The following is a 55,641-nucleotide window of genomic DNA, read 5'->3' as shown; positions in this document are numbered from 1 at the left end:
GGTCAGGGCCACGGTGACGCTCGAGACGTTCGCCAAGATCGCCCACCGCTTTCCCGAGGTCATGCAGTGGCTGGCCGATCGCGAGTTACCGATCACCGGAGCGCCGTTCTTCCGCTACTTACGCGTGTCGGGCGACGAGTTCGAGGTCGAGGCCGGCATCCCGACCATCGCCGAGGTGCCCGGCGAGGGCGAGGTGTTCACCGCGACGCTGCCCGCCGGCCAGTACGCGGTGGCGGTGCACGAGGGCAGCCCGGACGGTCTCGCCGCCGTCACCGACGAGCTGCTCGCCCACACCGTGCGCTTCGACCGCGACGGCGACAGGTGGGGCGCCCGCCTCGAGACCTACTTCACCGACCCCGCCGTGGAGCCCGACTCGAGCAAGTGGACGACGGAGGTGGCCATCAGGCTCGCGGGCTGAGTCGCGCGTATATGCCGAGTGGGCTATATTGCTGGCATGGCATCTACATTCGCCGTGCTGGCCGACCAGAGTCGCCGGGAGATCCTCGACCTGCTGCGTGAACGCGAGCGGCCGGTCGGCGATCTCGTCGACCGGCTGACCCTCACCCAGCCGACCGTCTCGAAACACCTCAAGGTGCTGCGCGAGGCCGGTCTCGTCGAGGTGCGCACCGACGCCCAACGGCGCTGGTACCGACTCGCCCCCGGCCCGCTGGCGGAGATCGACGCCTGGCTCGCGCCCTACCGGCGGATGTGGGAGAAGAGCCTGGACGCACTCGAACGCCGCCTCGACGAGATCGAAGGGGACTGACCCGTGGACGCCGAACTGCAGATGATCGAGGGCAAGCCCGTCCTGCGCTTCGAGCGCAGGCTGCGGCACTCGCCGGAGAAGGTCTGGCGCGTGGTCACGGAACCCGCCGAGATGAAGCACTGGTTCCCGGCCGAGGTCACGATCGACGGCAGGAAGATGAGCTTCACCTTCCCGTCGGAAGCACCGGTCGACGCCGACGGCGGCGAGGGCGAGCTGCTCGAGTCCGACCCGCCGAAGGTCTTCGCCTTCCGCTGGCTGAACGACGTGCTGCGCTTCGAGATCCTCCCGCGCGAGGACGGCTGCCTGCTCGTCTTCACCGCCGTGGTCACCAACAGGCTCTCCGTGGGCCGCGACGCCCCTGGCTGGACCACCTGCCTCGACGCCCTGGTCGCCCACGCCGACGGCACGAGGTTCGAGCCACCGACGGACTGGCTGCCGCGCATCGAGCACTACATCGCCAAGTTCGGCCTGGACGAGGGCACTGACGAGGCCGCGGGCATCACGTTCGTCCGCGACCTGGTCTGGAAGCCGCTCGACGAGGTCTGGAACCTGCTCACCGAAGGCACCGAAGACGCGGTCCCGGTCCGCGCCGCCCACCCCTGCCTCACCCCGGGCAAGCTCACGAAGGTCGAAGCACCCCGCCTGCTGGAGTTCGAATGGCTCCAGGACGGCACCCCGAAAGGCTTGGTGCGCTGGGAGTTCGACCACGTCCCGCTGCAGGGCACCACGGTCACGCTGACCCAGGAGAACGCCCACGGCCCCGAAGCCCTGGCGGCGTGGCACGTGCACCTCGAACTGTTCTTCGCCGCGACGCAGGGCGAGATCCGCTGTCCGTGGCCGGCCGAACGAGAGGAGGAACTGGCCAAGCGCTACGCCGAGCGCTCCTGACCTTGCCCGAGAGCGACGACGCTGCGCACCAGTTGCTCCACGCCTCCGCGAGTCAGCGGGTCGAACGTGTGCAGCACCCTCTGCCGCAGCACCCATGGCAACGAGTTCACCGCCATGCCCGGAGGAACCACGGGAAGCACCGGACATCGGCTCGCACCGCCGTGGTCGTAGATCTTCTGACGCACGAGCCCCGCCTCGTACCGAACACCCAGATGGTCCGTGCAGTCGTTGGTCGACAACGCTTTCACGTAGTCCTCCGTGACGATGACCAACACCGCCCTGTCGCGAATGGAGGTCTCGATCCACGCCGGAATGGACAGCGGGAGGATGCGTTCGAGGTCGCCGTCCCAGAGCACGTCAACGCCACACGCGTGCATCGCGTCCACCACCGCGGACGCGACAAAGCCCCCGTCGCTGTTGCTGTAACTGACAAACGCGGGCATGGCACCGGTGGTGATCTCCAGGGCGTCGCTCACGGCGCACCTCCTGTTCTGCCAGGCGACAACCGTACGGACTGCTGTTCGAGTTGGTCGAACAACCTCCTGCAAGCCCGAAGCAAATGGCACCGGAAAACGGGCCATAGGTCACTCAAAAGTCACCCGAACGACGTAAAGAACAGCCTGCCGACAGCGCCGATGTCCTGGGCACGAGGTGAACACAGTTCCCCTCAATCTGCACGCGGCCGTCCGGTGACAACGGCCGCGTCAAAGGGGATTCACTCGTGCTGCACCCGATCCACCAGGCAGGCCCAGTCCGGCGCCGCCCGCCTCCCGAGCCGACGAGCCGCCCGGTGTTCGTGCTCCAGCACGGCCAGCCGCCGGTCACGAGGATCCGGCGCGAGATCCTCCAGCCGCAGCACATCTCCCGGCGTCAACCGGAAGCTGACCAGCTTGGTGGAGTCGAGACGGGCGAGAGTCCACCAGCACACGGCCGCCGCGTACTCGCACCCGAGCGCGCGGAACTTCGACTCGGCGGACACCAGATCCTGCATCGCCTCCGACCGGTCGCGCGTGGCGAGCAGCAGGTCGGCACGCACCTGCAGCGAGCGGGCGACGACCTCCGGATAGTCGGCGAGAGAAATGACGTCCCCGACGTACTCCTTGCCCTCGTTGTACTTCCTGGCCGCGAGGCACAGCCTGGCCTGCAGCACGGTGAGCCACTGGTACGGCTCGGTGCCCGGCGTCAGCAGTCCCTCGGCGGCTTGGGCGCGTTTCCACGCGGCGGTGAGTTCCGAGCGGTCACGCGTCATCTCGTATCGCAGCAGCTGCCGTTCCGCCTGGAGCGAGGCGCACACCCCGACCTCCTCGCTCGTCGGACCGGAGATGGAGCGGAACAGAGTTGTGGCCAGGATCAGAAGGTGCTCGCAGTTGCGCAGGTAGAACTCCCGGTCGTACGGGAGTGCTTCCATCGCCATGTGCAGCAGGACGCGTGCGTGCGCGCGTTGGCCGCGTGCCGCCGTGTACAGGTCGCGGTACTTCTTCGCGATCTGCGCACCCTCCTCGGCCACGGACGCCGCCTGGCTCAAACGGTGCTCCCGCAACAGGTGCCAGGACTGCCCGGAGACCAGCACCTTGGCCTTCAGGGCTCCTTCGCCCTTCAACGGCAACGTTGACGAGAGCGTTTTCAGGCACACGTCGGACAGCCGGCTGACGAGCCACACGTCCCCGTGCGCCTTGGCCACGCCGACGACCGAGTCGAACGCCCTGGCGAGCTCCAGGTCGCCCTCGCCCTGCTCCACCAGTTCGCGCGCCAGCTGGTAGGCCTGCGCGGAGGACGGCGGGCAGGCTTCGAGGCCGGCCAGCATCATCCGGGTCTGGTACACCCCTTCGGGTTCCCCGCGCATCACACCACCCACCTCCAGCGCACCGAGACTTCGCACCAGCTCCTCCTCACCGTTGCGGCTGCCCGGGTCGAACCGGTGGATCACCAGCTGCTGCAGCACGGACGGCAACGCGTTGGCGTCGACTCCCGGCGGCACGACCGGCAGCACCGCGCACCCGTGCGCGCCACCGTGGTGGTAGATCTTGTGCCGCACCAGGCCTGCTTCGTAGCGCACTCCCCGTCGCTCCACGAAGTCGTTGGACAGCAACGCTTTCAGGTAGTCGTCGGACACAATCACGAGCACTGTCCGGTCGCGGACCGCGGTCTCCATCCAGGCCGGAATGGACAGCGGGTGGATGATGGTGAGATCACCGTCCCACAGCACGTCGAAACCCCGTGCCCGCAACGCTTCCACCACCGCCGACGCGGTGGGGCCTCCATCGCTACTGCTGTAGCTAACGAATATGGCCACAACAGCGCCCCCTCCAGTCAGGAACCTCAAGGGGCCGAACGCGATCTCTGGTGCCGTTGCACATGGTGCGCCTCCTGCGGGTGTGGTCGCGCACCGATCCGTCTGGACCGGTGCGGCGAGGACCAATCACCCGAACGGGACCTGGATGGCGGCACTCATCTGGGTTCGAACGTCATACGCTGACGGACGGCGACATCGCCTCGCCTCATGGGACTGGGGTTTCGGTTGTGGTTGCCATCGGGCGAGTGGCTGCGCGAACAGCCACCCGCCCGGCCTTGCGCATCAACCTCCTAGCTCCTGCAGTCGTCGGTCGATCACCTTCGACGTCTCGCTGGCCGGCAGCGCGAACTTCTCCAGCTGGTAGAAGTGGTTCAGGTACTCCTGGAGCTCCGGTCCCACCGTCATCAGTTCGTCGCGTCCCGGATGTTCGAGCAGCAACGCGAAGTCCTCTTCCCCCTCGGAGAACTCCAGTATCGAGAACGAGCTCTTCATGGCCGGGTGGATGCCCGCGGCGAACGGCAGAACCTGGATGGTCACGTGCGCGAGTGCCGCGATCTCCTTGATCCGCGCCAACTGCCGGCGCAGCACGTCCTCGCTACCGATCACCCGGTGCAGCACCGACTCGTCCAGGACGATGTGAATCTCCGGGCCGTCCGGCTCCAGCACGGACTGGCGGTGCATGCGGATCTCCACACTGCGCGTGGCGACCTCGCCCTTCTGCCCGTACGCCTCGACCAGGACCCGTGCGTAGTCCGGAATCTGCAGCAGTCCGGGGATCACGTTGAGCTGGCTCTGCCGGATCCGGATGGCGGAGGTCTCCAGTTCGAGGAACTTCGCGAACTGCTCGGTGAACGACCCGCGATACCTCTCCATCCACGCCGACCTCGACTGCCGGATCGCCCTGGTCATCCCCACCAGTTCAGCGATGCGCGCGTCGTCCCTCACCCCGTAGTGGAAGAGAAGCGCCTGCACGTCGGTGACGGAGATCTTGTTCTCCCCCTTCTCAATTCTGATCAGTTTCGAAACGGACCAGTCCATCGCTTCCGCGACAGCCTGCTGACTGAGATCGAGTCCGACCCGCGTCTGCTTCAGCTCTGTGAGCAGCCGCTTCTGCAGCACGACGGGACTTTCCTTGCGGGGCAACACCCCTCCTCCCTCAATCTGCTAGGTAGCAGAATGGTAATGGCCAATTGGAGGGGTTCCACAATGCTTGTCCACCAATTGGCCAGGTTTCAGAGGGACAACTACCAGTTGGGGGTTGGCTGATCAAGATCAGCCAACCCCTCAGGTGTCACCCGGTTCAGCGGGATCAGGGACGGACGAAGCTCAGGAACGCCCGCCACGCGCCCAGCGGAACCTCGAACCGCCGGTCCACGACGTCCTTGGAGTCCCTCACCCACACGGCGCGGCCATCGCTGGCGCACTCGACGCAGCTGGCATCACCACCGGTGCTGTGAGAACTGCGTTTCCACGTGAGCTCCGCCGCCATACCAACGAGACTAGGTCCGGCAAGTTGATCGAGACACCGCCAAGGGTGCGCCGTCGGCTGGACAGAAAGGTGTCAGATCAAGGACACGCCAAAAGGCGGAAGTTGTTGCTACGACATGGAATCAGAGCGTCGCGAGACGGTCAACACCCACGCCGCTGACCAACAGCCGCTCCTTGCGGTTGCCGAGAAGCGTCTGCGTCCAGTCGGTGAACCCGCCGTCGCCGATCTCCTCGCCGTGCAGATAAACCTTGTAGCACAAGCCTTTGTAGTACCCGGTCCGCCGCGACGGGTCGGCGGGCAGCGAGCCGCGCACCACCTCGAACCGCGGATCGAGCACCGTCACGCGCACCTCGATGTCGCCGCAGGCCTCGCGCAGCAACGCCATGTGCTCGGCGAAGTGTTGACGTTCAAAGGCGAGCGAGCCGCGATCGCGCCCGGCCGACACCGCCGCGAACAACGTGAAGTGCGCGAACCGCCCCGCGCCGGAGAACTGCTGCGCCCGCACCACGCGTTGCACCGCCGCGAGCCGCACGTCGTCAGCACAATCCTGCCGGCGCACCGCGGCTTCCAACGCCAGCGAGTTGGTCGCGTCCGCCGCGACCTCGGTGCCCCGCGTCGTGGACAGCACGTTGTTCTGGTCCATCTCGGCAACAGCGGAGCACGTCCCCAACGGCACCACCGGCGCGAGCCCCACCAAGGAGAACGACGGCGGCAGCGCTGCGAGCAACCGGTCCTCCGCCGCCCGCAGCACTTCGAACGGCACCGACGACGGTCCCACGAACCGGTCGGAACGGTACTGCCGCAACACATCCGGCCCCGACACCGCACCGGCACGCCGCCGCGTCAGCGCCAGCAACAGGGTCGTGAGGTCGCTGCCGGACAACCGCGCGAGCCGGTCCAGCGCGGCCTCCCCGCCCACCGCCCGCAGCACCCGGCTCAACGCACTCATGCTCACCATGATCCGCGTACCGGCCACCGGTTTTCCGCGGGCACGCGAGTGGATCACCTCGCTACCCTCGAAGGCATGACCGACGCGATGCGGGAGGGCGAGCTCTGGGGCCGCCGGGCCGCGCAACGAGCCGCTCTCGGCGCCAAGATGTCCGTGCCCGCGTGGAAAACCGCGATCGCTCGCACGAACATCAAGCCCGGCAGCACAGTTCTCGACCTGGGCTGCGGCAGCGGCGAGTTCTGCGCCCTGGCAACGGAAGCGGGCGCGCACGCCACCGGCATCGACGCGTCGCACGAGATGATCGAACTGGCCAGGGACACCGCACCCGCCGACGAGTTCCACGTGCGCGCGCTCGGGCCGTTGCCTTGGGAGGACGGCACGTTCGACGTCGTCACGGCGTTCAACGCGCTGTTCTTCGCCGCGGACCCCGAAGCGGCGTTCGCGGAGGCGGTCCGGGTCAGCAACGACCACGTGGTCGTCTGCGACTGGCACCCCGAGATCCCGAGCGACACCATCACCGTCGGGTGGAGCGTGAAGGGTCCCAGCGGGCGAAGGCGTGCGAAGACACCGGAACCGGACGAGAAACTGACGATCGACATTCCCCAGCACTTCCCCGACGAGGCCACGATGCTGCAGGCCTTCCTGAGCACAGGCGGCTACCAGCCGATCATCGAGACCGACGGCGAAGAAAGCGTGGCGGAGAAGATCAGAGCCGCGACCGAACAGTTCCGCACCGCAGAAGGCGGTTATCGGTTCGCGAACACATACCTGATGTCGATCTTCCGCAAGAACCCCAGGAAGTGAATCAGGCGGCGGAGAGCATCTCGTACCCGGCCGTGGTGAGGGCAGCAGGTCCTGAACGGGTGCTGATCAGGCCCGCAGTCCTCAGGCGCAGGCCGGCGAACTGGTCGGCACAGCACAGGCCGTCGACGAGCAGGGCACTTCCGGAGATCTCGCAACGGCCGTCGGCAACGGCTCTGAGAACTGCGCGATCGCGGTGTGTGAGCGATGAGGCGGTCATCTTCTTCTCCTAGCGGTAAAGCGTGTACTTACTAGTACGTCGAAGAAGAAGTGGTCGGTTCGACACGATCCTCAGAGAATTCCGCGCGTACACCCAGAAGACGTACCGCGCGCCCGTGTTCGAAGCGGTCGAGCACGGTCAGCGCGGCCGCCGCGAGATCGTCGGCGGACGACGTCGGCGCAGGTAGCTTCATCAGTCGCACCTTCGTGAAGAAGGGCACGAAGCGCACCTTCACGCCCACCCGCACGACAGGGCGTCCCTCGGCGGCCACGTCCACCGCCACCTGGTGGGCCAGCGCCACGACCTCGCGCCGGATGTCCTCCAGCTCCGTGAGGTCCTGCTGGAACGTCTTCTCGTGCGAGCGGGACTTCGGCACCCAGGGCGTCGCGGACACCACCGTGTCGCCCGCGCCCAGGCCGACGGTCCGGAAGTACGGGCCCATCCGCGGACCGAACCGCGCAGCCAAAGCATCCGGAGACGCCGACGCCAGGTCCGTCACCGTCGCGATGCCGAGCTCGGCCAGCTTGCGCGACGTCTTGACGCCGATCCCCCACAGCGCGGAGGTCGGCCGGTGCCCCATCACCTCGACCCAGTTGTCGCGGGTCAGCTGGAACGTCCCGGCGGGCTTGCCGAACTCGGTCGCGATCTTGGCGCGCAGCTTGTTGTCACCGATGCCCACCGAGCAGTGCAGACCCGTGGACGCCAGCACCGCCGCCTGCAACGACCGGGCCAGCTCGAAGGGGTCGTCGACCGAAGCGCCGACGAACGCCTCGTCCCACCCCATCACCTCGACGACGACCGGGAACGACCGCAGAACCGCCATCACGTCCGCTGAGGCCGCCTCGTACAACCCGTGGTCGGCGGGCAGGAACACGGCGTCGGGCAGCTTCTTGAACGCGGTCCGCAACGGCATCCCGGAGTGCACGCCGAACTCCCGCGCCTCGTACGACGCCGTGGCCACGACCGCGCGCTCCGTCGGGTCGCCGTTGCCGCCCACCACCACGGGCTTCCCGCGCAACGACGGGTCGCGCAACACCTCGACCGCCGCGATGAACTGGTCGAGGTCCACGTGCAGGACCCAGTCCGCCATGCTGGACAGTATGAAACGGTCGGCGGGAATCCTGCTGTTCAGAAGGACCGAGCAGGTCGAGGTGCTGCTGGGACACATGGGCGGCCCGTTCTGGGCCCGCAAGGACGCCGGAGCGTGGTCGGTGCCCAAAGGGGAGTACACCGACGAGGAGACGCCCGAGGAGGCTGCCCGGCGCGAGTTCACCGAGGAACTGGGGCTGCCGGTGCCGGACGGTGAGCTGATCCCGCTCGGCGAGGCCAAGGGCTCCGGCAAGGTCATCACGGTGTGGGCGCTGGAGGCGGACCTCGATCCCGCAACCGTCACGCCGGGCACGTTCGAGATGGAGTGGCCGCCGAAGTCCGGCCAGAAGAAGGAGTTCCCCGAGGTCGACCGCGTCCGGTGGTTCAGCGTGGAAGAGGCGAGCGCGAAGATCGTCTCCGCGCAACGCCCCTTCCTCGAACGACTCACGGCCAGATAGAGGCGACCCACTCCGGGTGGTCGATGAACGGGTTCCGGTTGTGCTGGAACCGCTGGTCGATCAGGTCGTTGCGGTTCTTCTCGAACGCGTCCGGCGGGTCCTGCTCGCTCCACTGCTTAAGGACCGACAGCTTGCCCATGTACGGCGTCCCGCCGGTGCCGACGGTGTCCTTGAGCTCAAGGTTCAGCTGGTCGCCGCTTTCGTAGCGCACGGCCATGTAGAAGAGCATGCGCGCGACGTCGCCCTTCACGGCGTTGCGCGGCTGCCACGAGTCGGAGTCCCAGAAGTTGCCGGGAGCGTTCGCGTAAGCCGAACCGCCGTTGTCGAAGTCGAGGTTGCCGCGGTCGGCGTTCACGCGGACGTCCTCGGGCCGCAGGTGGTGCAGGTCGGTGCCCGCGCCCACGGCGGTGCCGAAGCTGCCGTGTGACTGGGGCCAGACGTGCTCGCGGTTCCAGTCACCCGTGCCGGTGCCGCTCAGCGACTTCGACCGGGAGATGCCGCTGTACAGCAGGATCACGTTGTTGGAGTTGTTCGGGTCCTGGTCTGTGACCTTCAGCGCGTCCGGGACGTCCTGGTAGACGAGCTTGGTCTGGTTCTTGATGATGCCGTTCAACGCCGACTTCAACGCGGCACCGGACTTACCGCAGGCTGTCGCGTAGTAGCCGGTGCACGTCGGAGGCGCTGTCGTCGTTGTCGTTGGCGGTGTTGTTGTCGTGCTGGTCGGTGGAGTCGTGCCGGCGAACGCGAACGCCGTCGTGGAGATCAGACCTGCGTGCGAGAAGTACGCGCTCAACGTGCCCGTCACGTCGATCTGCTTGCCCAGCAGCGACGGGTTCGACTGCATCCCCCACGAGGCGCGGAACGCTGCCGGGATCTGCACGTAGATCATGCTCGACGTGCTGGTGGTGGACGCCGAGTCGGCCAGCGCGAGCGCGTAGTCGTTCGGGTAGTTCGAACGGATGACGGTGTTCGTGGCCGTGGGCTGACCGACGACGTAGCCCCGAACCGTGTTCGTGGACCCGTTCTGCGTGCCGATCGCCTGGGCAACGCTCAAAGGAGCTGCTGCGACAGCGGCGGTCGACCCGTACAGGCCGACCGCCGCTAACAAACCGATGACTAATGCCAGTGGACTCCACCGCGCCATGAGCACTCCCCGATCGCGTGAATGTTGAGCACACGATCGGTTGAGCCGGTCAACGGATGGTTAACGCTTGATCACGGGACCAGGACGACCTTGCCCGTGGTCCTCTTCGACTCGACGAGCTCGTGCGCCTTCGCGGCCTCCGCGAGCGGCACCGCGTGGTCGATCTGCACCTTGAGCTGCGGCAACGCGGCGAGATCGGGACCAGACGCGGACACACCCATGAACAACTCGAAACGGATGCCGAGGTCCACAGCCCTGTCAACGTCAAAACCCGGGTTGCCCGGAATGATCGACACGAGCACGCCGCCGGGCTTCAGCACCTTGGCGGAACGCTCGGCGTAGTCGCCACCGATCGCGTCGAACACGACGTCGACCGGGTCGATCGCGGTGAAGTCCTCGTGCCGGTAGTCGATCACCTCGTCCGCGCCGAGCGAGCGCAGGAAGTCGTGCTTGGCGGCCGACGCCGTGCCGATCACGTACGCACCGCGCGCCTTCGCGATCTGCACCGCCACGTGCCCGACACCACCTGCAGCGGCGTGGATCAGCACGCGCTGACCAGCGGAAATCCCGCCACGGCCGACCAGCGCCTGCCACGCGGTCAATGCCACCATCGGCACCGCGCCGGCCTCCTCGACGGTCAGCCACGACGGCCGGCGCACGACGTCGGCGGCGTTGACCGCGACGTACTCGGCGTAGCCACCGCCCGTGCCCGGGAAGGTCAGCAGGCCGTAGACCTCGTCACCGGCCTGGAACCCCTCGCCGTCCTCCTCGACGGTGCCCGCGATGTCCCAGCCCAGCGTGAACGGCGGCTCACCGAGGATCTTGAACCCACCGCCGCGGACGTAGGTGTCGACCGGGTTCACGCCCGCCGCGCCCACCTTGACCAGCACCTGGCCCGGTCCGGGTACCGGCTTCGCGACCTCCGCGACCTCCAGCACGGACGCGGCCCCGACGGTCTTCTGCGTGATGACTCGCATGATGATGATCCCCTTCGATGTTCTCGATGGGCACCATCTTGCAGTTAGCGCCAACTTCTAGAAAGTAGGCACTTTGAGGTAACTAGCTCTCCCTCAGATACAGATCGCGGAGCAGTGCGATCTCGGCGAGGTGGTGGATCGCCTCCCGGTTGATGTGCAGCACGAGCGTCGCCATCGGTTCCTCGGCGAACGGACCCTCCGCCGGGCCGACAGCCTTCGAGAGGTCAGCCTTGCGCGCGCCGGCCGTCCACGCCTCGTAGGCCTCATCGAGCTGCTTCAGCGCTTCATCGGCGGTCTTCGCGTACTGCCACGTCGTGTAGTCCACCGCGGGACCACCGAAGTGCCAAGCCGTGCGCATGTTGAAGACGGCGATGATGATGTGCGCCATCCGCCAGGCGATCGTGGTGACGGGCTCCGGCGTGGGCTGCGGGTACTCCCAGTCGATCGCACCGTCCGGGTGCACGGTCCACGAGTCCGCGACCGGCCGCCAGAAGTACTCGTCGTCGGTCATCCCGTCGAGCCGCGGCCGCGCCTGAGTCCGCCAGTGCCAGTCCAGCTGGTCTGTCAACTGCTTGTTCCAGTCCATGCCGGGAACGGTAAAACCGTTTGCGGACAACCACTGCCCTGGAAACACTCGCCGGGTGGAGATTCGCACCTCGCGCCCCGAAGACGTGGATCAGGTCGAGAAGCTCATCGTCTCGCGGATGGACCCCAGCGACGGCGTCGACGCACGCCTGCTGATGACCGACCCGGACGCGGGCTGCGAGTGGGTCGCGGTCGCCACCGACGGCGACCGGGTCGTCTCCACCGCCACGCTGATGGACGAGACGGTGACGCTGGCCGGCCTCGACATCCCGGCGGGCCAGGTCGAACAGGTCGCGACGGACGTCGAGTACGAGGGCAAGGGCCTGGTGCGGCAGCTGATGGGCTGGGCGCACGAGAAGTCCGCCGAGCGCGGCCACCTGGTCCAGGTGATGATCGGCATCCCGTACTTCTACCGCCAGTTCGGCTACACGTACTCGATCCCGGTCAAGCAGACCAGGCCACTGACGATGAAGCCAGAACCCGTTGCGGGGCACACGCTCCGGCGCGCGACCGAGGCGGACGTCCCGGTGCTCGACGCGCTCCAGGACAACGCTCAGCAGGACGTCGACCTGCGCATGGCCCACACGGTCCAGTGCTGGCGCTGGCTGATCAACCGCACCGGCACCACCACGTGGGTCGTCGAGCGCGACGGCGCCGTGGTCGCCACCGGCCGCAGCACACCGCCGGAAGAGGGCGACGTCGTTCTCGGCGAGATCGCCGGTGACGACGAGGCCGTCAAGGCGTTGGTGCAGCTGGTGAATCCGGACCAGGTCGCGGAACGGCTGCCGGTGCTGGAGGAGTACCTGGATGCCCGGCGCCCAGGCCTGGAGCAGTACCTGGTGCGCATCCCGGACGTGCCGAGGCTGTTCGAGCACCTGCGCCCGGTGTTCACGAAACGGTTGCAGGGCCAGGAACCCGCCGACGTGCTCCTCGGCTTCTACCGCACGCACGTCCGCTTCCGCTGGGACGGCAACGAGATCGGCCCGTACGAGTGGGGCGGCACGATGATGGCCCCCGGCGACCAGGGCGGGGCGGGAGTCGCCCCGGACCTCCTCGCCCCGCTGCTGTTCGGCCCGCACGGCATCGACGGGCTGCGCCGGTGGTTCAGCGACGTCTACCCCGGCCCCAACTTCGACCTGATGAACGCGCTGTTCCCACCGGTCACCAGCGACCTGCTGACGTTCTACCTGCCCTAAGGCATGCCCCAGAACCGTTTCGTGTTCGGACCGGACGGCGCGATCACCAGCTCCGGCGAGGTGCCGCGCGTCGTGACCACCACGTCGTCGTTGCGCGCCAACGTGATCGTCAACGTACCGTCGGCGTTGGGCTGGAACGGGACAGCAGTGCCGTCGAACTTCCGCACCTCGAACGGCCCCGCGAGGTTGCCGGGATGCAGCCGCAAAGGCTCTCCCGCCAACGACTTCACCCGCACGAACTGAAGACGACCCGCCTTGCGCACCGCGCTGACCAGGAACGCGCCTTCAACACGCACGTCGTGCACGGTCACGCTCGCCCACGCCGCCGGCACCGCGGGGAAGACCCGCACGACGCCGCCCCAGCTCTGCACCAGCATGTCGTGCATGGTCTGCGCGCCGGACAACGGCGTCTCGATGACCGGACCGGACTCCTTGTACATCGTGTTGGGCTGCACGTACTTGTCCAGCAGCGTGACCAGTTGGCCGCGCGCCTTGTCACCGTCGCCCAGCAGCGCGTACATCGACCCTGAACCCGTGAAGGTGTAGCCCTGCAACGCTCCGGTGAAGCTGAGCCACTGCTTCATCGACTTCTGCAACGCGTCCCGGTTCGCCGCGATCGCCGGGTCGAGGGTGTAGAGCGGGTAGAACCACAGCAGGTGCGAGTAGTGCCGGTGCGACTTGGCCATCTTCTGGTCGGCGCCGATCCAGAAGCCCTGCGTCGAGTCCTGCGGCGGCTTCACCAGGTTGTCCATCACGTCACGCCACTTGGCCAGCAACGGATCGTTGAGCCCCAGCCGGGCTTGAGCCCAGATCAACGTCTTGCAACCCCAGTGCAGCAGCGCCAGGTCGTAGTTGCAGTCCTTTGTGGACCCGTACTCCGGCGAGAACGTCTTCGGCAGGTGGTAGACGCCCTTCGAGTCCTTCGTCAGGAAGTGCAAGTGGTAGTTGACCGCGCGGCGCAGCAACGGGAACACCAGGTCGCGCAGTACGGCGTCGTCCATCTGGTGCCGGTAGGTGATGAACGCGTTGTGCAAGGCCCACAACAGGTTCCCGCACTCCGGATCGCCATCGGCGCCGGGCTGGGCGACGCCACCCTTCAGATCCTCCTGCGTGGTGCGGGCGATCCCGGCCGAGTCGGAGCGGTACTGCGACGGCACGTTCGCCACCAGCGCGTCCCGGCTGCGGTCCAGCGAGGCGGTCAGCGAGTCCAGCTCCCAGTGGCCGGTCGCGTTGAGAACCCAGTACTCCAGCTGCACGTTGAGGTTCCACCACGTGCCCGGCCACGGCGTCGGCTCCAGCCACGGCCCGCACGTGCCCAGCACAGGACGGTCGCGGCGAGTCGCACAGGCCAGTTTGTAGAGCTGGATCCAGTAGAAGCTCTCCATCCTGGTGTCGGCCACCGACACGAAGCTCTTGGGGTAGAAGGAGTTCCACCACGAACGGTGCTCCGCGCGCAGCTGGTCGTCAGTCAGCACTGAAGCGCTAGTGAGAGTCGCCGCGGCCACGGAGTCGGCGTTCTTGGCCGGGAACGTGTGCGCGACCGTGGCCAGCAACGTACCGGACCGGACCTGCCACTTCGTCACGGTCTGCCCGCCCGCCACCAGGTCCTGGGTGCAGGTCGTGCCACTCACCTTGGGATCCGGGTTGGTCTTGAGGCCCGAAGGCGCCGGCTTGAAGTCGAGCCGCGGACTGCGAGCCTTGTCCGGCACGAACGTCCACTTCACCCGTTCCGCACCGGACTTCACCGAAGCCGACACCAGCAGCACATCGCGCGAGGCGTGCACGAACGCCCGAATCTCCAGCACACCAACGGAAGTCGTGACGGTCCCCGACACCTCGGCGTTCCACAAGGACAGCCGCAGATCCACGTCGGTGATGTCCCCGGCGGTGTCGAACACGAAGTGGCCGATGGGCAGGCGCGCGTTGCCGAAGTTCGTACCGCCGGTGCCCTGGTGGTCGCGCACGCGGGTGTCGCCGAGCTTGAACGCCAGCCGCTTGCCGATCCGGTACACCGCCGCGCCCAGACCTCCGTTGCCGAGGAACGGACCCTGGTAGAAGGTCGTCGGCACGGACGCCCACACCGGGTCGAGCCCACCCAGGTACGACGCCCAGTCGACCTGGTTCTCCAGGCCCGCAGCCGCTGATGCGACGGAAACTCTCGACAACGCCACGGCACCCGCGGTGCCGGCGAACAGGGTGCGACGGGAGAACAGCACGACGACTCCATCCCTCGAAGAAACCGGAGGCGGCGGCCGATTCATCGGATGTGTAGTCCTCTGAAGCGTTTCATGTCAATAAACCGAGCGCTCGGTCTAGTATTGAGCTCATGACGACTGTGCAGGAGGCCGCGGCGGTCCGGTACGGCATCTGGGTCGTGTGCCCTGCCGTGGGCGCCGCCGTGGTGTGGGGGCTCAAGCTGACAGCCGGGTGGATCACGACGCTGAAGTGGTTCCCGTTCCAGGGCGTGTTCAAGCTGGTCACGGACATACCGGAACCGTGGGCGACGATCGCGGCACTCGCGCTGGGCGCCATCGCGGGTGGTGTGCTCGCGTTGATCTGGTCGGCTGAGATGTTTGTTCGTCGAGGTCTCGCACGACCGCGTGATCCTCAAGAAGGACGACAAGACCTTCGACTTCGGCCGCGACGAGGTCGAGTCGGCGTTCACCGAGGGCAAGCACCTGGTGCTGCTCTCCCCGAGCGGCGCCGAACTCGCCCGCGAGACCTCCGATCTAAGCAAGAACAAGCTCGCAGATGCGTTCCAGGCCCAGGGCTACCGGTGGCGCGACGGCGACCCGTTCGCGAACGAGTTCCGGATGTGGGTCGAGCACGCGCCGGACCTGGCGGCCGACGTGAACGCCCTCTTCACGGCTCGCCGGAAGGCCATCTCGAAGTACGACAACGAGGAGGCCGCAGAATTGGCGAGGGAGATCCGCAAGCGCGGCGTCTACGTCAAGGACGAGAAGAAGAGGCAGTACTACAGGTGCGAACGCTAGATCCGGTCAAGCACGCCGCGAAGAAACGGCACATCACCGACACGGCCGCCGGGCTGTTCGCGGAGAAGGGCTTCGACCGGACGACAGTCGCGGACATCTGCAAGGCCGCCGAGATGAGCACCGGCAGCCTGTTCCACTACTTCCCCACCAAGCGCGCGATCTTCCTGGAGATCTTCGAGCAGGACGGCAGGGACAACGCGGAGGTGTTCACGCGGGCCAGGACGATGGCCCCGTGGGACGCCGTGCTCATGATCGTCGACCACCTGTGCGTCCCCGCGCTCGACCGGACGATCGCCGGGCTGGTGCTGGAGGTGGTGGCGCAGGCGAGCCGCGACCAGGAGCTGTGGGACCTGGTCGCACGGAACGAGATCACCGTCCGCGACGAGCTGGCCCAGCTGCTGCAACGCGCGCACGACGCAGGCCAGATCGCGCTCCCCGTCGACGCCCGCACGGCCGCCACCTGGGTCCAGGGGCTGGTCGACGGCCTGTTCGGCAGGCTCGTCGACCCGGACTTCGACGCGACCGAACAGGTGAGCACCCTCCGGTTGATCCTTTCCCGTTTCGTGGGTGCTCAAGCACCATGAGGGCATGGCCTACGACGTCGCAGCGGTCCGCGCCCACTTCCCCGCGTTGCGCGAGGGTGCCGCGCACTTCGACGGACCCGGCGGCTCGCAGACGCCGGACGTCGTCGGCGACGCCGTCAGAGACGCCCTGACCTCGGCGATCTCGAACCGCGGCAGCGTCACGGCATCGGAACGCCGAGCCGAGGAGATCGTCCAGACCGCCCGCCGCACGATGGGCGAGTTCCTCAACGCGGGCAGCATCGTGTTCGGCCGCAGCATGACCCAGCTGACCTACGACATCTCCCGCACGCTGTCGAAGAACTGGCGGCCGGGCGACGAGATCATCGTGACCCGCATCGACCACGACGCGAACATCAGGCCGTGGGTGCAGGCGGCCGAGGCGGCGCGCGCGACGGTCCGTTGGGCACCGTTCGACCGCACGACCGGAGAGCTGCCCATCGAGGCCGTCACGAACCTGCTGTCCGACCGCACCCGCGTCGTCGCGATCACGGCGGCGTCGAACCTGCTCGGCACCCGTCCGGACGTGGCGGCGATCGCGGCGGCGGCACACGAGATGGCGGCGTTCGTGTACGTCGACGGCGTGCACTACACACCGCACCTACCCGTGGACATCGAGGCGATGGACGCGGACTTCTTCGTGTGCTCGCCGTACAAGTTCCTCGGCCCGCACCTGGGTGTGCTGGCCGCCGCACCGGAGCTGCTGGAGACGTTGCGCCCGGACAAGCTGCTGCCGTCGACCAACGCCGTGCCGGAACGGTTCGAGCTGGGCACGCTGCCGTACGAGCTGCTCGCGGGCACGACCGCCGCCGTCGAGTTCATGCGCGGGCTCGAAGGCCTGGAAGAACACGAGTTCGGGCTCCGCGACCAGCTGGAAGCCGGACTGCAGGAGCTCGGCGTGCGGATCTACAGCAAGGCCTCGCAGCGCACCCCGACCGTGCTGTTCTCGGTCGACGGGCTGGAGCCGGCCGAGGTGTACCGCAGGCTCGGTGCCGAGGGCGTCAACGCCCCGGCAGGCCACTTCTACGCCATCGAATGCTCGCGCTGGCTCGGACTGGGCGACAAAGGCGCGGTACGAGCGGGCATCGGGCCGTACACCGACGAGTCCGATGTGGACCGTCTGCTGAAGGCCGTGGCCAAGATCAGATGAACAGGAGCAGGCCGACGTAGGCGAGCCCGATGAACACGCTGACGTTGAACCTGCGGGTGATCCGTTCGCCGTGGTGGTCGGCGATCAACGACCGCGCTCGCGCCCACATCAGCTTCTCGCCCGCCTGCCTGTCGGGCAGGTGCGGGGTCGTGATCACGTCGCCGTGCGGCCCGAACGCGAGCATGAGCTGCGGTCCGGCGCGGCGAACCCCGTGCAGCTGCGCCCACGGCACGCGGTAGGTCCAGATGCCCGTGTAGAGCATCACGGAGTTGTGGTCGAGGCGCAGCAACGGCTGGAAGCGCGTCACCGCCGACAGCACGCACTGCACGCCGATCAGCCCGAGGATGATCAGCTCCGGGTAGTACTTCAGCCCGATCAACGCACCGGCCGCGCCGAGCAGCAGCACCACGCCCTCCGTCCTGCGCCGGTCCCCCGGCCACATCGCGTGCGGCAGCTCCACCGGAACGCCCGCGGACACCGGTTCGCCCGGCAGGTGTGCACTGTGGACGGTGTGCCGCGGGCGGACCCTCGACAGCGTGCTCGTGGCCACGACCTCGCCCTCGACCAGCAACGCGACCTGGCCACCGTGGTGCCACTCCCCCGCGACGAGGATCTCCGCCGGGTCGAGCTGCACCGGGGCGTCCTCCTCACCGCGCCACACCCGGCCGAACTGCTCGGTGTCGTGGTAGAGCGGCTCCTCCAGCCCGAGGTCGGCGAGCGTGGCCACGGTCGCGATGTCGGTGTTGTTGTGCCGCAACAGGATCCGACGCGGTCCGACCGGATGCGCCTGCATCCGGATCGCCTTCACCGGACCGGTCCACAACGCGCGGCGGCGGCGTTCCCGCGCGGCCAGCATGATCGCGAGGAACACGGCGGCGCCGCCGAACGTCAGCCACCACGTGACGTCCTCGGGTTCGTTCGCCATGGCCACCCACGAACCGTCCGCCAGCACCGGCATCGAGTCGCCGATCCGGTACGTCTCCGGCGCGAGAGGCTGGAACACGACGCGTTGCTTGTCCGGCAGCTCCACCCAGACGTCGAAGGTGTCCTTGATGTCGACGACCTCGGCCTCGACCCGGCTGGCGTTCGCGATGTGCTGCTCGATCTCGCCGTTGGTGAGGTCGTACTGCACGAACGTGAGGAAACCGAAGAGGACGAGCAACACCGCGATGATGCGCAGCACTCCTCGTTGCGGTGGCATGTCCGGCAACGAGACGACACCCTCGCCGGCCGCCGTGTGCTGGTCCGCGCGCGACCGGATCGTCCACGCCGCCACGATCGCGCACGCAACGGCGTGGAGCCCGAACGCGACGTTGGCGGCCGCCAAGCCGTCCAGAGCGATGTCCAGCACGCCGAACGCCACACCCATCGCGCAACCCGTGAGCACCCGGCCGAACAACAACAGCAGCGGCGTGGCCAGCAACGGCACGATGGCGAGCGAGAACAACGGGCTCGGGGGGCACGGCTGCGCGGTGGTGCACGGCGTATCGCTCGCGCTCAGGGCGAAGTAGAAAGCGAGGATCCACCCACCGACGAGCCCGACCTTGGTCACCCACCACGGAACCGCGGCCGCTTGCCACCGCTGGACGTCCATGACGCGGATCATGACACGCCCGTTGCTCCGAACGGTGCGATTCCCCCGCATCGAAACGGGTATCCCCAGGTCACTTGAACTCGGAGGTGCACATGCTGGCCATCATCGCCGCAGTCTCGTTCGGTCTGGCCCTGATCCTCGACCTCGCGAAGACCGCGCTCGGTGACGTGATCACCGCCAACACGCTCGTGGTGCTCGGGCTGCTGCTCGTCGCGCTGCACCTCGCGGGGGTCGGCTCCAGCAGCCGTTCGTGGAACTGGCGCCGCGCCCGCAGGTGAGGGTCAGCCCTGCCGGGTGATCTCATCCGGCAGGGCGGCCTCGGTCGCCGTCCACACCCCGTCCGCACCAGCCTCGATGCGCTCGCTCATGCGGCCGCCGGGCACGAGCACCCACAGCTGGTCCTTCGTGGACAGCCACACCACGCCGATGCCGTCGTTGCGGTAGCTCGTGGCGTACTCGTAGGACTTGCGGAACACGTCACCGCCGTTGCGGTCGGTCACCTTCACCTCGCTCGCGCTTTCCGCGTGCGCGACGAACTTCCCGCTGGGCGACGTCTTGGGTGCGCCGGGCCGGGCGAAGCGGTCCTCGCGGTCGCTGCCGCAGCCGGTGAGGACGAGGAGCAGGGCGACGAAAGCCGCCAGAACCCTCATGACAGCTGGAAGACGGGATAGTCGCCGGCGCGGGCGAGCAGCTTGTCCTGCGGGGTCGTGGCGTCCATGCCGGGGAAGAACTGCTTCACCTGACCGTGCCAGCGCTCCAGGTAGGCGTGCATGATCACCGGCTTGGCCTCGTCCGGCAGCTCGGTCGCGCTGAAGGCCTCGACGGCGCGGCCGCGACGCAGCTCACCAGTGCCCACGACACGCAGGTTGCGAACCCAGGACGTGACGCCGCGCGGCGCGAGCAGGTAGCGCGTGCCGTCCAGCTCCAGCAGGTTGACCGGGGCGCTGTACACCTTGCCGCTCTTGCGGCCTCGCACGAACAAAGTGCGCATGCTCCTCGGACCGAGCCCGAGCTTCACCGCCACACCCACGAGCCGGTTGGCGAACTGCTCGAACCCGGTGGGGCGCGAATTGCCGTGCGTCATGTGGCCCAAGGTAGCTAGCGTGATCGTCCGTGTGGACTGTTCTCGAAGAGTTTTACGACTCTGTGCCCCGACCGGGATCTCGCGTTGAGGAACACGGCGAGCTCGTGTTGTTCCTCCAAGCCGGCGACGGTTATCCGTACTACGCGCGGCCGCGGTTCCCCGGTGGCCGGCCGACGGTGGCCGACGTGCTGAAGATGCGCGCACGGCAGCGTGAGCTGGACGTGCCGGAAGCGCTCGAGTGGGTGCACGAGACCACACCTGACCTCCTCGAGGCGGCGGTCGCGGCGGGCATGGAGGTGCTCCAAGCTCCGCTGATGGTTCTCGATCCGGACAAGCTGCCCGAACCGCATCCGCACGTGCGCGTGCTCGACACCCGGCCGGCCGAGGTGTCGGTCGTGGCCCAGCTCGCGTTCTCGTCGCCGGGCACGTCACCCGGTGAGATCGGCACGGCGGAACGAGACGCGGAGCTTCGGAACGCGACTCCGACGAGCACCCGGCACCGGCACGCGGTGGCCGACCTGCCAGGCGAGGGCGTGCTGGCGGTAGGCACTGCGCAACGAGCGGGTGACGTCGTCGAGATCGCGGGCATCGGCACGTTGCCGGCGGCACGGCGACGTGGCCTCGGTGGTGCGGTGACTGCGGAACTGGCGCGTGACGCACTTCAGCAAGGTGCTGAGCTGGTGTTCCTGTCGGCCGGCAGCCTCGACATCGCACGGGTCTACGAGCGCGTCGGGTTCAGGCGCGTCGGAACGGCCTGCATCGCCTCACCAGTCGTGGGCGTTTAATTCGCCACTGCGAGGCATCGGCACTCGAAACAAACAGCCGACGCACGGCATTCCGGACGGCTGGGTGAGCAGTTCGGCCTCACCGCGGTGGATGAGCTCGCCGCAGTACGCGGTCAACGCGAGCGGCGTGCGGTCGTCGTCGGGCATGGGTACGAGGTGGCACGTGCGTTGTGTCTCTCCGACGACACCCGCACGCTTGCGGACCAGCAATACAGGCATGCGCGCTTCCGTTTCCTGAATGCTCATGCCTTCACCTCGGCGTCGTCCACCACACACACGACGGCGTGCGTGGTCGCGTAGAACTTGAGCCGGTAAGGGCCCGAGTTCCGCTCTGCTGCTGCCGCGCAGAACCTGTCGGCGCTGACCTCTTCCGATCGCGGCGTTCGTTCGGCTAGGTCGATCACACCTAGATCGTGCGGCGTGTAACAGCAATTGGGGAGGGTTACATACGATTTACGGGTCGCGTATGCGGAACTCGCATACTCACCTGAGCTGGGTAACTTCAGCAGCCAGTTCGGCGATGGCCGGCGTCTCGTTCCACGGGTCGAGCTTCTCCAGCTCGTTCACGATGAGCTGCGAACCCGTCGCGCGGGCCAGGTCCAGCGCCGCGAAACCGTAGTCGACGGCCTGCTCGACCTCCCCGTTGGCGGCGTGCGCGTAGGCGAGGCGGGCCGTGTGCACGCCCTGCTCCCACTGGCAGATGCCGCCCCACCTGGGCAGGAGGGCCGTGTACGCGGTGATGGCCCTGCGGTGGTCGGCCAGGTCGACCATGCTCGCGGCGCGCTGCATCTGGACGTGCAGGTCGGTGAAGCAGTACCCGATCGAGTACTCGTCGCTCTGCGGCCGTTCCGCCGCGAGCACCAACGAGTGCGCGAGGTCGAACCGCTGCATGCAGGCGTCCTGACCCGCACGCGCGAGGCCACGCGCTTCCTGCCGTGCCGCCATCGCGCGCACCATCGGGCTGAGGCCGATCTCGCGCTGGGCGGCGCGCGCCAGGCCGATGACCCGGTCGTCGTCGCCGTCGACCTCCGCCAGCTGGCTCATCCGCACGTAGCAGTACGCGACGACATCACGGTCGTCGGCGGCTTGCCCCTGCTCCAAGGCACGGGACGTCCACAGGCCCGCATTCCGCAGGTCGCCGATCTCCTCGTGCAGCCAGCCGTAGAACTCCGCGTACATCGCACCCGTGCCGAGCAAACGGCGCCGTACGTCGCCACGCGCGTTGCGGCGCAGCACGTCGATGAAGTCGTACATGTTGCGGACGGCGGGCATCAGCGCACCCGTGCCACGCCAGTTGTGCGCGTCGTTGATGATCCTTCGCAGCACGAGGAGCTGGCTCACGGCGTCGTTGGACATCACACCGTTGGCGTCGGTCGTGCCGAAGACGGCCGAGGCGCACAACGCCATCAACGCCTTGCCCTCCATGCCCACGACCAGGTCTTTCGCCACGCCGTCGAGCCCGGCGAACTCCGGCACCCCGGCGGCGAGCCTGCGCGCCTCGCCCGAGCGCATCGGCACCGTGCGGTCGGTCAGGCCGAGCAGGTGGGCGGGGATGCCGAGCAGTCGCTGCAGGGTCCTGAGCACGCGCATGTCGTAGGCGATGTTGCTGCCGGCCTCCAGGCGCGAGATCGCCGACTGGGAGAACCCGGCCAGCGTCCCCAGCTCGTCCTGACGCAGCCCGTGGGCCTTGCGGGCGATCGCCACCACGGCGCCGGGCGACTCCGCGGCGACCGCGTCCCGCACTTCCTTCGACTCCCAGATCGCGGGCGGCAGCATGGGCAGCGGCCCGTCCGGGACGACGACGGCGTTCTTAGCTGGTGTGCTCACCTCAACGCCTCCTGCAATCCATCGCATGGTGGCAGCGGGTTCAGGTGCGCATCGACCGCCATCCGGGCTAGCGGGTCGATCATGCCCGCCCGAACGAGTTCGTGCTCGCCTGTATCTCAAATGGATCCCGATGAACCCTCAACAGAACACGTTTCAGGGAGTCGAACGGTTCGGACCGACTATTCTGCGCGCGTGATCAAGGACTTCGGGGCCGGTATCGCTCTGCTGCTGCGCGGGTTCAGCCTGGTGTTCAGCACGCCCAAGCGCGTGCTGGTCGGGGCGCTGCCCGCGGTCATCACGGCGGTGTTGATGATCGTCGGCTGGGTGGTGCTGTTCACGAACATCGACTCGATCGCGGGCTGGCTCACCGGGTTCGCCGACTCGTGGAGCGAAACCTGGCGGAACGTCGTCGAGGTCGCCGTCGGCATCTCGGTGATCGCGGTGATCCTCGGTCTGAGCGTGCTGCTGTTCACCGCCATCACGCTGATGATCGGCGGCCCGTTCTACGAGTACATCGCGGAAGAGGTCGAGGACGAGCTCGGCGGCGTGCCGGGTGCCGAGCAGGTCGGCTTCTGGCGCGGGTTCGTGGTGGGGCTGCGCAGCACGATCCTGCTGGTCGGCGTGTCGATCCTGTTCGCGATCCCGTTGTTCTTCTGCGGCTTCATCCCCGTCGTCGGGCAGACCGTGGTGCCGGTGCTCGCCGTGTGCATCAACGGGTACCTGCTCGGCATCGAGCTGACCGGCATCCCGTTCACGCGCCGCGGCAAGTCGTTCAAGGAGCGCCGCAAGCTGCTCGCGACGCGCCGGTCGCTGGTGCTCGGGTTCGCCGTGCCCGCCTACCTGCTGTGCCTGATCCCGCTGGCCGCGATGATCGTGATCCCGGCGGCAATGGCAGGCGGCACGGTGTTGTCGCACCGCCTGCTCACCGGAGACCGCACCACTACTGCGTGAACGGCAGCCAAGCCTGCTGCGCCAGACCGTTGCGCGCGGTGACCTGCACGCCTGCCTGCGAGACCGACCACAGCTGGTCGCCGATCACGATGGTGCGCTTGGCGCCGCCGCCGTAGTACTGGCTCTGCGGCTCGACGATCTTGCCGGTCTCCTTGAGCTGGTTGCCCTCGACCTTCAGCACCAGCGAGGAGGACTCGTAGTTCGTCTTGTACTGCGACACCGGGATGACGAGCGTGCCGTCCTGGGGCCAGAACAGGAACGCGTGCGGGTCGAACTGGGCCTCGGAGTTGGAGTCCGGCAGGTGGTACTGCGCGAGTCGTTGCGGTGACGCGGGGTTGCCCACGTCGAACAGCGACACCTGCGTTCCGGTGACGCGGCCCTGGTCCGTCGCCTCCTGGCCGACGCCGATGAGCTTCCCGTCGCCCACCGGGTGCAGGTAGGCGGAGAATCCGGTGATCTTCAGCTCGCCGGTCACCTTGGGCTGCTTGGGATTGCTCAGGTCGAGCGTGTAGAGCGGGTCGGTCTGCTTGAACGTGACGACATAGCCCATCTTGCCGATGAACCGCACGCTGTAGATCCGCTCGCCCTTGCCGAGCCCGCCGATCTGGCCTTCCTTGGTCAGCTCGTTCCCGCTGCGGCGCAACGTGGTGACGAAGCTTTCCGTCTGGGGCTGTTGCTGCGGCGCCGGCCTGACGTCGCCCGGCATGCGCCAGCAACAGGGTTGTTCGGTGCCCGTGGTGGTGGCGACGCGGAGCACACCGTCGTGTTCGGACAGCGAGTACTGGTTGAGCAGCGTGCCGTTCACGTCACCGGACGCGATGTGCTTCGGCGGTCCGGCCTGGCTGATGTCGAACTGGTGGATCGCCGTGCTGACCGGGCGCTGAACCCTTGGCTTGCCGGGAAGTTCGGGCAGCAGGCGGTGGTCGTCGGCGATGTAGAGGCTCTTGTCGGTGCCGTAGACCGTGTCCCCGTCGGCCACGATCGAGACCGGCTGCCCGGTGCCGAGCTGACCGGAAAGGTCGAACGTGAGGACGGTCAGCATCGACGTGCCCGAGTGCACGACCGGGTGGCTGACGTTGGCGCAGTCGACCAGGGTTCCGCTGCTCTTGGCACCGTTCTGGTCGAGCTCGTAGCGCGGCAGCCACGAGGTGATCGGCTCGCTCTGCAGGATCTCCTTGTTGCGGCGCGAGGAACCCGCTTCATTGATCGACTCGTTCGGATAGACCCACGGCAGGCGCGGGGCCGAGCGGACGACGACGCGGGCGGTGCCTCCGATCTGGCGGGCGTCGAGGTAGAAGCCGTCGGTCTTGAGGCTGCCGATCTCCTTGAGCTGCTTGAGATCCACGAGAACCAGCTCGGTGCCGGACTGCGGCGCGAACTGGCTGTCCGGCGCGACCCGCTTCTCCATGATCGGGACGGGGTTCTGCGTCACCACCAGCGCGCGGTCGCCGTCTACCAGCAGCTGGCTCGCGTAGCGCTGGCCGAGATCGAGGGTGCCGGTGATGCTCCTGCTCGCCACGTCGACCACGCGCAGCTTGCCGTCCGCGATGGAGACGACGCGTTTTCCGTCCGTCTTCACGATGTCCGGCTCGTCCACGCCCTGTTCGTGGACGTTCGTCGTCGAGTGATCCTTCTGCTGCGCGGGCGGTGTGGCGGCCCTCGCGTCGGGCACGGCCTTCTCGGCGACGCCCGCGGTGGCGTTCGCGTCCGACATGGTGAGGAACTGGTCGTTCCCAATGCCGTACGCGCCGACGTACGGCGCCATGGCGTCGCGCAGCCCGGCCAGGGCGCTGTCGCAGCTGTCGAACGCGACGAGACGCACCGGCCCGTAGTCCACGATCGGTTGTGGCGCGAGGGTCTTGTCTCGCACCGCGGAGCTCACACTCACTCCGGCGACGGCCAGCACAGCGGCGGCGGCCAACAGCTTTCTGCCGTTCATGTCATCAGGACGGAACCCGCACCGGAAAAGGTTGCTCGCTAGATGGAAGGCGGTGTCCAGTCCGCCGGCCGGTCGACGCCGCGACGGGTGGCCGCGAGACCGGGAGCGGGCTTGAGGAACTTCTCCGGGTCGCCGCCGTAGCTCTCGATGATCTTGGTGAGCTCACCGCTCGCGTACATCCCGCGGATCTCGGCGGACATGGCCCGCTCCAGCTTCTCCGAGCCGCGGGGCAGGTAGAAGCTGGTCATGTAGGGCCGGAAGTGCATGAACGCCGGGTGCTGGGCGACCTGTTGCTCGGTGGGCGGATCCAGGTACCTCGTCCTGATGTCGGTGCCGGGGAAGTCGTGCTCGACCGCGAGGATGATCAGCGGGTCGAGGATTCCGACGTCGATCCTGTCCGTCTTGAGGTCCTCGACGACGCTCGAGCTGTCGGGGAAGACCGACAGCTTGGCCCCGCGCACGGCCTTGATCGAGTCGACCCACACGTAGCCGTCGACCGTGCCGAGCCTCTTGTTCTCCAGCTGTTCGACGGTCTGGAACGACTTGTCGCCGTGCACGGCGAGCGCGGGCGGTGAGTAGTAGGGCGGATCGGTGAAGATGCCGCTCTGCCCGCGTTCCTCGGTCCAAGCCACGCCGCCGAGGGTGACGTCGACGCGGCCGGACTGAGCGGCGGCGAGCATGCCGGGGAAGTCCATGACCTTGGTGCGCACGGTCAGCCCGAGCTTGCGGGCGACGGCGTTGACGATGTCACCGTCGAGTCCGGTCAGCCGGTCTCCCTCGTACGTCGTGTAGGGCGCGTAAGGCTGGATGGCGACGGTGAGCGTGCCGGGATGGACGGTCCCGAGACCCGCGCCGGCGACCTGGCCGGCACCGGAACCACATCCGGTCACGGCCAGAGCGACGACCACGATCAATCGGGGAAATACGCGAAAGGACATCGGCTCCAGTCCTCGTGCTGGCGGGGCCCGAGTGCGGCGGGGGCAGAGTTTAGGAGCGCTGGTGAAGCGCGTCATTGTGCGTTTCGCCCAACATTTCCGGAGTGACTTTCGTGCATTTCGCACGAGCCCCGCGTTCGCTAACCTGCCCCGGTGCTCACGCCTTCGATCGCGCAGGAGATCGCGGACGACACCAGCGCGATCATCGGTTTCAACGTCCTGATCACCGACCGGAACGGGATGGTGATCGGCAGCGGCCACAGGACCAGGGTCGGCAGCTTCCACGAGGCATCGGTCGAAGTCGTGCGCACAAAACTTGCGACGAGCCACGGGGTGGAGGCCGCCCGCGACCTCATCGGCGTCAAACCCGGAACCACCCAGCCTCTCGTGCTGAGCGGGGAAACCGTCGGAACCGTGGGCATCACCGGATTTCCCGACCAGGTCGAACCCTTCGGCAGGCTCGTCCGCAACCAGACGGAAATCCTGCTGCGCGAGTCCGTTCTGCTCTCCTCGCACCTGTTCCGGGAAAGGGCGGTCGACGACCTCGTCCGCGACCTGACCCACTTCGACCCCGAACGCTGCGAGCCCGACATCCTGCTGCGCCGGGCCGTGGCGGTCGGCTACGACCTGAGCCTGCCCAGGGTGGCGGTCGTCGTGGACGCCGAACCGTGCGCGGTCCGCACCCTCCGCCAGTTCTTCGACGACGGTCAGGACATCATCGGGCAGGCCGGTGAGACCAGGTTCGTGCTGCTGCAGCGCCGTTCGGGCGCAGACCTGCTCTCGTTGTGCGACAAGGCTTTCGAGGAGCTCGGCCCGCGCTGCGCGATCGGCGTCGGCGGCGAGGCCCGGTCAGTCGCCGAGCTGCACGACTCCTACGAGGACGCCTCGACCGCGCTGCACCTGGCGTCCCGTCTCGGCCGCGGCAGGTCCGTCGTGCACATCGACGACCTGCGACTCCACGAGCTGATCGCGTCGAGCGCGGTCCAGCCGCGCGACCGGTACGTCCGCGCGCTGGTGGGCAGTCTGCGCGAGAAGCCGGACTGGCCGGTTCTGCGCCAGACGATCACGTCCTGGTGCGAGTGCGGTTTCAACCTGGTCAGGGTGGCGGCGGAGCTCCAGGTGCACCGCAACACGTTGATCTACCGCCTGAACAAGATCGAGGAGTTGACCGGCCACAGCCCGCGCGACGCCCGTTTCGTGCTGCAGCTCTACCTGGCCTGCATCGCCGACCAGATCGGCCGCTGAGGGGGTGGTTGCCGCCGTGCAGGGCGACGGAAACCACCCCCGGTTCCTTACAGCTGCGCCTGGATCTGCGTCGCGTAGGTCGAGACGCGGGAGTAGACGCCGGGGTAACCGGCGGCCGCACATCCCTCACCCCACGACGTGATGCCGATCAGCTTGCCACCGGCCACGAGCGGGCCACCGGAGTCGCCCTGGCACGTGTCCGTGCCGCCCTGCGGGTAGCCGGCGCACACCATGTGCGTGGCGTTGAAGTCGCCGGCGTACGCGCTGGAGCAGGTCGCGCTGCTGGTCAGCGGCACGGTGGCGGTGAGCAGGTAGCGCGACGCCGAGCCACCGGAGCTCGTCGTGCCCCAGCCGAGGATCCTCGAGCTGGTGCCCGCGGCGTACAGCGCGCTGTCCGCACTCGTCGCGAACTTGATCGGGGTCTGGCTGAGGTTGCGGTCGAGCGTGAGCACCGAGACGTCGTAGCCGCGGGTCACGTCGGTGTAGCTGGGGTGGATCCAGATCTTCGTGACGCGGGCGACGGTGCCCGCGGTGGAGTTCTTGTCGTCGCGGCCGGCGACGACGCGGACCGCCGAGGCCGAGTCGCCCTCGGTGCAGTGCGCGGCGGTGACGACCTTGTTGGGAGCCACGAGAGTGCCGCCGCAGTACTGGAAGCCGCTGCTCGTCGCGAGGTAGACGACCCACGGGTAGGTGGACGTGCTCGCGCGCGTGCCACCCACGATCTGTGCACCGACTTCGCCGTCGGTGGTGGGGGTCGGAGCTGCTTCGGCCACGCTGACGCACGCCATCGACAGCGTCGCTGCCGCCAATGCCGCGCCGAACAGTGACCGGAGGCGGTGCAGGGTTGCCGCCATGATCATCTCCTTCTTCTGTTGTAGCTCCCGATGCAGGGGCGGGAGTTGTTCAAGGATCAACAGTGCTTTACGAGACGGGCAAGGGCCGGTCTTCGTAGGCCATTCGGCCGTGCCCGCGTTGGCGTGATTGGATCGACGGCGAACAATCCCGTTTCCGAGAGGAAGTTGTGATGGCCCCCACGAAGCCTGAGGTCGACCCGCACGACGGCCCGGCGCCCGCCGACCTGCTGATCGAGGACATCACCGTCGGCGACGGTGCGGAGGCCACGGCAGGGCAGTTCGTGTCCGTGCACTACGTCGGCGTCTCGCACTCGACCGGTGAGCAGTTCGACGCGTCCTGGGACCGCGGCGAGGCGTTCCAGTTCCCGCTCGGTGGCGGCCGTGTCATCCAGGGCTGGGACCAGGGCGTCCAGGGCATGAAGGTCGGTGGCCGCCGCAAGCTGGTCATCCCGCCGCACCTGGGCTACGGCGCGCGCGGTGCCGGTGGCGTGATCAAGCCCAACGAGACGCTGATCTTCGTCGTCGACCTGCTGGGCGTGAACTGAAACACCGACGTGGCGGCGTTCCACTGGTCCACTCAGTGGAACGCCGCTGGTCTGTGTAGTCGATTTGCCAAGTCGGGGGAACTGGATCACGCCCGGCTGCGTCATCCTTTGAGTCCGCTGCCGCTGTGGGAGGGAATTTTCGGTGCCCGAGGACATCGCCGGGTCGGAGCAGATGCTCGCGAACTGGAACCAGAGCATCCAGGAGCGTGCCGCGCGCTACCAGGAGATGGCGACGCGCGTGCAGGGGATGACGATCTCCGAGCGCTCCTCGGACGGTTCCGTCGAGCTCACGATCGGGTCCAACGGCATCCTGCAGAACCTCGTGATCAACGAGTCCGCAGGTTCGAAGCGGATGGCCGAGGTCAGCGGCGAGATCATGAAATTGTTGCAGCGCGCGCAGTCGAAGATTCCCGCCCTGCTGCAGGAGGCGATGGCCGAGACCATCGGCACGCAGGACGAGACGGCGAACGTGTTGTTCAACGAGGCCAAGAAGAACTTCCCCGCGCCGCCCGCAGAGGACGTGCGCCCCGCGTACGAGGCCAACGAGATCAACTTCCGGGTGGAGGACGACGCTCCGCCGCCTCCCCGGCCTGCCCCGCCGACGCCGCCCGCGCCGCCCGCTCGTCGTCGCCCGCCGTCGGATGACGACGACGACTTCGGTGGCGAGTCCGTGCTCACCTGATCTTTCCGCTGTCCGAACTTGAGGGGGTTCGATGACCACCGGTGGTTTCAACGTCACCTCGGACGTGCTGGAAGCGCACGCCAAGGCTCTGGAGGGCCTGCACGGGCGGTTGCAGGGGGCAGTGGACGCGGCGAACACCGTGTCGATGCCGACCGACGCGTACGGGATCATCTGCCAGCCGTTCCGGATGCTGCTCGACCCCGTTGAGAACTGGGGCCTGAACGCGCTGAAGGGCGCCGCCGAGGCGATGGACGCCACCGCGAAGCGCGTCACCGAGAGCGCCAAGCACTACCAGGCAGTCGAAGACCAGATCGCTCAGACACTGAAGGGCTTCTGATGTCGACGCCGAACCCCTTGGTGGCCAAGGCTCCTGCCGAGCCTTCCGGTTTCTTCAACGCCGGCACCGGCGACAACGGCTGGGCGACGGGCTTCTCGATCGCCGACTCCGCTGTGGACGCCTACAAGGGCATCTCCGAGGGCAGCTGGATCGAGGGCGGCCTCGGCGTGGTCGGCCTCGTCGCCGACGCGGCCTCGATGGCGATCGACCCGTTCGGCACGCTCTTGTCTTCCGCCGCTTCGTTTCTCATGGAGCACATGCAGCCTCTGAAGGAGGCGTTGGACTGGCTGGCGGGCGATCCTCCCGTGATCCAGTCGTACTCCACGACGTGGGGCAACGTTTCCACTGAGATGGGCAAGATCGCGGCCGACTACAAGGCCGCCGTCGACCAGACGGCGTCGTGGACCGGTGCCGCCGGCGACGCCTATCGCAAGGCGGCCGGCGAGCAGCTGGACGCGTTGTCCGGCGCGGCGTCCACCGCGGGCTCGGTCGGCACCGTCGTCGGCGTGATGGGCATGGTCGTCGGGTTCGTGCGCGAGATGGTGCGCGACCTGATCGCGGACCTCGTGGCGAAGCTGATCACGTGGGTGCTCGAAGCCGTCTTCACCCTGGGCTTCGGCACGCCGGTGATCGTGGCGCAGGCCGTCACCGCGATCTCCAAGTGGGCCACGCGCATCGGTGAGCTGATCCAGAAGCTCATCAAGACCATCAAGAAGGTCTCGCCGCTGCTCGGCCGTCTGGTCGAGATCTTCACCAAGATCATGAAGGTCGTCGGCAAGCTGGTCGGCAAGGTGACCGGGCTCGACGTGATCTCCACGAAGTCCATCAAGCCGGGCGGTTTCTTCCAGCGCGGCGGCAGCCCGGACCTCTCGCCTTCCGGGGGCCACGGCTCGCCTTCCTCGTCCTCGCCGGACTCTTCGCCTTCGTCACCGTCCTCTCCGGACAGTTCGCCTTCCTCTCCGTCGTCTTCCTCGCCGTCGTCCTCTTCGACGCCCGACGGACCTTCGCGCACCCCGGACAGCTCGTCCCCGTCGTCGGCTCCGAGCCCGTCGCGCACACCCGACAGCTCGTCGACCCCGGACACCCAGTCGAGGACCCCGGACAGCTCGTCCCCCGACACCCCGTCACGCACACCGGACAGCTCCCCGTCCTCCACCCACACCCCGGACAGCTCGCCGTCGTCAGCCCGCACGCCGGACAGCTCGCCGTCGTCCCCGAGCGCCCCGCACAGCTCGCCGTCCTCCCCGCACACCCAGTCCACTCCGGACACCCCGGCACCAACGCGCAACACGGGCCAGACCGTCTCGTCCTCAGTGGCACCCCCGATCGACGCTCCGACCCGCGCCGACGCCCCGCACGCCCCGTCGCGAACCCCGGACAACTCCCCCTCGTCCACCCCGCAACAGGCAGCCCCGATGGGCGGCGGCACCCCGAACGCAGGCGGCAACGCCCCATCCGCCCCCGCAGCCGGCCGCCCGTCCCCCGGCGGCCAGGGCTGGACCGGCACCCCAGGCAGCCGAGGCGACCTGGGCTCCAGCGCCCCAGCCCCGCGCTCCCCGGACATGTCGACCTCGGCCTCCCGAGCAGACGCCCCATCCCGCCCAGCGCCAACATCGATGCCCAGCGCACCGTCCACCAGCGCCCCGTCGAGCGGCTTCCCGTCCAGCAGCGCCCCGTCCGGCGGCTTCCCGTCCAGCAGCGCCCCACACGCCCCATCGGGCGGCGCCCCTTCAGGCGGCGCTCCGCACGGCCCGTCCGGCGGCGCCCCGTCCGGCAGCGCCCCGCACGGCCCGTCCGGCGGCGCCCCGTCCGGCAGCGCCCCGCACGGCCCATCCGGCGGCGCCCCGTCCAGCAGCGCCCCACACGCCTCGTCCGCCGGCGCCCCGTCCGGGAGCACCCCTCACGGCCCGTCAGCAGGCGGCCCTTCCGGCAACGCCCCGCAAATGGGCGCCCCGAACGCTCCCACCGCAGGAGCCCCACACACCCCATCCGCAGGCGCCCCAACACGCCCGCAGCACGCACCCCCCACGTCCCCCAACGCACCCCACACCCCGAACTCCCCCGCAACCCCATCGGCCCGCACGGACGCCCCCTCGCGCACCCCGAACGGCCCGTCCGCCCCATCACGCCCAGACGCCCCCATGCGTCCCAACGGCCCCCACAGCGGACCCAACGCCCCATCGCATCCGAACGCACCACACGGCGGCCCCAACGCCCCGTCGCGTCCGGACGCACCCCACGCGCCAAACGCTCCACACGGCGGCCCCAACGCACCGCATTCCCCCAACGCGCCCACGCACCGCCCGGACGCACCCCACAACGGCCCGAACGCCCCGTCGCGCCCGGACGCACCTCACAGCGGACCCAACGCGCCCTCACGTCCCGACGCACCCCACCGGCCCGACGGCCCGTCGCGCCCGGACGGCAGCGGCCCCGGCAACCGCCCCGACGGTTCACGCCCAGACGGTTCCCGGCCCGACGGCTCCCGGCCCGACGGCTCCCGCCCCGACGGCTCCCGCCCCGACGGCTCCCGCCCCGACGGTTCCCGGCCCACAGCACCGCGCCCGGACGGCACCCGCCCCGACGCGCCCCGTCCCCACACCCCGGACAGCCCCCACACCCCGGACGGCCCGCGCTCCCGAGGCACCGACACCGCCGAAGCACCGCACCGCGCCCCGGACACCACCCACGCGGAATCCGCGACCCCGCACGCCCCCGGCAACCACCCGGACACCGACGCGCCCCACCGCGGCCCGGACACCGACAAGCCGCACAGCGACACCCCGGACGGGCCCCACGACAAGCCGCACGACACCGACAAGCCCCACGACCCGGACAAGCCGCACGACCCGGACGGCGACAGCCCGAACAGCCACGACCCGGACGCCCCGCCCGCGGACCGCCCCTCCCCGGAAGAGGCGCACGCCCGGCACGCGGAGAGCACTCCCGCCGGTGTCTCCCACCACGGCGGCGACCGGGACATGGGCGACCTGCCCCACCGCGTTCCCGAAGACCCGCGCTACTTCACCGCCGACGTCCACATCACGCCCGACGGCAGGGCGCGCATCGGCGGCCACGACTACACGGCGGCCGAGTACGCGGACATGCTTCGGCGCAGCGGGTACGACGGCAGCAGGCCCGTTCGCCTGATCGGGTGCGACGCCGGCAGCAACGACTTCGCGCAGCAGCTGTCCAGGCACCTCGACGCCCCGGTCCTCGCGCCCACCAAGCCGGCCTGGACCGACTCCAGCGGCCGCGTCTTCACCAGTGATCCCGAGATCCGCCCGGACGGCACCCGCGAACCGCGGATCCCTCCGAACGGCGAGTGGGAGACCCACCACCCGGACGGCACCCGCACGAAGACCGGCGACGACGGCTACGCGCCCGACACCCAGCACCACGACGGCACCGACGCCGACGGCGCACAGGACCGCGCCGCGCGTCCCGGCGACCGGGAAACCCCGACCCACCAGGACATCGACTGGCGCGAGCCGGAGTTCGACCAGTCCAGGCCGAGGACGGTCAACCCCGGCGAACCGTTCTACGACCCGCCGCGGCACACGCCGGACCTCGAGCCGCGCACCAGGTACGAGGTCACGGACGCCAACGGCCGTCAGACGCACGTCTACACCGACGGGTCCAACCCGCCGCGGGTCATCGCCATCGACGCCCACACCAGCAACACCCGCACCGGGTACGACGGCCACGTCGACAACCCGGACGCGAGCTACACGCAGCCGGACATCGACTACCGCGTCCACGCGGGCGGCGAGCCGTTCACGTTCCACACCGACGCGGACGGCAACCCGCAGTTCGACGTCGACAACTTCAACGCGCCCGACGGTCCCGACTACCAGCCGGGTGGTGCGAACTACCGCACCGAGACGTACGACCCGAGCGGTCCGCCGTTCAGCCGTCGCACGGATCTCGAACCCGACCGGCGCTACCACGTCACGAACTCGGAGACCGGCGAGTGGCACGGCGACTTCTACACGTCGCCCGAACTCACTCCGGACGGCAAGTCGCAGTTCACGCACATCGACACGTGGACCGACAAGAACCCGGAGCTGGGCGACGCCAACACCAGGCGGGCGGTCGACGTGCGGCCCACCGACGGTCTTCCGCTCCCGGAGACCCGCTACCAGGTCGACGACCGGTCGTTCCACACCAACTCCTACGGTGCCGGCACGGTCTCGTACCCGCCGGACTACACCCCGGCCAACCACCCGCCGCGCTACGGCGGTGTGCAGACCCCGGTGGGCAAGATGGGCGAGTACGACGTCCCCACCGGCGGCGGGTACCGCGGCGGGCACACCCAGGCGCACGCAGAGGGCGGCATCAACGAGGCGCTCGGCGTGGTCCCGCAGAAGTGGAACGAGAACAACATCCGGCTGCCGGAAAAGGACCCGACGAGTCCGTACGAGAACAGCTGGGCACGGGCGGAGAAAGACCGCCTGGAGGCCCACACCAAGCACAACGAGGACGTCTCGCGCGTCCGGGTGTTCCCGTCGGAGCAGTCGACGGGCCTCACACCGGATCGTGTTTACTGGATTGATCAACGGGTGGACCCGGTAACCGGACAGCCCGTCGTCCACTACAGGAGCCACGACAATGTCTGACCCCCGGCCTTCCCAGGCCGAGCGTTTCGAAACGGCCGGCAAGATCCTCGCCTGGGTCGGCGGCAAGCTGCTCGAGGACATCGGTCCGGACTGGGCGCGCGTCGACCTCAAGGTGTCGATGGCGGCCAACGTGGACGACTACCAGTTCGCGACGCTGAACAAGGACGGGTCGGTGCGGGAGCGGGAGCTGCCCGTCGACCAGTTGCGCCGGCCGTTCTCCGACCTCCGCGACGTGCTGTGGGAGGAGGAGCGGGGCACCTGGTTCTCCATCAGGTACACCATCGACCCGCCCGGCAACTCCCAGACCGAGTACAACTTCGAGGTCGACCCGGTGTGGGACCCGCCGATCTCGCCGGACGTGTGGGTGAAAGACCTGGAGATCTTCCCGCGAGCGGAGGCCTGGCGGCCGCGCTGGCTGCAGCGGGAGCTCAACCCCGGCCTGGAGCTGCCGAGGGTGGAGCCGGGCGATGTGCCGACCAACGTCCTGTACTCCCGGCACGTCGGGCAGCAGGTCAAGCAGACCGCGCCGACCGGATGGACCTACGCCCAGGTGCAGTTCCGCGAGATCGGGGACTACGCCGAGTGCACCGCGCTCGTGCGCGACCTCACCGGCCGGATGTACCAGTGGACGCCGCCGCAGGCCGTGACCGAGCGGTTCCGGGAGTTCCGCGCCTCGATGGAGGGCCCGCAGACCACCTGGTGCACCGCACGGCTCGACGTCGAGTACACCGGCCGGGAGAACCTGAAGTTCGACCGCACCGCGGAGCCGCAGTGGATCACCCCGCCGCCGCCCGAGGCGTACCTGGAGGAGCTGCGCCGGGCGGGATCGGCGGACGTGCTGCCGGACTGGCTCCGCGCGAGGCTGGACGAGCTCGGCGGCTGACCGGACCGTGCTGCCACAACTGCCCACACCGGAAGCTGATCAGCTCCTGGCCGAGCTCGTCGACGTCATGGAGCGGTCCGCACCGCGGGACTGGGAAAGTGCCCGGTTCTCCGTGCAGTCGACCGTGCTCACCGACACGTCGACCGTCTCCGCTGTGAGGAAGGACGGCACACGCATTTCCTACGGGATGCCGGACGGGTTCTCCACGAAGGTCGACCGGTTCCGCGCGGCGTGCTACCGGCCGGGACGAGGTACCTGGTACTCCGCCGTCATCACGATCCGGGACGGGGCCGACCCGGACGTCCGGCTCTACTACGACGAGAAGCCCGAGTGGCGGAACAACTCCTGGCCCCACCCGTACTCGTACGTGCGCGACCTGGAGTTCTTCCCGCGCGACGACGAGCACATGCCGGACTGGCTGCGCGAGCAGGTCGAACTCGCCGAGAAGGCGGAGACCGAAGGCTGGCCGGGCTGACGCGGAACCGCCGAGCCTCGCCCCCACTCGGAGTGGGTGAACGGACCGAGGTCCGCGACCGGCCCGCGCGCGCGACGGCAGCCCGATAAGATCAGCGTGTTTTGCACGGGGAGAGGGGCGAGATCCATCATGAGCCAGCCGGCGACACCGCTGAGCGAGCAGGACCAGCAGCAGCTCGTGCGGCAGATCGGCCGCGCCATGCTGCCGGCCGTACCGCAGGGCTGGCAGCGCATCCGGGCCGAGTACCGCGCGGCGGGCCGGCACATCGAGGTCGACCTGGCGTTCGCGGGACCCGACGGCCAGCTGCGCCCCGTGCGTCCGCCGATGGACGTCGTGCAGATGTTCGGCCACCTGCGCGCGGGCATGTACCACCCGGAGCGCGGCACCTGGCTCAGCGCCACGTACGAGATCGAGGCGCCGGCCGCGTTCACCGTCGACTTCAACGCCGAGGACGAGCCGCGCTGGCGCAACGCCCCGCCGCCCATCGGTTTCCGCGACGAGCTCCAGTCGTTCCCGCGTCCGGACAGGCAGATCCCGGACTGGTGGCGTCAGCGCGTCGGCCTGCCGCCGCTGCCCGCTCCCGAGCCGGAACCCCAGGCGCCGCAACAGGAGTACCAGGTCCCGCCGCAGCAGGCGGACCAGCAGCAGAGCGGCGAGCTGCGCACCGCGCGCGTGTACGACGGCAAGGGCGAGGACGGCCGCATCGTCGTCAACCGCCAGCCGATCGACCCGCAGCTGGTCGACAGCCTGCTCACCTACCTCGAGTCGGCGCCGGTCGTGCTGGCCGCGCGCAGCTACGACCTCGACGAGTTCTCGCAGAGCGGCGAGCAGGACGTGCCGCTCAACTTCCGCACCGACGGCACCTGGATCTGGGCCGGCGCCGTGCCGCACTACCTGCGCAAGTACGGCCTGCCGCCGGAGCCGGAGCTGGTCGCGCACGCGGTGGCGCGTGGTTTCCAGCTCGGCGAGGTCACGGACCAGACGCAGGACCGCGCGGTCTCGATCATCACCGGCCAGGGCTGACCCTCAAGACTCACGGTTCGAGTGAACGCAGGTACGCCTCTCCTCTCGGGGAGAGGCGGTACCCGACTTCCAGGGACTCCGTGAGTCCCTTCGCCTTGAGCTTGCGGACATCCACCTTGAACGGCAGCTTCTCGCGCCCCACCGAGGCGGCGAGATCCGCCGCCCGCACACCGGGGTTCGCCGCGATCAACCGCAGCAGCGCCAGCGCATCCCCGGACAGCGCGATTCCGTCCACAGAGGACGATTCCCGCAACGCGATCCGCGGGTCCTCACCCACAAAACGCAAGCGAACGCGGTAAAGCGAGCCCTCACGTCCGTCCACGGCGGACATCAGCTCGCGCACCGACGAGTACCCGGCCGCCACCGCCTCGGCACGCGACACCCGCGACACGACGTCCACCGCGTCGATCGCCAGCACGCCCAACGACGTCCGCAAGGTCCCGCCGGCGCGCACGGTAGGCCGTTTCCACCGCCGGAACTGCAGCGTGACCTCGCCGGAACGAATCCGTTCCCAGTCAGCCACTCGGATCAGCACCGAACGAGGGTCTCAGGTTGCCGAGGTGTCCGACAGCCGAGACCATCCAAGCCATGCAACGGTGGTGGCTCTTCACGGTGCGCGGAGTGTTCGCTGTCCTGTTCGGTGTGGCGGCCCTGGTCTGGCCCGGCCTCACGCTGCTCGTCCTGATCATCATGTGGGGCGCCTACGCGCTGGTCGACGGCGCGATGATGCTGTACCTGACGCTGACCCACAAGGAATGGCCTGCCCGCTGGGCGCTGGGCCTGATCGGCGCGCTGGGGGTGGTCACCGGCTTGATCGCGTTGTTCTGGCCGGGCATCACGGCGACGGCGCTGCTGCTCCTCATCGCGGCCTGGGCGCTCGTCACCGGTGTGCTGCAGATCGTCGACGCGATCCGTCTGCGCAAGGTCATGACGAACGAGTGGTTCTACGTCATCACCGGCGCCCTGACGGTGCTGCTGGGCATCGTCCTCGTCGTGAACCCGGCGGCGGGCGCGCTGGCGTTCGTGATCACGATCGGCGCCTTCGCGATCCTCTGGGGCATCGTGCTGGTGCTGTTCAGCCTGCGCCTCAAGAAGCTCGAAGGCGGGCTCACCACGCCCGCGGGGTGAGTTTAGGGTCAACACGATCGCAGGGCGCACAAATGCGCACGCGCGGGATATCCTGTGCGCATGAGTCCCGCGCTGGAGACGGTGCTGGCCAAGGCCGGCCTGCAGGTGAGCCCTGACGAGTTCCTGGCCCTCGTGACCGACGCGGCACGAAGGCTGGCTCCACCGCACCCGGAACCGGCCACCTACTTCACGCCGGACCAGCAGGCGGCACTCACCGACGTGGGCCTCGACCTGTCCCCGGCGGGCCCGGCCGACGCCCGCCCGCGCACCCGAACCGTCGTCGCCCACGCGGTGCTGCGCGACTCGGCCCTGACCGTCAACGAGGCCGCGCGCCAGCTCCAGGTCGACACCAGCCGCATCCGCCACCGCCTCGGCGTCGGCAGGCTCGTGGGCTGGAAGGACCGCGGCAGCTGGCGGCTCCCGGCGTGGCAGTTCGCGGGCACCGGCGTCCTGCCCGGCCTGGAAACCGTGCTGGCGGCGATCCCGTCAGACCAACCAGCGCTGGTCGTCGCCGCCTTCATGACCACTCTCCAGGAGGACCTGCCCGTAGACGGCAAGCCCGCGACCCCGCGCGACTGGCTGCTGGCAGGAGGCGACCCCCGCCGCGCCGCCGACCTGGCCTCCACGCTCGGCACCCCCGCCTGAGCGTTCCCGAACACCCGACAGGACCCGAATGTCACGGCTTCCGCAGCCGCCTGCCCCTGCCGTGCTGCAAGCGCACCTGCGCCGCACCGAGGACGTGGTGGCCGTCCACCGCGCCACCCGCCTGGTCCGAGTCTTCACGGCCAAGGGCTCCCACCCCCAACGCTGGAACACCTTCCGCTACACGGGCCCGCTCCCCCACGCCCGCTTCGACGCACAACAACCGGCCGACGACGGCACCCCGGTCCAGGACCACGAGAACGGCGTCCTCTACTTCGGCCTCTCCGTCCGCACCTCGATAGCAGAGGTCTTCCAGGCCACGTCGATCGTGGACCGCCGCACCCGCTCACCGTTCCTGGTGGTCCTGCGCCCCCGACGCACGCTGCGCCTGCTGGACCTGGGCGGACTGTGGCCCACGCGCGTCGGTGCGTCGCAGGAGATCTCCACGGGGCCGAAGCTGGTGACGCAGGCGTGGTCGCGCGCTATTCGGGCGGCTTATCCGGAGCTGGACGGGCTTTGGTACCGCTCCTCGATGGACTCCGGGGACCCCGCGATCTGCCTGTGGGACCCGCCTGGAGCTTCCGGACTGCCGGCCGCCCCTGACGTGTTGCTGCCGTTGGACCATCCGGGTCTGGATCTGCCGTTGGCGCGCGTGTGCGAGGAACTGAACTACACACTGCTGGGGTGATCATTCCTGCAGTTCCGCCAGAATCGCTCTTGCCTCGTCCTTGGCGAGCCGCGCTTCGTCAGGACGACCGAGCGCCCCGTGCGCATCGCCGATGTGGTACAGAGCCTGGACGATCCCAGGACGGTTGTGGAGGCGCCGGTGCAGGACGAGTGCATGCTGTGCGTACTCCAGCGAGAGCTTGAACTCCCCCATTTGGGCAAGGATGTGGCTCGCACTGGTCAACGCCTCCGATTCGCCGAACTCGTCGCGAGGTGCCAGCTCGCTCAGCAGGCACAAGGCCTTCGTCGTGGTGGAGAACGCGGCGTCGTAGGCAGTCAGAGCGGCGAGGCAACGGCCCATCATCACGTAAAGGGACGCCCGCCACGGGCCGTCGTCGTCCGAAGAATGCATCAACATCGCGACTTCCGCGTGCTGCAAGGCATGTTCGTGCCTTTCCTGCATCGCGTACAAGGTGGACAACGCCTCCTGGCAACGCGTGCATTGGGCGTTGTCATCAACGCTCGTGGCGAAGTGCAAGGCCGACCACAGCAGGGACTCCGCCTCGTCGAACTCCGACAGCTGGCAGAGAATGCGACCAAGTCCTCTGTGGACACGAGCCTGAGCAAGCGGGTCGCAAGCCCGGTTGACCGGGTCGATCGCCGCCCTGTAAACCGCGAGCCCGTCGCGCCACCGGCCCTGCTGGTGGACGTAGCTCCGCGTCGACAACGCGAGCTGCCAAGCGTGCACGTCGAACCCTGCCGACGCCGCACGCCCGACCAGCCCGGTCAGCACCGCGCGCTCCGCGGCGAACCAGTCCAACGCGTCGTTCGGTCCGGCGAAGGTTAGCGGAACGACGTCAGGATCGAGTGGTGGCAGGTCGATCCCGATCCGGTAGGTCACGAACGCGCGGTCAGCCGCCCAAGCCGTGTGAAGGTAGAAGTCGAACATCCGGCGTTGCGCCTCATCGTCGGTGCCCGCCAGTTCTCGCGCGTACAACCGCAACAGGTCGTGGAACCGGAACCGGCCAGGTAGGTACTCATCCAGTAGCGAGGCGCGAACCAGCTCACGCAGCGCCTTCCGGCAATCGGGCTGCCCGGCGAGTGCGGCCGCGGCACGAGCATCGACGTCCGGACCGGGATGCAGGCCAAGCAACCGGAACAGCCTCGCCGCAGGCTCGCTCAACGCCCGCAACGACCACGAGAAGACCGACCGGACGCTGACATGCTCCTCACCTAGGTCGAGCGCTTCCAGACGTTCGTCCCGAAGTTCGGCGATCGAGGTGTTCGGTTGTGACGCGACGATCGCCAGCGCGAGCGGCAGCCCGGCACACAGCTCGACCAGCTCGTCGGTGTCCACGTCACCGAGCCGGGCGCGCAGCAGCGCGGCGGCCTCGTCGTCGGACAGCAGGTCCAGGCGCAACGGCCGCGCGCCATGCTCGGCGACCAGGCCCGCGAGGCTGTTGCGACTGGTGATCAGCGCGAAACACGTGGAGCCACCCGGCAGCAACGGCCTGACCTGGGCGGCGTTGTTGACGTTGTCGAGCACCAGCAGGACCCGCCGCCCGGCGATCTTGCTACGGAACAGGGCGGTCTGCGCATCCAGGCTGACCGGGATGGCATCGCTCGGCACCCCGAACGCGTCGAGGAAGCCGCGAACCGCCTCCTCGACCGGCATCGGCTCGCGATCGGGCTCGAAGCCGCGCATGTTCACGTAGAGCTGGCCGTCCGGGAACTGGTCGGCGACGAGATGAGCCCAGTGCAACGCCAAAGCGGTCTTGCCCACGCCTGCGGTGCCGTTGACCGCGGTAATGACCACCGCGCCCGAGGTCAGCGCGGAGTCGAGCTGTGCCAGCTCATCGAGTCGTCCGCTGAACGTCGAGACGACGGCGGGCAGCTGCCGTGGCACCCCTCCCGACGGCACGGAAGGCAGGCCCTGCCAGCTGGCCCGCACCACCGCGCTCGACGGCGTGTTCTCCATCGGAACACCTTCACGCCTGGCGCGATGGCACGACAGCGGCCGAACGGGTCAGGCCTTGAGGTAGCGGCCCCACCACTCCAGCACCGCGTCGAACCGCTGCCGACGGTGCCGCGGCTGCCCCGACCGCGTGAGCTCGTGCCCCTCGCCCGGGAAGATCAGCATCTCCGCCTCCACCCCGCGCCGCTTCAACGCCACGAACATGCGCTGCGCCTGCTCCAGCGGACAACGCCAGTCCTGTTCGGAGTGGACGACCGCGAACGGAAGGTTGATCTTCTCCGCGTAGGTCAGGGGCGACATCGCGCGCTGGGCTTCGGGGTCTGGGCCGCAGTAGGCGTCGGCGAAGAAGTAGCCGATGTCGGACGAGCCGGAGAACGAGTCCCAGGCGTTGACCGCGCGCTCGCTCCAGGCCGCGCGGAAGCGTTCGCCGTGGTGGGCGGAGAGCCAGGAGGTCATGAAGCCGCCGTAGGAGCCGCCCATGACGCCGACGCGCTCGGAGTCGCAGTCAGGACGAGCCAGCGCCACGTCCAAAAGGGACAGGACGTCGTCGACGTCGACCGTGCCGAACTTGCCGATGACCGCCTGGCCGTGCGACTGGCCGTAGCCCGCCGAGCCGCGCGGGTTGGGCAGCACGACCGCGTAGCCGGCCGAGGCGTAGACCTGGGCCTCGTCGAAGAAACCCCAGCTGTGATACATGAACGGGCCGCCGTGCACGGCCAGGACGACCGGGTGCGGGCCGTCGCCGTCGGGCAGCACCAGCCAGCCGTGCACCGGGTAGCCGTCGGAGGCCGAGCCGTTCAACTCGACAACCCGGCGCGCCGGAACCGACGAAAACGCAGTGCGCACACCGGTTTCGACGAAGAGAACCTGACCAGGACTGTCCGGAGTGGACACCGAAGCGACCACAGTGGAACCGTCGGACGCGAAGGCCTTGACCGCCACCGGACCACCGACGAGCACCTCGCCAGGACCGCCGTCGAACGGGATCCGCTGCAGCTCCAACGCACCGCGGTTGCGCACAACCAACAACACCCCAGAGGCGTCCGCGACGGGCGGCCCGGAAAGCCGTTCCACGTCAACGGTTTCGACGTCGGTCAACCGAACCGGGTCGCCAGAGCCGTCCAACGGCGCCTTCCACAGGCCGTGGTTGCGCGCCACACCGTCGATCCCGGTGAAGTCGGTGCCCAGGTAGTACAGCGAAGATCCGGCCACGAACGGCATCGAAGCCTCGCCGTCACCGCGCACCAGCAACGACACCTCGCCACCGTCAGCGGGCACCGTGTACAGCGACGAGTGCAAGGTCTCGACCGCGCCGAGATCGCGCGGCGCCACGAACACCAGCGACGAGTCGGAGAGCCAAGCCGGGTCGGACACGTCGTGGGAGCCGTCGGTCACCTCGACGACGTCGCCGTCCAACGAAACGACGTGCAGCCGCGGCCGGCGGTCGGCGAGGAAACCGACGTCGTCCACGCGGTAGTCCAGACGCGTGATCCAGCGCGGCGCCTCGGCCTCAGGCCCGTCGTCGGTGGTGCCGTAACGCCCGGCCTCGGGCACCCGCGCCACGAACGCGAGCCGCGCGGAGTCCGGCGACCACACCGGCGCACCGGCGCCGAGCGGCAGATCGGTCAGCCTGCGCGGCTCACCGCCGTCCACCGGAACCACGTACAGCTGCGGCTTCGACTTGCCGGAAACGCGGAGGAACGCGACCAGACGACCGTCCGGAGAAATGCGCTGCGCATTGTCGCGGTCACCGTGTGTCCACGGTGTTGTCGTGCCGTCCGGGAACACCCGGTGCAGACCACCCCGGTAGGTGTTCGAGTCGAGATCAGGCGTGGTGATGCTGACCAGCACCAGGTCCCCGGACACGGCGACGGTGCCGGGTGTGGTGAGCAGCTGCAGGTCTTCAGGGCGCACGGCCTGGACGCTAACAGAACTTGTTAGCAAAGCTCATAACTGTTTGTTGACGGATCACAGAAATTGACTCGCCGCATAGATTTCCGCTTATGACGCGCATCGTGTTCTCTGGGGGCAGGGTCTTCACCGGCCGGGCGACCGAGCCGGGCGACGTGGTCGTCGAGGGCGACCGCATCGTCGACGTGGGCATCGGGCTCGACGGCGACATCGTGGTCGACGCGACCGGCCACACGATCCTGCCGGGGCTGTTCGACTGCCACGTGCATTTCATGTTCAGCGGCGCCGACCTGGTGCGGTCGCTGAACACGCCGTTCTCGCTGCCGTTCTACGAGGCGATCGGGAACATGAAGGCCACGCTCGACTGCGGCATCACGACCGTCCGCGACGCACTGGGCGCGGACCTCGGTGTCGCGGAAGCCGTGCGGCGCGGGCTGATCCAGGGGCCGCGCATGCAGATCGCGGTCAACATGGTCTCGCAGACCGGCGGCCACAACGACGACTGGATGCAGTGCGGCGCCCACATCTCGCCACCGCTGCACCCCGGCCTGCCGAACACCGTGGCCGACGGTCCCGAGGAGCTGCGCAAGGTCATCCGCACGCTCGTCCGCCACGGCGCCGACATCATCAAGATCGCGAGCAGCGGCGGGGTGATGTCCCCGCGCAGCAACCCACGGCACGCGCACTTCCGCGACGAGGAGATCGCGATGATCGTGCAGGAGGCCAACGCCGCCGGCATCGCGGTCATGTCGCACGCGATGAGCGGCGACGGCATCCTCACCGCCGTGCGCAACGGCGTGCGCAGCATCGAGCACGGCGTGTTCCTCACCGACGAGGGCGTCGAAGAGATGATCAAGAACGGCACGTGGCTGGTGCCGACGCTGATGGCACCGCGCATGGTGCTCGACCAGGCCGCGGCGGGCATGGCCATCTCGGACGTCATCCTCGACAAGGCCAAAACCGTTGTCGCGCAACACACCCAGGCGTTCCAGAAGGCGCACCAGGCCGGCGTGAAGATCGCGATGGGCACCGACTCCGGCGTGGGTCCGCACGGCGACAACCTCACCGAGCTCACGCTGATGGTCGAGTACGGCATGACGCCCGCCGAGGCGATCTACGCGACCACCCAGTCCGCAGCCGAGCTGATGCGCCTCGGAAACGAACTCGGCGAGCTCGCCCCTGGCAAGCTCGCCGATCTCGTTCTCGTGGAGGGTGACGCCGAGCAGCACGTCAAGGCGGGCACCCTCAAGCAGTCGATCCGCGCCGTCTACCAGAACGGCGCCGCCGTCAACTAGTGGTTGGCACCCACGTGCTTCGCGGCCTCCGGGTCGCGCTTCACCTTGAGGAGGCTGGCGATCGTGGTGATCGCCAGCACGCCGACGATCACGGAGAGGGAGACCTCGATGCCGATCGTCGGCACGTGGAAGGGCTCGCCGCCGTTGAGGAACGGCAGGTTGTTGGTGTGCAGGGCTTCCAGGATCAGCTTGACGCCGATGAAGCCGAGGATCACCGACAGGCCGATCGAGAGGTAGACCAGCTTCGCGAGCAGGCCACCGAGCAGGAAGTACAGCTGACGCAAGCCCATCAGCGCGAACGCGTTGGCCGTGAACACCAGGAACGGCTCCTTGGTGAGGCCGAAGATCGCGGGGATCGAGTCGAGCGCGAAGAGCAGGTCGGTGGAGCCGATCGCGACCATGACGATGAACATCGGGGTCACGAAGCGCTTGCCGTCGATCTTGATGAACGACTTGGAGCCGTGGAAGTCGTCGGTCACCGGGAAAACCTTGCGCACCATGCGCAGCATCAGGTTCTCCTTGTACTCCTCTTCCTCGTCGTGGTTCTCCCGCGCCAGCTGCCAGCCGGTGTAGATGAGGAACGCGCCGAAGATGAAGAAGACCCAGGAGAACTGGCTGATCAGCGCCGCGCCGGCCGCGATGAAGATGCCGCGCATGACGAGCGCGAGCAGGATGCCGATCAGCAGCACCTTGTGCTGGTGGATCGAGGGCACCTTGAACGTCGTCATGATGATCAAGAAGATGAAGAGGTTGTCGACGCTCAGCGAGTACTCGGTGATGTACCCGGCGAAGAACTCCGTCGCGTACTGACCACCGGAGAAGTACCAGATCCCGCCGCCGAACAGGGCTGCCACGGCCACGTAGAAGACCACCCAGCGGGCAGCCTCTCCGATCGTCACCTCATGGGGCTTTCGATCGACGATGACGAGGTCGACAGCGAGAAGAACGAGCAGACCACCGATCGTCGCGATCCACATCCATGCGGGGACGTTCACAACCCAACCTCCGGGATTCTCGGGCGCACGCCAAATAAACCCGGAGGTCTCCTCCGCCGCTGAGATGATCTCTCAGTCGACCGACGGCACCGGAAGCTCCACGCCGAGCTCCGTACTGACGACACCGCCGCTTAGGGAGTACTCCCCTCCATGCTGCGTCAATATTGTGCTCCACGAAGGGCGGTTAGCGCCACACAGGGTGAGCAGACCCACGCAACCAGGAGCAACGGGAATACGCAGCGTGTCGTTCGGATCCCAACCGGCCGCTACCTGAAGGCCCGCTGAAGATCCACTCTTGCTGAGACCGGGACCGGATCCCGACAGGTCGTTCTCAGCAAAACTCGCATATCGTCATCGCTGTGTCCCGCCTCTCCCGCCTTCGCGGCAGGTGGACGATCCCCGCATTGATCGTGGTCCTCGCCGTTGTCGCAGGTGGCGTGTACTTCACTCGATCCGGGGACGACCCCGTGGCCGTTTCCTACAAAGAAGCGAACATCGACGCACCTGAGAGCCCCGACAGCTCCCAGACGGTGACGATCGAGACGCGTCTTTACCTCCCCCAGCAGACGCCCGCGCCCGCGATCATGCTCGCGCACGGTTTCGGCGGCAGCCTCCGCAGCGTGCACACGCAGGCCGAGGAGTTCGCCCGGCGCGGCTTCGTCGTGCTGACGTGGTCCGCGCGCGGTTTCGGCCGCAGCACCGGCCAGATCGCGCTGAACTCGCTCGACCGCGAGGTCCGCGACGCGCAGAAGCTGCTCGACTTCCTCGGCACCCGTGACGAGGTGCAGAAGGACACCGCCGGCGACCCGCGCGTGGGCGTGACCGGCGCGTCGTACGGCGGCGCGCTCTCGTTGCTGCTCGCCGGCGTCGACAAGCGCGTCGACACGATCGTCCCGGTCATCACGTACAACGACCTCGCGCAGGCGCTGCTGCCGAACTCGTCGTCCACGACACCGCGCTCGGACACCACCCCGTCCGCCACGTCGTTCGGCGAGGACGGCGTCTTCAAGCGCTCGTGGGCGGGCATCTTCTTCTCGGCGGGCATGACGTCCATCGACCTCTCGTCGCCCACGGGTGACGCGCCCGAGACCGGGCAGCGGGAGTCGAACCAGCAGGGCACCGTGCAGCAGCCGGGCGGGAACTCCGGCGGCGCGGGCCAGCAACAGCCTCCGACGCCGTCGTTGGGCGCGTGCGGCCGCTTCACGCCCGAGGTGTGCGCCGCCTACACGGAGGTCGCCACGACGGGCCGTGCGTCGCAGCAAACGCTCGAACTGCTGCGCAAGTCGTCCCCGGTCGCGGTGACCAACCAGATCAAGCAGCCGACGATGCTCGTGCAGGGCGAGGCGGACACGCTGTTCGGCCTCGACCAGGCCGACGCGACCGCGCGCCAGATCAGCGAGGCCGGCGGCAAGGTGAAGATGGTCTGGTACGCGGGCGGCCACGACGGCGGCAACCCCGGCACGGCCCTGCGCGGCGAGATCGCCGACTGGATGGCGTTCCACCTGCAGGGCAAGGGAACCGACCCCGGCACCGGCTTCGAGTACACGGTGCAGGGCGCGTTCCGCTCGTCCGGTCAGCCGTCGCTGCGCACCGTCGTCGCCCCGTCCTACCCCGGCCTCGCCTCGGGCTCGTCGACCGAGCGCAAGACGCTGAAGCTCTCCGGACGCGAGCAGGTGGCGGTCAACCCGGCAGGCGGCAACCCCGCGGCGATCAGCAACCTGCCGGGCCTGGGTTCCGCGATCTCGCGCTCGTCCGCGATCTCCTCCCGGTTGTCGCTCGACCTGCCGGGCCAGGCCGCCGTGTTCACCACGGAAGCGTTGACCTCGCAGGTGCTGCTGACCGGTTCGTCCACGGTGAAGCTGAAGGTCGCGCGAGGTGACCAGAAGTCCGGCGAGGCGATCCTGTTCGCGAAGCTCTACGACGTCTCCGCGGACGGCACCCGCGTGCTGCCGGGCTCGATCGTCGCCCCGTTCCGCGTGGCGCTGCCGCCGGACGGCTCGGCGGCCGAGGTGACGGTGACGCTGCCCGGTGCCGTGCGCCCGGTCGAGAGCGAGCACAAGCTGGCGCTGGTCGTCTCGACGACGGACCAGGCGTTCGCGAACGCCGAGCAGCCCGCCGCCTACCGGATCTCGCTGGCCTCCGACGAGATCGCGGTGCCGGTGGTGCCGGGCCGCAACGTCACCGAGGGCTTCCCGATGAGCGCCCTCTGGGGCATCGTCATCGCGCTGCTGGTGCTGATCGGCTCGGGCATCGTCGCGATGTTCCGCCGCCGCATGGCCCACGACTCGGATTCCGAGCTGTCCGGTGTGCCGCTGGTGATCTCCGGCCTGACCAAGTCCTACCCCGGCGGCCTGACCGCGGTGAAGGACCTGTCGTTCCGCGTGGAGCACGGCCAGGTGCTCGGGCTCCTGGGCCCCAACGGCGCCGGCAAGACCACGACCCTGCGCATGGTGATGGGCCTGATCCACCCGTCCGCAGGCCACATCCGGGTCTTCGGCCACAAGGTGACGCCCGGCGCCCCCGTGCTGTCGCGCATCGGTTCGTTCGTAGAGGGTTCCGGCTTCCTGCCGCACCTCTCGGGAGCCGCGAACCTTCGGCTCTACTGGGCCGCGACCGGCCGTCCGCTGGAGGAAGCGCACATCGAGGAGGCCCTGGAGATCGCGGGCCTCGGCGACGCGGTGAACCGCCGCGTGCGCACGTACAGCCAGGGCATGCGTCAGCGCCTCGCGATCGCCCAGGCGATGCTCGGCCTGCCGGACCTGCTGATCCTCGACGAACCGACCAACGGTCTCGACCCGCCCCAGATCCACCAGATGCGCGAGGTCCTGCGCCGCTACGCCGCGGCCGGCCGCACCGTCCTGGTGTCGTCGCACCTGCTGGCCGAGGTCGAGCAGACCTGTTCGCACGTGGTCGTGATGCACAAGGGCCAGCTCGTCGCCGCGGGCGAGGTGGCCGACATCGCGGCAGGGGGCGGCGAGGCGACGTTCCGCGTCGACTCCCCCTCGAAGGCGGCCGACGTCCTGCGGAGCCTCGAAGGCGTGCACGACGTGCACGAGGACGAGGGAGCCGTGCACGCGTCGATGAACGGCGTCCCGCGCGCCGCAGCACTCTCTGCTCTCGTGGCAGCCGGTGTGGCGGTGGACCAGGCGGGTCCGCGACGCAGGCTGGAAGACGCGTTCTTGGAGCTGGTCGGTGAATGACTTCCTGATGGCAGCGGCGTCCGCGACAACGGACGTGCAGGCCGAGGCAGAGGTCCCCTCGTCGAGCGAGCGCACGTTGCTCGCCGGCGAAGGGGGTCCCCTTGACTCAATTATCCCAGCCGGGTCTGACAATTTCGGAGCGGAGACCGACCGGTGAACGACCACATGCCCCACACCGGTGACACCACGCCTGCCCCGGCCGACGTTCAGCCCGTGATCAAGACCGTGCTCACCGCGAACCCCAACCGCACGAGGGCAATGCCGAAGCAGGAGGTGGACCGGTGAACGAACACGATGTCCACACCGACCCCGGCGCGCTCACCGAGCTCACCGAAGCCGCCGCCCACACCCACACCGAGGTGGCCCCGGACGGCTCGGCAGTCGGCTACAAGGCCAGGAAAACGCTCAGCATCCGCGTCGAAATCCAGCGGCAGATCCGCCGCAGGAGGACGCAGCTCGTCCTGGGCTTCCTGGTGCTGCTGCCGTTCATCCTCGCCCTGAGCTTCGAGATCGGTCAGTCCGACCCGAACCGGCGCAGTGGCGGTTTCGTCGACCTGGCAACGGCGTCAGGCATCAACTTCGTGGTGCTCACGCTGTTCGTGAGCGGCAGCTTCCTGCTGCCGATGATCGTGGCGCTGTTCTTCGGCGACACGATCGCGTCCGAAGCGTCGTGGTCCAGCCTCAAGTACCTGCTGGCCGCACCGATCCCACGCCACCGACTCCTGCGCCAGAAAGCAATCGCGTCCGGCATCCTGAGCTTCTTCGCCCTCGCACTGCTTCCGGCGGTGGCGCTGGGAGTCGGCGTCATCTGGTACGGCGCCGGCGAAGTGGTCAGCCCGACGGGTGAGGCGGCACCGTTCGCGGACGGTGTGCTCGGCATGGGGCTCGCGGTCTGCTACATCGCGATCAACCTGTTCTGGGTCGCGGGTCTGGCGCTGTTCCTGTCCGTGTCCACCGACGCACCGCTCGGCGCGGTCGGCGGCACGGTGCTGGTGTCGATCGTGTCGCAGATCCTCGACCAGATTCAGCCGCTCGAGGATCTGCGCAACTACCTGCCGACGCACTACGCGATGGCCTGGGCCGACCTGCTCTCGACCGATGTGGACTGGTCGGAGATGACGCGCGGAACGTTCTCCGCGCTCGTCTACGGCGGCATCTTCACGTTGCTCGCGGCACGTCAGTTCAAGAACAAGGACATCACCAGCTAGCCCTGGACGCAGAACTCGTTGCCCTCGGGGTCGAGCATGACGACCCAGCGGCCCATCGGCCCCCGGTCGAACTCCTCGACCTTGGTCGCCCCGAGGGCAACGAGCCGATCAACGGCCTCGAGACCCGCGTTCACGTCCAGGTGGACGCGGTTCTTGGCCGTCTTGCCCTCCGGCACGCGCTGGAAGAAGAATCGCGGGCCCTTGCCCTCGGGATCGATGATCGCCGAGTAGTCGTTCCACCTGTCCGCCGGGATGTTGTTGGCCTCGGCGAACGCCTCCCACGAGTCGAAGCCGGGAGGTGGCGGCTGCACCACGTAACCGAGTGCCTCCGCCCAGAAGCCGGCCAGCTTCGCCGGGTCCGCCGCGTCCATCGTCACCTGGATTCCGATTGCCATGTGGGCACCGTAGAACCCAATGCGGACAACGACTGTCCGGAGTAGCGTGCCGTCTCATGTCACGTCCTGTGCACTTCGAGATCCACGCCGCAGATCCCGAGCGGGCGCGGAACTTCTACACCTCCGTCTTCGGCTGGAAGATCGACCAGTGGGGCGACTTCCCCTACTGGATGATCGTCACCGGTGACGACGACCAGCCCGGCGTCAACGGTGGTCTGCTGCCGCGCCGCGGTCCCGACCCGGCGCCCGACGCGCCCGTCAACGGCTTCGTGATGACCGTCAGCGTGATCGACATCGACGCCACCATCGCCGCCATCGAGGTCAACGGCGGCACGGTCGCGCTGCCCAAGGACAAGATGCCCGGCGTCGGCCTGCTCGCCTACTACAAGGACCCCGAGGGCAACATCTTCGGCGTCCTGCAACCGGAAGAGGGCTAAGGCCTCTTCCGCTTCGGCAACCGCGCGACGACGGCCTCGTAGGAGCCGTCGACCAGCTCCAGCAGGTCGTCGTCGGGCACCGATCCCTTGAGCGCGACGGTGTTCCAGCCGTAGCGCCCCACGTAGCCGCTCACGGTGATCTCGGAGGGGAAGCGCTCACGCCACGGCGCGGCGGCCTCGGCGTCGACTCCGCACTTCAGCCCGACGGTGTGCGCGTCGAGGCCGATGAACGCGAACGCCTTGCCTCCCACCTTGCACACCAGCTCGGCGTCGCCCCACGGATACGTCTCCTCCGCACCAGGCTTCCCAGCGCAGTAGGCGATCAGCTCGTCCAGTGTCATCACGGGATTATCGCGCGCCGAACACCGAGACGAAACGCGCGAGCAGCTCCGCGAACACGACCCGTTCGTCGTCGGTCCAGTCGGCCATCGCCGCCGCGCACGCCGTCTGCCGCGCCCGGTGCAGCTCAGCCGACGTGGCACGCCCCCGCGGCGTCCGAACGAGCAGCACGCGCCGCCCGTCCGCCTTGTCCGCGACCCGTGACACGAGCCCGGAATCCACCGCGCTCGTGACGAGTTTGCTCGCCCGAGGCTGATCCACGTGCAGCGCCGAAGCAACACTGGACACCGTCGCTTGGGTGCCGGTCCGCTCGGCGAGCTCCACGACGTCGAGCACGTCGAAAGCCGGTACGGCCAACTCGGCGAGTGCCCGGCGTGACTGGCTTCGCCGCATCGCGATCAGCGCCTGCTCCACCGCGGCGAGGTGGGAGTCCACATCCACCCCGAGATCATTGCCGTCTCGCGCCGTGACGAAAGCTGTCAGCCGACATCTCACCCCAGAGGGCGATTTATGCCGTAAGCCCGCATGGTCGTCTGCTCCGCGGAGTTACCCGCCGCATCCACCGCCTTCACTTTGAGCGACACGAACTCAGCACCATCGGAATGCCGGACCAACGCCTTCCACCGCGCCTTGGCACCGACCACCGGCACACTGCGCCACGTCGCCCCGTCGTCGGTCGACGCCTGCACGGTCACGCTTTTCACCTCAGCCGCCCCGACCGACCCGGTTTGCGGCACCACGCTCACGTCCACCGGAAACACCCGGCATCCCGCGGGCGCCCGGTTCAAGTCGTCGAACGCCCCGGAAATCCGGAGCGTCGGCACCGGCAGGTACACGTTCCCGTCCGTCTTGCCGGACTTGAACTCGAACCTCGCCGACACCTTCGGGGCGAACGGCGTCCACTTGGGGCTGCGCTGCGCCTGGACGTCCAGCACGTACCGCGTCTCGGCCTCGGGCAGCCCGGAGAAGTTCGCGAACACCCCAGGACTGTTCGCCAGCACCTTTCCGTCCACAGTGGACAACTTCGTCCTGGCCTCCACGTATGGCGCCCCGAACACGAACTCGTCCGACGCGTCCGGCTCTCCCGGCGCGAACGGCCAGTGCTGCACGTACCCGTTGTTGCCGAACCGCACCAGCCCGTGGAACGGCCGCAAACTCAGATCCGTAGTAGCCGCCACGCTGTTCCACGACCTCGACGCCGTCTTGCCTCCCGGAAACACCAGCCGCCCGGCACTGATGTGCCCGTCGAACCCGAGACTCGGCTGCGTCAACGGCCGCTGGAAGAAGTCCATGACCCACTTGACGTCCGGCCGCCCGGTGAAGTGCTCCACCCGCCGTTGCGGAATCGGCAGGTCCAGCGCCACCCCGAACGTGACCGCCTGCCCCTTCACGTAGAACGGCGTGGACGACCGCGACCCGATGGCCGGCGTGCCCTGAGCCCGATACCGCACCTGCTCTCCGTACAACTCGCGATCCCGCACCCGAGGCCTCAGCTCGTCGGGGATCCCACCGGCATACGGCGCGGCAACGAAGTACTCGTGCCCGCCCCCACCCCAAACCTGGAACGTCCCGAAGTTGAAGTACGCCCCGTCAGCCTTGACCGGCACCGCGAAGAACGCGTCCGACGTCCGCGACGACACCCCGGTCTGCACCCTGGCATCCCCGGCCAGATACACCGCGTCCAGCCCGACGTACTTCCTGCGAGCCTCCCGATCAAGCCGCGCCCCGACCTCTTTCCCTTGCCGCGCATCAACAGTGACCACCGTCGGCTGGTCGACGCTGATCTTCCCGGTGCTGGCCCACGTGTGCTCGCCGTCCCCGTGCACCAGCACATCCACCGAATAGCTGCCCTTCAGCACCCGCAGCTTGGTCACCCCACCGACCGGCTGCGCGAAGTCGACGTTCTCCCCGCTCTCCAACTCCAGCGCACTGACCTCGGCATCCGACGGCTTCCCGTCCCGCCCCACCGTCACCACGGTCAGCTCGTACATCTCGGCCTCAGCCGTGAACCCGACAGCAGTGACCACGTCCCCGGCCACCACCCGCGCCGAGCCAGACCCCACCGCGACCTTCGCCGGATCCAACGTCACCTCGACATCCACCGACCCGTTGCCAGGAACCGTGATCTCCCCGACGCTCACCTTCACCGCATCGTGATCACTGGAGACGGGCAAGGTGACCGGCCGCGGCGAACCGTTGTGGTAGCTCAACTTCCTGACGATCGGCGGCAACTGCGCGTGCGGAAACCTCAACACCCCAAAGCTGAGACTCGAAGCACTGGCAACGACCTGCGCCGAGACCGCCTTGGCAACGTCGAGCCGCCCGCTCCCCTCCTCGTACACACTGCGCCCGATCGACTTGGCCGCCCCCGTGAGCGCCGCTTTCACCTGCGCCCCAGACCACTCAGGATGCGCCTGCTTGACCAGCGCAGCCGCCCCAGCAACATGCGGCGCAGCCATCGACGTCCCATCGGCCCGCGTGTGCAAGGCGTCAATCGGCTCACCCATGCTGGTCCCAGCAGCCCGCGCGGCCCCGATGTCCTCCCCGGGCGCCACCACGTCGGGCTTCACCGCGAAGTCACCGACCCGAGGCCCCCGACCGGAAAACCGGCTCAACCGATCAGCCTTGCTGACACTCCCCACAGCCAACGCGGCATCAGCGGCCGCGGGCGAACTGACCCCGTCCTCCCCGTCATTCCCCGCCGCCACCACGAACAACGTCCCGAACTGCTCCGAAAGACGATTGACGGCAAGGGACAGGGGATCCGTGCCGTCACTCGCCCCACCACCAAGACTGAGGTTCACCACCTCAGCCCGAGACGCAGCCCACTCCATGGCCTCCAGAACAGCGGACTCGTCACACCCTTCATCCACACAAACCTTGCCCACCAACAACCGCGCATCCTTGGCAACCCCGCCAAACATCCCATCACCGGCAACAGTCGCCGCAACATGCGTCCCGTGCCCATAGGTGTCCTGCACCCCAGTGCCGGTGAAGTCCTTGGCCTCCAACACTTTCCCCTGCAAATCCGGATGCCCGGCGTCATACCCGCCATCCAGCACGGCCACGGTGACCCCACGCCCGGTGAACCCCAAGTCCCAGGCCCGGGTCGCCCCAACCTGCGCAAAACTCTCCGCGTCCAACAACTTCACGCGCCCGTCCAGCCACACCTTCTGAATGCTCTGGTCGGCCTTGATCCCCTCCCAGGTAGCCGCGAGCGCAGTCTTGGCAGGCACCCGCCGATCCCGATCGACGATCAACGGCAACGTGTCCCGGCTACCGTCGTCCCGCCCCTGCTCGATCAACCCGGTGACGTCGAACAGGCGCTTGTCGACCTTGCCACTCCCAACGAGCCGCACAGCATCCTGCGGCACCACGACAACATGCCCCTTGGCCGTCCGCCGCTGATGAAACAACACCCCATCACGCCCAGCCCCAGGCACAACCGTGACCTGATCCCCTTGCACGGCAACACGATCGCCAGTGACAAGCGTGACCACCTTGGGAGCAGCAGCCAGATGCGCGGCGCTAGCAGGTAGTCGCTCAGCCCCCGCCGAAGGCACCAACACCACTCCGGCAACCACGACAACCGCAGCACAAACCGCCACCCCGCGCAGCATGAAAGCCTCCCGCCCGCAACCGACCTGGCAGCGCAGCGGCGAGTGCGCGAGATCGACACTGGCCGGGAAAACGTTTTCCGTCAAGCGCCACACGGCGTACAGCGCAGGCATGCCAGCGGAACGCAGGAGGGCGGATAGCAGGTGGAGCGCCAGAGCAGCGCACGGCAGAGGTGGGAGGTGGGCGGACGGGTGCGGCAGGCGGGACAGCGTGGAGCTCCACGGGACGGAGCGAGGCGCGGCGGAGCTGAGGCCAGGGCAAGGTGGAGCGGAAGCCAGTGCGGGGCGGAGCAGGGGCCAAGGCGGGAAGCGAGGCCAGGCGAGCACCTCCACTGGGCGCGATGCCGAAGGCGAGCCGTCCCGACGGCGAAGCCGAGGCGCAGTTACCTCACAACGAAAAGGTGGGGTGGGTCCCGTCACGAGTCGTGCCTGATCGTTGGCCGCGCTCGGAGGGATGGGTCAAGTCGACACGCTTT

Annotated in this window: 56 protein-coding genes (1 of these 56 only partly in view); 28 read left to right on the top strand and 28 right to left on the bottom strand. The window is 68.4% G+C overall.

The window, feature by feature from the left end:
• The 3 genes in view from AB0M24_RS36145 to AB0M24_RS36135 are tightly spaced (at most 36 nt apart) and all read left to right on the top strand, a layout consistent with a single transcriptional unit that may run on beyond the window.
• Window positions 1-418 carry the 3' portion of a GyrI-like domain-containing protein gene (locus AB0M24_RS36145; protein WP_363777976.1) on the top strand. It extends 38 nt beyond the left edge of the window, so the window shows 418 of its 456 coding nt (coding positions 39-456); the start codon falls outside the window, past its left edge; it ends in the stop codon at window positions 416-418.
• Window positions 419-454: 36 nt separating this feature from the next.
• Window positions 455-766 (top strand): metalloregulator ArsR/SmtB family transcription factor, encoded by a 312-nt coding sequence (locus tag AB0M24_RS36140; protein ID WP_355555646.1) that lies wholly within the window; start codon window positions 455-457, stop codon window positions 764-766.
• Between the two features lie 3 nt (window positions 767-769).
• Window positions 770-1,654 (top strand): SRPBCC family protein, encoded by an 885-nt coding sequence (locus AB0M24_RS36135; RefSeq protein ID WP_363777975.1) that lies wholly within the window; start codon window positions 770-772, stop codon window positions 1,652-1,654.
• Here the strand turns inward: AB0M24_RS36135 and AB0M24_RS36130 are convergent.
• From AB0M24_RS36130 to AB0M24_RS36110, 5 genes are all read right to left on the bottom strand, one after another.
• Window positions 1,636-2,130, bottom strand: a complete 495-nt coding sequence (locus AB0M24_RS36130) for a hypothetical protein (protein WP_363777974.1) — start codon at window positions 2,128-2,130, stop codon at window positions 1,636-1,638. The genes AB0M24_RS36135 and AB0M24_RS36130 overlap by 19 nt on opposite strands.
• Before the next feature lie 239 nt (window positions 2,131-2,369).
• Window positions 2,370-3,947, bottom strand: coding sequence for a toll/interleukin-1 receptor domain-containing protein (locus tag AB0M24_RS36125; RefSeq protein ID WP_363777973.1), 1,578 nt, complete (start codon window positions 3,945-3,947; stop codon window positions 2,370-2,372).
• Between the two features lie 282 nt (window positions 3,948-4,229).
• Entirely contained in the window at window positions 4,230-5,090 is an 861-nt protein-coding gene (locus tag AB0M24_RS36120) for a helix-turn-helix transcriptional regulator (protein WP_363777972.1), read from the bottom strand.
• A 166-nt stretch (window positions 5,091-5,256) separates the two neighbouring features.
• Window positions 5,257-5,436, bottom strand: a complete 180-nt coding sequence (locus tag AB0M24_RS36115) for a DUF397 domain-containing protein (RefSeq protein ID WP_363777971.1) — start codon at window positions 5,434-5,436, stop codon at window positions 5,257-5,259.
• A gap of 121 nt (window positions 5,437-5,557) precedes the next feature.
• The gene (locus AB0M24_RS36110) at window positions 5,558-6,385 is read right to left on the bottom strand and encodes a hypothetical protein (RefSeq protein WP_363777970.1); all 828 of its coding nucleotides are present in this window, start codon (window positions 6,383-6,385) and stop codon (window positions 5,558-5,560) included.
• A gap of 75 nt (window positions 6,386-6,460) precedes the next feature.
• On the opposite strand from AB0M24_RS36110, the gene AB0M24_RS36105 reads away from it, so the two are divergent.
• On the top strand, window positions 6,461-7,189 hold the full coding sequence (locus AB0M24_RS36105; protein ID WP_363777969.1) for a class I SAM-dependent methyltransferase: 729 nt from the start codon (window positions 6,461-6,463) through the stop codon (window positions 7,187-7,189).
• Between the two features lies 1 nt (window position 7,190).
• Here the strand turns inward: AB0M24_RS36105 and AB0M24_RS36100 are convergent, their stop codons facing one another.
• On the bottom strand, window positions 7,191-7,406 hold the full coding sequence (locus AB0M24_RS36100) for a hypothetical protein (protein ID WP_363777968.1): 216 nt from the start codon (window positions 7,404-7,406) through the stop codon (window positions 7,191-7,193).
• Window positions 7,407-7,437: 31 nt separating this feature from the next.
• A complete protein-coding gene (locus AB0M24_RS36095) occupies window positions 7,438-8,496 on the bottom strand; it encodes a DNA polymerase IV (protein ID WP_363777967.1) in 1,059 nt (352 codons plus the stop codon).
• Between the two features lie 10 nt (window positions 8,497-8,506).
• Here AB0M24_RS36095 and AB0M24_RS36090 point away from each other — a divergent pair, with 10 nt between their 5' ends.
• Window positions 8,507-8,953 (top strand): NUDIX domain-containing protein, encoded by a 447-nt coding sequence (locus AB0M24_RS36090; protein WP_363777966.1) that lies wholly within the window; start codon window positions 8,507-8,509, stop codon window positions 8,951-8,953.
• Here AB0M24_RS36090 and AB0M24_RS36085 read toward each other — a convergent pair.
• The 3 genes from AB0M24_RS36085 to AB0M24_RS36075 all read right to left on the bottom strand — a co-directional run bounded on the left by AB0M24_RS36085 (window position 8,940) and on the right by AB0M24_RS36075 (window position 11,660).
• Window positions 8,940-10,007: an endonuclease gene (locus AB0M24_RS36085; protein ID WP_363777965.1), complete on the bottom strand. Its 1,068-nt coding sequence runs from the start codon at window positions 10,005-10,007 to the stop codon at window positions 8,940-8,942. The genes AB0M24_RS36090 and AB0M24_RS36085 overlap by 14 nt on opposite strands.
• Before the next feature lie 161 nt (window positions 10,008-10,168).
• Window positions 10,169-11,074 carry an NADP-dependent oxidoreductase gene (locus AB0M24_RS36080; protein ID WP_363777964.1) on the bottom strand — a complete coding sequence of 302 codons (906 nt, stop codon included), beginning with the start codon at window positions 11,072-11,074 and terminating at the stop codon, window positions 10,169-10,171.
• A gap of 82 nt (window positions 11,075-11,156) precedes the next feature.
• Window positions 11,157-11,660, bottom strand: a complete 504-nt coding sequence (locus AB0M24_RS36075; protein WP_363777963.1) for a DinB family protein — start codon at window positions 11,658-11,660, stop codon at window positions 11,157-11,159.
• A 55-nt stretch (window positions 11,661-11,715) separates the two neighbouring features.
• Between AB0M24_RS36075 and AB0M24_RS36070 the strand changes: the two genes are divergently transcribed.
• A complete protein-coding gene (locus AB0M24_RS36070; RefSeq protein WP_363777962.1) occupies window positions 11,716-12,855 on the top strand; it encodes a GNAT family N-acetyltransferase in 1,140 nt (379 codons plus the stop codon).
• Here the strand turns inward: AB0M24_RS36070 and AB0M24_RS36065 are convergent.
• Window positions 12,852-15,071, bottom strand: coding sequence for a glycoside hydrolase family 95-like protein (locus AB0M24_RS36065; protein WP_363777961.1), 2,220 nt, complete (start codon window positions 15,069-15,071; stop codon window positions 12,852-12,854). The two genes, AB0M24_RS36070 and AB0M24_RS36065, sit on opposite strands and share 4 nt — an antisense overlap.
• A 357-nt stretch (window positions 15,072-15,428) precedes the next feature.
• Here AB0M24_RS36065 and AB0M24_RS36060 point away from each other — a divergent pair, with 357 nt between their 5' ends.
• Genes AB0M24_RS36060 through AB0M24_RS36050 form a run of 3 tightly spaced genes read left to right on the top strand, consistent with a single transcriptional unit; the run spans window position 15,429 to window position 17,579 of the window.
• Window positions 15,429-15,848, top strand: a complete 420-nt coding sequence (locus AB0M24_RS36060) for a hypothetical protein (RefSeq protein ID WP_363777960.1) — start codon at window positions 15,429-15,431, stop codon at window positions 15,846-15,848.
• On the top strand, window positions 15,836-16,432 hold the full coding sequence (locus AB0M24_RS36055; RefSeq protein WP_363777959.1) for a TetR/AcrR family transcriptional regulator: 597 nt from the start codon (window positions 15,836-15,838) through the stop codon (window positions 16,430-16,432). The genes AB0M24_RS36060 and AB0M24_RS36055 overlap by 13 nt, the downstream gene beginning before the upstream one ends.
• A 4-nt stretch (window positions 16,433-16,436) precedes the next feature.
• On the top strand, window positions 16,437-17,579 hold the full coding sequence (locus AB0M24_RS36050) for a cysteine desulfurase-like protein (protein ID WP_363777958.1): 1,143 nt from the start codon (window positions 16,437-16,439) through the stop codon (window positions 17,577-17,579).
• Here AB0M24_RS36050 and AB0M24_RS36045 read toward each other — a convergent pair.
• The gene (locus AB0M24_RS36045; RefSeq protein ID WP_363777957.1) at window positions 17,572-19,185 is read right to left on the bottom strand and encodes a hypothetical protein; all 1,614 of its coding nucleotides are present in this window, start codon (window positions 19,183-19,185) and stop codon (window positions 17,572-17,574) included. The two genes, AB0M24_RS36050 and AB0M24_RS36045, sit on opposite strands and share 8 nt — an antisense overlap.
• Window positions 19,186-19,265: 80 nt before the next feature.
• Between AB0M24_RS36045 and AB0M24_RS36040 the strand changes: the two genes are divergently transcribed.
• The gene (locus AB0M24_RS36040; RefSeq protein ID WP_363777956.1) at window positions 19,266-19,451 is read left to right on the top strand and encodes a hypothetical protein; all 186 of its coding nucleotides are present in this window, start codon (window positions 19,266-19,268) and stop codon (window positions 19,449-19,451) included.
• Window positions 19,452-19,454: 3 nt separating this feature from the next.
• Here AB0M24_RS36040 and AB0M24_RS36035 read toward each other — a convergent pair whose 3' ends face one another.
• On the bottom strand, window positions 19,455-19,823 hold the full coding sequence (locus tag AB0M24_RS36035) for a hypothetical protein (RefSeq protein WP_363777955.1): 369 nt from the start codon (window positions 19,821-19,823) through the stop codon (window positions 19,455-19,457).
• Entirely contained in the window at window positions 19,820-20,257 is a 438-nt protein-coding gene (locus tag AB0M24_RS36030) for a nitroreductase (protein WP_363777954.1), read from the bottom strand. The genes AB0M24_RS36035 and AB0M24_RS36030 overlap by 4 nt, the downstream gene beginning before the upstream one ends.
• A gap of 104 nt (window positions 20,258-20,361) precedes the next feature.
• On the opposite strand from AB0M24_RS36030, the gene AB0M24_RS36025 reads away from it, so the two are divergent.
• The gene (locus AB0M24_RS36025; RefSeq protein WP_363777953.1) at window positions 20,362-21,042 is read left to right on the top strand and encodes a GNAT family N-acetyltransferase; all 681 of its coding nucleotides are present in this window, start codon (window positions 20,362-20,364) and stop codon (window positions 21,040-21,042) included.
• On the opposite strand, the gene AB0M24_RS36020 is transcribed toward AB0M24_RS36025, so the two are convergent.
• From AB0M24_RS36020 to AB0M24_RS36010, 3 genes are all read right to left on the bottom strand, one after another.
• Window positions 21,022-21,288, bottom strand: coding sequence for a hypothetical protein (locus tag AB0M24_RS36020; RefSeq protein ID WP_363777952.1), 267 nt, complete (start codon window positions 21,286-21,288; stop codon window positions 21,022-21,024). The genes AB0M24_RS36025 and AB0M24_RS36020 overlap by 21 nt on opposite strands.
• Window positions 21,285-21,446, bottom strand: coding sequence for a hypothetical protein (locus tag AB0M24_RS36015; RefSeq protein ID WP_363777951.1), 162 nt, complete (start codon window positions 21,444-21,446; stop codon window positions 21,285-21,287). The genes AB0M24_RS36020 and AB0M24_RS36015 overlap by 4 nt, the downstream gene beginning before the upstream one ends.
• A 79-nt stretch (window positions 21,447-21,525) precedes the next feature.
• Window positions 21,526-22,869 carry a helix-turn-helix transcriptional regulator gene (locus AB0M24_RS36010; RefSeq protein ID WP_363777950.1) on the bottom strand — a complete coding sequence of 448 codons (1,344 nt, stop codon included), beginning with the start codon at window positions 22,867-22,869 and terminating at the stop codon, window positions 21,526-21,528.
• Window positions 22,870-23,061: 192 nt separating this feature from the next.
• Between AB0M24_RS36010 and AB0M24_RS36005 the strand changes: the two genes are divergently transcribed.
• Window positions 23,062-23,820 (top strand): EI24 domain-containing protein, encoded by a 759-nt coding sequence (locus AB0M24_RS36005; protein ID WP_363777949.1) that lies wholly within the window; start codon window positions 23,062-23,064, stop codon window positions 23,818-23,820.
• Here AB0M24_RS36005 and AB0M24_RS36000 read toward each other — a convergent pair.
• Complete coding sequence (locus AB0M24_RS36000) at window positions 23,810-25,759, bottom strand: beta-propeller domain-containing protein (RefSeq protein WP_363777948.1); 1,950 nt, start codon at window positions 25,757-25,759, stop codon at window positions 23,810-23,812. The genes AB0M24_RS36005 and AB0M24_RS36000 overlap by 11 nt on opposite strands.
• A 38-nt stretch (window positions 25,760-25,797) precedes the next feature.
• Window positions 25,798-26,697, bottom strand: coding sequence for a transporter substrate-binding domain-containing protein (locus tag AB0M24_RS35995; protein ID WP_363777947.1), 900 nt, complete (start codon window positions 26,695-26,697; stop codon window positions 25,798-25,800).
• Window positions 26,698-26,847: 150 nt separating this feature from the next.
• On the opposite strand from AB0M24_RS35995, the gene AB0M24_RS35990 reads away from it, so the two are divergent.
• Window positions 26,848-27,939: a sugar diacid recognition domain-containing protein gene (locus tag AB0M24_RS35990; protein ID WP_363777946.1), complete on the top strand. Its 1,092-nt coding sequence runs from the start codon at window positions 26,848-26,850 to the stop codon at window positions 27,937-27,939.
• 47 nt (window positions 27,940-27,986) lie between these two features.
• Here the strand turns inward: AB0M24_RS35990 and AB0M24_RS35985 are convergent, their stop codons facing one another.
• On the bottom strand, window positions 27,987-28,793 hold the full coding sequence (locus AB0M24_RS35985) for a serine protease (protein ID WP_363777945.1): 807 nt from the start codon (window positions 28,791-28,793) through the stop codon (window positions 27,987-27,989).
• Window positions 28,794-28,963: 170 nt separating this feature from the next.
• On the opposite strand from AB0M24_RS35985, the gene AB0M24_RS35980 reads away from it, so the two are divergent.
• The 7 genes from AB0M24_RS35980 (at window position 28,964) to AB0M24_RS35950 (ending at window position 37,357) form a co-directional block, all read left to right on the top strand.
• The gene (locus AB0M24_RS35980; protein WP_355303708.1) at window positions 28,964-29,338 is read left to right on the top strand and encodes an FKBP-type peptidyl-prolyl cis-trans isomerase; all 375 of its coding nucleotides are present in this window, start codon (window positions 28,964-28,966) and stop codon (window positions 29,336-29,338) included.
• Between the two features lie 142 nt (window positions 29,339-29,480).
• Window positions 29,481-30,020: a YbaB/EbfC family nucleoid-associated protein gene (locus tag AB0M24_RS35975; RefSeq protein ID WP_363777944.1), complete on the top strand. Its 540-nt coding sequence runs from the start codon at window positions 29,481-29,483 to the stop codon at window positions 30,018-30,020.
• 31 nt (window positions 30,021-30,051) lie between these two features.
• Window positions 30,052-30,357: a type VII secretion target gene (locus AB0M24_RS35970; protein WP_363777943.1), complete on the top strand. Its 306-nt coding sequence runs from the start codon at window positions 30,052-30,054 to the stop codon at window positions 30,355-30,357.
• Entirely contained in the window at window positions 30,357-34,976 is a 4,620-nt protein-coding gene (locus AB0M24_RS35965) for a hypothetical protein (protein ID WP_363777942.1), read from the top strand. The genes AB0M24_RS35970 and AB0M24_RS35965 overlap by 1 nt, the downstream gene beginning before the upstream one ends.
• A complete protein-coding gene (locus AB0M24_RS35960; RefSeq protein WP_363777941.1) occupies window positions 34,969-35,859 on the top strand; it encodes a hypothetical protein in 891 nt (296 codons plus the stop codon). Before AB0M24_RS35965 ends, AB0M24_RS35960 begins: the two co-directional genes overlap by 8 nt.
• Before the next feature lie 7 nt (window positions 35,860-35,866).
• Window positions 35,867-36,334, top strand: coding sequence for a hypothetical protein (locus AB0M24_RS35955; protein WP_363777940.1), 468 nt, complete (start codon window positions 35,867-35,869; stop codon window positions 36,332-36,334).
• 129 nt (window positions 36,335-36,463) lie between these two features.
• Window positions 36,464-37,357 carry a hypothetical protein gene (locus tag AB0M24_RS35950; RefSeq protein WP_363777939.1) on the top strand — a complete coding sequence of 298 codons (894 nt, stop codon included), beginning with the start codon at window positions 36,464-36,466 and terminating at the stop codon, window positions 37,355-37,357.
• Between the two features lie 10 nt (window positions 37,358-37,367).
• On the opposite strand, the gene AB0M24_RS35945 is transcribed toward AB0M24_RS35950, so the two are convergent.
• The gene (locus AB0M24_RS35945) at window positions 37,368-37,892 is read right to left on the bottom strand and encodes a hypothetical protein (RefSeq protein ID WP_363777938.1); all 525 of its coding nucleotides are present in this window, start codon (window positions 37,890-37,892) and stop codon (window positions 37,368-37,370) included.
• Between the two features lie 53 nt (window positions 37,893-37,945).
• On the opposite strand from AB0M24_RS35945, the gene AB0M24_RS35940 reads away from it, so the two are divergent.
• The 3 genes from AB0M24_RS35940 to AB0M24_RS35930 are packed head-to-tail and all read left to right on the top strand — an operon-like array spanning window position 37,946 to window position 39,815.
• Window positions 37,946-38,485, top strand: a complete 540-nt coding sequence (locus AB0M24_RS35940) for a DUF308 domain-containing protein (protein ID WP_363777937.1) — start codon at window positions 37,946-37,948, stop codon at window positions 38,483-38,485.
• A gap of 60 nt (window positions 38,486-38,545) precedes the next feature.
• The gene (locus AB0M24_RS35935; protein ID WP_363777936.1) at window positions 38,546-39,130 is read left to right on the top strand and encodes a DNA-binding protein; all 585 of its coding nucleotides are present in this window, start codon (window positions 38,546-38,548) and stop codon (window positions 39,128-39,130) included.
• Window positions 39,131-39,158: 28 nt separating this feature from the next.
• The gene (locus AB0M24_RS35930; protein WP_363777935.1) at window positions 39,159-39,815 is read left to right on the top strand and encodes an RES family NAD+ phosphorylase; all 657 of its coding nucleotides are present in this window, start codon (window positions 39,159-39,161) and stop codon (window positions 39,813-39,815) included.
• Here AB0M24_RS35930 and AB0M24_RS35925 read toward each other — a convergent pair whose 3' ends face one another.
• Both AB0M24_RS35925 and AB0M24_RS35920 read right to left on the bottom strand, forming a co-directional pair.
• Entirely contained in the window at window positions 39,816-41,771 is a 1,956-nt protein-coding gene (locus tag AB0M24_RS35925) for a tetratricopeptide repeat protein (RefSeq protein ID WP_363777934.1), read from the bottom strand.
• Window positions 41,772-41,819: 48 nt separating this feature from the next.
• Window positions 41,820-43,682: a S9 family peptidase gene (locus tag AB0M24_RS35920; RefSeq protein ID WP_363777933.1), complete on the bottom strand. Its 1,863-nt coding sequence runs from the start codon at window positions 43,680-43,682 to the stop codon at window positions 41,820-41,822.
• An 89-nt stretch (window positions 43,683-43,771) separates the two neighbouring features.
• On the opposite strand from AB0M24_RS35920, the gene AB0M24_RS35915 reads away from it, so the two are divergent.
• Window positions 43,772-44,974 (top strand): amidohydrolase family protein, encoded by a 1,203-nt coding sequence (locus AB0M24_RS35915; RefSeq protein WP_363777932.1) that lies wholly within the window; start codon window positions 43,772-43,774, stop codon window positions 44,972-44,974.
• Here the strand turns inward: AB0M24_RS35915 and AB0M24_RS35910 are convergent.
• Window positions 44,971-45,969, bottom strand: coding sequence for a TerC family protein (locus AB0M24_RS35910; RefSeq protein WP_363777931.1), 999 nt, complete (start codon window positions 45,967-45,969; stop codon window positions 44,971-44,973). The genes AB0M24_RS35915 and AB0M24_RS35910 overlap by 4 nt on opposite strands.
• 359 nt (window positions 45,970-46,328) lie before the next feature.
• Between AB0M24_RS35910 and AB0M24_RS35905 the strand changes: the two genes are divergently transcribed.
• From AB0M24_RS35905 to AB0M24_RS35895, 3 genes are all read left to right on the top strand, one after another.
• Entirely contained in the window at window positions 46,329-49,169 is a 2,841-nt protein-coding gene (locus AB0M24_RS35905; RefSeq protein ID WP_363777930.1) for an alpha/beta fold hydrolase, read from the top strand.
• A gap of 153 nt (window positions 49,170-49,322) precedes the next feature.
• Window positions 49,323-49,454, top strand: coding sequence for a hypothetical protein (locus tag AB0M24_RS35900; RefSeq protein ID WP_363777929.1), 132 nt, complete (start codon window positions 49,323-49,325; stop codon window positions 49,452-49,454).
• A complete protein-coding gene (locus tag AB0M24_RS35895) occupies window positions 49,451-50,377 on the top strand; it encodes an ABC transporter permease subunit (RefSeq protein WP_363777928.1) in 927 nt (308 codons plus the stop codon). The genes AB0M24_RS35900 and AB0M24_RS35895 overlap by 4 nt, the downstream gene beginning before the upstream one ends.
• Here the strand turns inward: AB0M24_RS35895 and AB0M24_RS35890 are convergent.
• Window positions 50,374-50,772, bottom strand: coding sequence for a VOC family protein (locus AB0M24_RS35890; RefSeq protein ID WP_363777927.1), 399 nt, complete (start codon window positions 50,770-50,772; stop codon window positions 50,374-50,376). The two genes, AB0M24_RS35895 and AB0M24_RS35890, sit on opposite strands and share 4 nt — an antisense overlap.
• Window positions 50,773-50,828: 56 nt before the next feature.
• Between AB0M24_RS35890 and AB0M24_RS35885 the strand changes: the two genes are divergently transcribed.
• A complete protein-coding gene (locus tag AB0M24_RS35885; RefSeq protein ID WP_363777926.1) occupies window positions 50,829-51,209 on the top strand; it encodes a VOC family protein in 381 nt (126 codons plus the stop codon).
• Here the strand turns inward: AB0M24_RS35885 and AB0M24_RS35880 are convergent.
• Genes AB0M24_RS35880 through AB0M24_RS35870 form a run of 3 tightly spaced genes read right to left on the bottom strand, consistent with a single transcriptional unit; the run spans window position 51,206 to window position 54,922 of the window.
• Window positions 51,206-51,550 carry an MmcQ/YjbR family DNA-binding protein gene (locus tag AB0M24_RS35880; RefSeq protein WP_363777925.1) on the bottom strand — a complete coding sequence of 115 codons (345 nt, stop codon included), beginning with the start codon at window positions 51,548-51,550 and terminating at the stop codon, window positions 51,206-51,208. The two genes, AB0M24_RS35885 and AB0M24_RS35880, sit on opposite strands and share 4 nt — an antisense overlap.
• Window positions 51,551-51,557: 7 nt before the next feature.
• Window positions 51,558-51,989: a MarR family transcriptional regulator gene (locus AB0M24_RS35875; RefSeq protein ID WP_363777924.1), complete on the bottom strand. Its 432-nt coding sequence runs from the start codon at window positions 51,987-51,989 to the stop codon at window positions 51,558-51,560.
• Window positions 51,990-52,039: 50 nt separating this feature from the next.
• Window positions 52,040-54,922 carry a S8 family serine peptidase gene (locus AB0M24_RS35870; RefSeq protein WP_363777923.1) on the bottom strand — a complete coding sequence of 961 codons (2,883 nt, stop codon included), beginning with the start codon at window positions 54,920-54,922 and terminating at the stop codon, window positions 52,040-52,042.
• Window positions 54,923-55,641 lie beyond the last annotated feature (719 nt).

It is taken from the genome of Lentzea sp. NPDC051838 (assembly GCF_040681245.1).
GTDB lineage: Bacteria > Actinomycetota > Actinomycetes > Mycobacteriales > Pseudonocardiaceae > Lentzea.
This window is presented reverse-complemented; position numbering and strand designations above follow the sequence as displayed.

What these genes read in the sequence shown, in the direction of transcription:
- AB0M24_RS36140 (WP_355555646.1), top strand. Translation starts at nt 455, where the DNA reads ATGGCATCTACATTCGCCGTGCTGGCCGACCAGAGTCGCCGGGAGATC.
- AB0M24_RS36115 (WP_363777971.1), bottom strand. Translation starts at nt 5,436, where the DNA reads ATGGCGGCGGAGCTCACGTGGAAACGCAGTTCTCACAGCACCGGTGGT.
- AB0M24_RS36110 (WP_363777970.1), bottom strand. Translation starts at nt 6,385, where the DNA reads ATGAGTGCGTTGAGCCGGGTGCTGCGGGCGGTGGGCGGGGAGGCCGCG.
- AB0M24_RS36105 (WP_363777969.1), top strand. Translation starts at nt 6,461, where the DNA reads ATGACCGACGCGATGCGGGAGGGCGAGCTCTGGGGCCGCCGGGCCGCG.
- AB0M24_RS36100 (WP_363777968.1), bottom strand. Translation starts at nt 7,406, where the DNA reads ATGACCGCCTCATCGCTCACACACCGCGATCGCGCAGTTCTCAGAGCC.
- AB0M24_RS36095 (WP_363777967.1), bottom strand. Translation starts at nt 8,496, where the DNA reads ATGGCGGACTGGGTCCTGCACGTGGACCTCGACCAGTTCATCGCGGCG.
- AB0M24_RS36090 (WP_363777966.1), top strand. Translation starts at nt 8,507, where the DNA reads ATGAAACGGTCGGCGGGAATCCTGCTGTTCAGAAGGACCGAGCAGGTC.
- AB0M24_RS36080 (WP_363777964.1), bottom strand. Translation starts at nt 11,074, where the DNA reads ATGCGAGTCATCACGCAGAAGACCGTCGGGGCCGCGTCCGTGCTGGAG.
- AB0M24_RS36075 (WP_363777963.1), bottom strand. Translation starts at nt 11,660, where the DNA reads ATGGACTGGAACAAGCAGTTGACAGACCAGCTGGACTGGCACTGGCGG.
- AB0M24_RS36050 (WP_363777958.1), top strand. Translation starts at nt 16,437, where the DNA reads ATGGCCTACGACGTCGCAGCGGTCCGCGCCCACTTCCCCGCGTTGCGC.
- AB0M24_RS36045 (WP_363777957.1), bottom strand. Translation starts at nt 19,185, where the DNA reads ATGATCCGCGTCATGGACGTCCAGCGGTGGCAAGCGGCCGCGGTTCCG.
- AB0M24_RS36040 (WP_363777956.1), top strand. Translation starts at nt 19,266, where the DNA reads ATGCTGGCCATCATCGCCGCAGTCTCGTTCGGTCTGGCCCTGATCCTC.
- AB0M24_RS36035 (WP_363777955.1), bottom strand. Translation starts at nt 19,823, where the DNA reads ATGAGGGTTCTGGCGGCTTTCGTCGCCCTGCTCCTCGTCCTCACCGGC.
- AB0M24_RS36030 (WP_363777954.1), bottom strand. Translation starts at nt 20,257, where the DNA reads ATGACGCACGGCAATTCGCGCCCCACCGGGTTCGAGCAGTTCGCCAAC.
- AB0M24_RS36020 (WP_363777952.1), bottom strand. Translation starts at nt 21,288, where the DNA reads ATGAGCATTCAGGAAACGGAAGCGCGCATGCCTGTATTGCTGGTCCGC.
- AB0M24_RS36000 (WP_363777948.1), bottom strand. Translation starts at nt 25,759, where the DNA reads ATGAACGGCAGAAAGCTGTTGGCCGCCGCCGCTGTGCTGGCCGTCGCC.
- AB0M24_RS35995 (WP_363777947.1), bottom strand. Translation starts at nt 26,697, where the DNA reads ATGTCCTTTCGCGTATTTCCCCGATTGATCGTGGTCGTCGCTCTGGCC.
- AB0M24_RS35985 (WP_363777945.1), bottom strand. Translation starts at nt 28,793, where the DNA reads ATGGCGGCAACCCTGCACCGCCTCCGGTCACTGTTCGGCGCGGCATTG.
- AB0M24_RS35980 (WP_355303708.1), top strand. Translation starts at nt 28,964, where the DNA reads ATGGCCCCCACGAAGCCTGAGGTCGACCCGCACGACGGCCCGGCGCCC.
- AB0M24_RS35970 (WP_363777943.1), top strand. Translation starts at nt 30,052, where the DNA reads ATGACCACCGGTGGTTTCAACGTCACCTCGGACGTGCTGGAAGCGCAC.
- AB0M24_RS35965 (WP_363777942.1), top strand. Translation starts at nt 30,357, where the DNA reads ATGTCGACGCCGAACCCCTTGGTGGCCAAGGCTCCTGCCGAGCCTTCC.
- AB0M24_RS35960 (WP_363777941.1), top strand. Translation starts at nt 34,969, where the DNA reads ATGTCTGACCCCCGGCCTTCCCAGGCCGAGCGTTTCGAAACGGCCGGC.
- AB0M24_RS35950 (WP_363777939.1), top strand. Translation starts at nt 36,464, where the DNA reads ATGAGCCAGCCGGCGACACCGCTGAGCGAGCAGGACCAGCAGCAGCTC.
- AB0M24_RS35940 (WP_363777937.1), top strand. Translation starts at nt 37,946, where the DNA reads ATGCAACGGTGGTGGCTCTTCACGGTGCGCGGAGTGTTCGCTGTCCTG.
- AB0M24_RS35935 (WP_363777936.1), top strand. Translation starts at nt 38,546, where the DNA reads ATGAGTCCCGCGCTGGAGACGGTGCTGGCCAAGGCCGGCCTGCAGGTG.
- AB0M24_RS35930 (WP_363777935.1), top strand. Translation starts at nt 39,159, where the DNA reads ATGTCACGGCTTCCGCAGCCGCCTGCCCCTGCCGTGCTGCAAGCGCAC.
- AB0M24_RS35925 (WP_363777934.1), bottom strand. Translation starts at nt 41,771, where the DNA reads ATGGAGAACACGCCGTCGAGCGCGGTGGTGCGGGCCAGCTGGCAGGGC.
- AB0M24_RS35915 (WP_363777932.1), top strand. Translation starts at nt 43,772, where the DNA reads ATGACGCGCATCGTGTTCTCTGGGGGCAGGGTCTTCACCGGCCGGGCG.
- AB0M24_RS35890 (WP_363777927.1), bottom strand. Translation starts at nt 50,772, where the DNA reads ATGGCAATCGGAATCCAGGTGACGATGGACGCGGCGGACCCGGCGAAG.
- AB0M24_RS35885 (WP_363777926.1), top strand. Translation starts at nt 50,829, where the DNA reads ATGTCACGTCCTGTGCACTTCGAGATCCACGCCGCAGATCCCGAGCGG.
- AB0M24_RS35880 (WP_363777925.1), bottom strand. Translation starts at nt 51,550, where the DNA reads ATGACACTGGACGAGCTGATCGCCTACTGCGCTGGGAAGCCTGGTGCG.